The sequence below is a fragment of the Oceanibium sediminis genome (assembly GCF_003265325.1).
In the GTDB taxonomy this organism is placed as follows: Bacteria; Pseudomonadota; Alphaproteobacteria; order Rhodobacterales; family Rhodobacteraceae; genus Halovulum; species Halovulum sediminis.
This window is the reverse complement of the sequence record NZ_QGNX01000002.1, coordinates 1-57,214: the sequence shown is the minus strand read 5'-3', so window position 1 is coordinate 57,214 and position 57,214 is coordinate 1. Positions and strand designations below refer to the sequence as shown.

The window sequence follows — 57,214 nt, the reverse complement described above, 5'->3', positions numbered from 1 at the left end:
AGCATTTAAAATGACGCAGGAAACCATCGGATTCGTGGGCGTCGGCCTTATGGGCCACGGCATGGCGAAGAACCTTCTGGCGGGGGGCTACCCGCTGACGGTGATCGCCCATCGCAACCGCGCCCCGGTCGAGGACCTCGTCTCGCGCGGGGCGCGGGAGGCGGACACGCTGGGCGCGCTCGGCGCGGTGTCGAGCATCGTCTTCATCTGCGCCCCCGGCTCCCCCCAGGTGGAGGCGATCGTGGCCGAACTGGCCGAGACCATGGCCGAGGGCGGGGTCATCGTGGATTGCTCGACCTCCGATCCGAGCTCGACCCTAAAGCTTGCCGGGATGTTGCGCGACAAGGACCTGCACCTGGCCGACGCGCCCTTGGGCGGCACCCCCGTCCAGGCGGAGGCGGGCGAGCTGGCGGCGATGGTCGGGGCGGACGCGGCCATCTACCAGCGGCTGGAGCCGGTGATCGGCTGCTGGGCGGGCCCGATGGTCAACATCGGCCCCGTGGGTGACGGGCACAAGATGAAACTGCTGAACAACTTTCTCAGCCTCGGCTACGCGGCGCTCTATTCCGAGGCGCTGGCGCTGGGCGAAAAGGTCGGCATCACCACCGAACGCTTCGACAGCGTGATCCGGGGCAGCCGCATGGACTGCGGCTTCTACCAGACATTCATGGGCTACGCGGTGGAGGGCAACCGCGAGGCGCACAAGTTCACCCTGACCAACGCGCTGAAGGATCTCGGCTATCTGGAAAGCATGGCGGGGGCGGCCAATGTCGCGAACCCCGTAGGCAACGCCGCGAAGAACAGTTTCGCACTGGCGGTTTCCGCGGGGGGCGGCGGGCCGCAGGATTACGTGCCGCACCTGGTGGATTATGTCGCCGCGCGCAACGGGATGAAACGCTGAGCGTGGCCTTCCTGCCCCTGTTCACACAGTGCGCGTGTTGCGATTGAACACGCCTCTGGCAGAAACGGCTCGCAATAGGTTTACTGGTCTTGAGCGTGCCGCCGGGGTAGGGGAAAGCGACAGGAAAGAGCAGGTGGTGAATGCGTAGATCCTTGTTGCTTGTTGCGATAGCGGCTTTCGCGGTGTCGGTTTACGGGCAAGCGGGCCGGGCCGGATCCCCGGTGCTGGTGGAGTTGTTCACGTCGCAGGGCTGTTCGAGCTGCCCGCCCGCGGACAAGCTTCTGGGCGAACTCGCAGAGCGTCCGGATGTCGTCGCGCTGGCCTATCACGTGGACTATTGGGATTACCTCGGCTGGAAGGACACCTTCGCCCAGCCCGCCTTTTCAGAGCGTCAGCGCAGTTATTCCAGCCGCGTCGATCGCCAGTACATCAAGCGACGCCTGCGCGGCAGTTTCACCCCGGAAATCGTCGTCCAGGGCAGCGACAGCCTGATCGGCAGCGCCGCACCGATCGTCACCCGCCGGATCGAGGCGCACGCCGCCGCGCCCAACCTGGCCGAGATCGTGCTGCGCGCGGAGGGCGGCGACCTTGTCGTCACGCTCATTCGGGGCAGCGGCGCGGCGATGGACACCAGCGTCATGCTGGCCCGCATCCGCCCCCGGATCGATGTCACGATCGAAAAGGGCGAGAATGCCGGGCGCACCATCACCTACCACAATGTCGTCACCGACCTTTCGCTGGCCGGGCGCTGGAACGGAAAATCCGACAAGACGCTGATCATGGCCGGTGTGGACGGCCCCGCCGTCGTGTTCCTGCAAAGCGGCACCGCCGGGCCGGTGATCGCCGCGGCACAGACCGACTGAGAGCCCGCCTCGGCGGGCAGGGACGCTTAGCGGCGGCGGTCCTTCGGTTCCGCCCAGCGGCGATGCAGCCAGTACCATTGCTCGGGGCATTCCCGCACACGCGCGGCCAGGCTGTCGTTGGCGGCGCGGGTCATGGTCACCGCGTCCGTATGGGGGATCGGCGGCTCCACTTCGACGCGGAAGCTGATCTGGTCGGGCTGGCGGATGCCATAGGCGGGGACGAAGGGCAGCTTCAGCTTCAGGGCCAGCGCGGCAAGGCCCGTCGCGGTCCAGGCCGGTTGCCCGAGGAAGTCGATCCGCTCACCGTCGAAGGCCTTCTGGTCGAGCATCACGGCGGCGAACCCCCCGCGAGAGACGTGGCGGATCATCGCGCGCATGCCCTTTGCTCCCTTCGGGAACAGCGGTTTGCCGCAAGCCTCGAACTGGGGGATCTGATCGGCGTTGAAGAAGCGGTTGTTGTGCTCGCGAAAGATGCCGCCGGTTTCCATCCCCAGCGCCTTCATCCCGGCGCGGGCGGCGTCCCACTGGCCGTAGTGCCCCGACACCAGCAGCGCGCCGCGCCCATCGGCCTTGGCGGCACGCAGCGCGGCCAGCCCCTCGTCCCCGGTGACGGGGATCTCGCCGGCGGCGGCGGCGGCCATGATGCGGGTGTTGCGACGCATCTCGAAGAAGACGCGGCCGACGTTGCCGGCATTGGCATGCAGGATCCGCGCCCGTTCCGCGGCGGGAAGGTCGGGCCAGACATGGTCCAGGTTGTCAGTGATGCGCCGGCGCAGGGCAGGGGTGTTCAGGATGATCCGCCGCGCCGCCCAGGCGGCAAAAGCCCCGCGCGCGGCGGGGCTGAGGGGGCGGGTCGCCTGGTCGGCGATCCGCAGCGGCAGGTTTTCCAGGTAGTCCCCGATCAGGCTTTGTCCGGACATGGTGATTTCCTTGCTGCCGCGCCCCTCGGGGTCGGGCGCGGCGCCCGTTGTGACGTCAGTTCTTCAGCGGGTTGATCATCATGACCATCTGACGGCCTTCCATCTTGGGCATCGACTCGACCTTACCCAATTCGGCGGTGTCGCCAGCGACACGTTCCAGCAGGCGTCGGCCAAGTTCCTGGTGCGCCATTTCGCGGCCCCGGAAACGCAGGGTGACCTTGACCTTGTCGCCACTCTCGAGAAACCGGACCACGTTGCGCATCTTGACGTCGTAGTCGTGGGTATCCGTATTCGGACGGAACTTCACTTCCTTGACCTCGATGATCTTCTGCTTCTTGCGCGCCTCGGATTCCTTCTTCTGCTGTTCGTACTTGAACTTGCCGAAGTCCATGATCTTGCAGACGGGCGGGTTGGCGTTTGGCGAAATCTCCACCAGGTCCAGGCCGGCCTCCTCTGCGAGTTCAAGCGCGCGGGATGGGGTTTGAACGCCGAGGTTCTCACCTTCGGCACCGATGAGTCTGATTTCCGTGGCACGGATCCGGCGATTGACTCGGGGTCCGTCGTCGCGCGTCGGGGGCGCTTGGTGTGGTCTGCGGGCTATGGCCGAAGCATCCTTCTGTTGTTTCCGTATCGAATAACGAATTATGGGCGCAAAAGGTTGCGCCCGGACGGGAATATAGTTCGTTCCGGCGGGCTTTGAAAGGGTGATTGCCACGGTGCGGGGGCCGTGCGCCGCTGTCTGGTACGAATTTTGGCCGCTCCGTGGCCTGCGGGGCGGTGAATCGCATATCAGGGCGGCAAAAGATCCGAATCGCAAAGGAGCGGTCCACATGAGTTATCCCATCTATGGCCGTATCGACGGCCCTATCGTCATCATCGGCTTCGGCTCCATCGGACGGGGCACGCTGCCGCTGATCGAGCGCCATTTCGAGTATGACGCGAAGAACATCCACGTGGTCGACCCGAGCGACGCGAACGCCAACTTCCTGCGCCAGCGCGGCGTGCAGTACCACCGGATCGAAATCACCCCCGACAACTACCGCGAGGTTCTGGACAGCTTCTTCAAGGATGCGCCGGGGGGCTTTTGCGTCAACCTCTCGGTCGATGTCGGCTCGCTCGACATGATGCGCCACTGCCGGAAGCTCGGCACGCTCTACATCGATACGGTGATCGAGCCCTGGAAGGGTTGGTACTTCGATGACACCCTGGCCCCGGCCGAGCGGACGAACTACGCCCTGCGCGAAACCGTGCGCGCGGAAAAGCGGGCCAATCCGGGCGGGACAACGGCGGTCAGCTGCTGTGGCGCGAACCCCGGCATGGTCAGCTGGTTCGTGAAGGAAGCGCTTCTGAACCTGGCGCGCGACACTGGCCGCGACGTGGCCGTGCCCGCCAGCCGCGAAGGCTGGGCGATGCTGATGCGCGACCTTGGCGTGAAGGGCATCCACATCGCCGAGCGCGACACCCAGGCGCCGAGCTATCCCAAGCCGATGGGCACCTTCGTGAACACCTGGTCGGTCGAAGGCTTCCTGGCGGAGGGCTTCCAGCCAGCCGAACTGGGCTGGGGCACCCATGAGCGCTGGATGCCGGAAAACGCGACCGGGCATGAAACGGGCTGCCAGGCGGCGATCTTCATGGACCACCCCGGCGCGCTGACCCGCGTACACACCTGGTGCCCGACGCCGGGGCCGCAGTACGGGTTCCTCGTGACGCATAACGAGGCTGTGTCGATCGCGGACTACTACACAGTGGGTGAGGGGGCGACGCCGGAGTACCGCCCGACCTGCCACTATGCCTACCACCCCTCGAACATGGCCGTTCTGTCGCTGCACGAGTGCTTCGGCTCGGGCGAGATGCAGACGACGCACAAGATCCTCGACGAGAACGAGATCGTCGAGGGGGTGGACGAGTTGGGCGTGCTGCTGTTCGGGCACGAGAAGAACGCCTACTGGTACGGCTCGCGCCTGTCGATGGCGGAGACCCGCGAGCTTGCGCCATTCCAGAACGCGACCGGGTTGCAGGTCACATCGGCCGTGCTGGCCGGCATGGTCTGGGCGCTGGAGAACCCCGAGGCGGGGATCGTGGAAACTGACGAGATGGACCACGCCCGCTGCCTGGAGGTGCAAAAGCCCTACCTCGGCCCGGTGGAGGGGCATTACACCGACTGGACCCCGATTTCGGCCCGCTGGGACCGCTTCCGCGAGGACATCGATACCGAGGATCCCTGGCAGTTCCGCAACATCCTGGCCAGCTGATCCAGCGGCGCGGCCCCTGCGGGGGGCCGCAAGAGATTCCCCCCACCCCGCCTTGCGGCGCGGGCGGGGCCCGTTGGCCCTTGGGGGCGGGTTTGTCGATGACCGTCTGGCCCGGTACGGCTTTCAGGGCGTTAGAGCATGGCGCTGAGAGGACCGCACCCCTGGTCCGGTCCTGCCCCAGCGTGGGGGCGAGTCGCGCCGCGTCAAGGGCAAGCCGCCCGTGCCAGGCGGGGCTGACGCCCCCTTGACCCGGCCCGACTCACCCTTTGCCTGTACTCAGCCGCGCTGGTCGGGCGGTGTGGCTTCCGCGGCCAGGCTTGCGGCGACCTCGTCAAGGGGCAGCACCTGGGTCTGCTTTTCCCCAAGGCGGCGCAGGGTCACGGTGCGCTCCTCCACCTCGCGTGCGCCGACGGCGAGGATCACGGGGACCTTGCCGAGGGAGTGTTCGCGGACCTTGTAGTTGATCTTCTCGTTGCGGGTGTCCGCCTCGGCGCGCAGGCCGAGGGCGCGCAGTTTGGCGACCACCTCATGCACGTAGTCGTCCGCGTCCGAAACGATGGAGGCGACGACGACCTGCCGCGGGGCCAGCCACAGCGGGAATTTCCCGGCGTAGTTCTCGATCAGGATGCCGATGAAACGCTCGAAGCTGCCGAGCGTCGCGCGGTGCAGCATGAAGGGGCGGTGTTTCGCGCCATCCTCGCCCACGTAGGTCGCGCCGAGGCGTTCGGGCAGGTTCGGGTCCACCTGGAAGGTGCCGCACTGCCAGACCCGGCCGATCGCGTCGGTCAGCTTGAAGTCCAGCTTGGGCGCATAGAAAGCGCCTTCGCCGGGGTCGAGCGTGTACTCGTGGCCCGTCTTGCGGATTGCCGCTTCCAGCGCGGCTTCCATGCGGTCCCAGGATTCCTCGGTGCCGACGCGCTTTTCAGGGCGGGTGGCGAACATGATCTCGAACTTCTCGAAGCCGAGATCCTTGTAGACGGAGGACAGGAACTCGATGAAACGGGCGCATTCCGCCTCGATCTGGTCCTCGCGGCAGAAGATATGCGCATCGTCCTGGGTGAAGCCGCGCACACGCATGATGCCGTGCAGCGCGCCCGAGGGTTCGTAGCGGTTGCAGGCGCCGAACTCGGCCATGCGCAGGGGCAGGTCGCGGTAGGACTTCAGGCCCTGGTTGTAGATCTGTACGTGGCAGGGGCAGTTCATGGGCTTCAGCGCGTTGACCGATTTCTCGCGCGCGTGCTCTTCGTCGACTTCGACGATGAACATGTGCTCCTGGTAGTTTTCCCAGTGGCCCGACTCTTCCCACAGGCGGCGGTTCACCACCTGCGGGGTGTTCACCTCGACGTAGCCGCCGTCGCGCTGGCGGCGGCGCATGTAGTCCTGCAGCGTGGTGTAGAGGGTCCAGCCATTGGGGTGCCAGAAGATCTGGCCCGGGGCTTCTTCCTGCATGTGGAACAGGTGCATTTCCCGGCCCAGCTTGCGGTGGTCGCGCAGGGCGGCCTCCTCCAGTATGGTCAGGTGGGCTTTCAGGTCCTGCTTGTTGCGGAAGGCGACGCCGTAGATGCGCTGGAGCATCGGGTTGTCGGAATTGCCGCGCCAGTAGGCGCCCGCGACGCTCATCAGCTTGAAGGCGTCGGCGGGGACCTGACCGGTGTGGGCCAGGTGCGGGCCGCGGCACAGATCCTGCCACTCGCCGTGCCAGTACATGCGGATCGGCTCGCCCTCGGGGATCATGCCGACGAGTTCGACCTTGAACGGCTCATCCATCGCTTCGTAATGGGCGATGGCGCGCTCGCGGTCCCACACCTCGGTGCGGACGGCATCGCGCAGGTTGATGATATCGCGCATCTTCTTCTCGATCACCTCCAGGTCCTCCGGGGTGAAGGGCTCTGCGCGGTCGAAGTCGTAGTAGAAGCCGTTGTCGATCACCGGGCCGATGGTGACCTTCACATCGGGCCAGAGCTCCTGCACGGCGCGGGCCATGATGTGGGCGCAGTCGTGGCGGATGAGTTCCAGCGCGGCGTCATCCTTCGCGGTGACGATTTCCAGCGCGGCGTCAGCCTCGATGGGCTTTGACAGGTCGCTCAGTGTGCCGTCGATCTTCACCGCGAAGGCGGCTTTGCCAAGCGATTTGGAAATATCGGCGGCCACGTCCGCGCCAGTCACCCCTGCGGGGTAGCTGCGCGATGCGCCATCGGGAAGGGTAATGGAGATTTGAGAGCCGTCGGCCATGACGGGGTCCTTTCCATGGTTTGGCGCCTACGAAACGCCCGGTTACGGTTGGACCCGTCACTACGCCAATGGGCGCGGCTGTCAAGAGGGGGCGCGCTGCGCCAGCACCTCGCGGTAGAGGTCGAGCGTGGCGGATTGCATCGCCGTCTCGCTGTAGTGGCTGGCGATGAAATTGCGCGCGGCCATGTCCATTGCGCGGCCGATCACCTCGTCGCGTTCCATCGCGGCGGCAACCGCGTAGCTGAGCGAGCCGGGGTCGCGGTGGCGCACCAGCCAGCCCGTCTTGCCCGGCTGTATCGCCTCGGCCCCGGCGCCGTTGTCGGTGGTGATGACCGAGCGGCCCATCGCCTGCGCCTGAAGCGCGTGTTCGCACAGCAGTGGCGGCGTCGCGGGCAGGGACAACACGACGCTGGCCAGCTTGTAGGCGGCGGGCCAGTCGTCGCATTCGTTCACGAAACGCACCCGCGCGGGCTGCCCCGCGGGCGCGACCGGGTCGGCCCGCTTGTCGTGCGGGGCGGGGTCGCCGATCAGCACCCAGGCCACGTCCGGCGCGCCGTCGGCATGGGCGGCGGCCATGATCCAGTTGAGCCAGGCGCTGTCGCTGCGGGCCTGCGGGATCAGCACCACCGGGCGCGGATCATCGGCCAGGCCCCAGCTGCGCGCCAGCGCGATGGTGCGCTCTGGCGTCACTTGCGAGGGGTCGAAGGTCTGCATGCTGATGCCCGGGCGGATCACCCGGATCGCATCCCCCGGCACCGCGAAATCGCGGGACAGGCAGGCGGCGGCGTAGTCCGAGCGCACGATGACGGGACGGCCCGCGAAATACTTGCGCGCCGTCCGACGGCCAAGGAAGCCATGCGTCGCGGGCAGGGTTTCGGCGGTCATCACCAGCGGCAGGTTCGCTGCCTCGGCAAAGGATTTCGCGGCCAGGGCCGCATCGCAGCCATGAACGTGGACAAGCGCGAGGTCGCGCTGATGCACGGTATCCAGAAGGGCCTGCGTGCTGCCCAGCTGGAACAGGCTCGCGCGCTGTCCGGAAAAGGGCCGGTGATCGATCCCGGCGCGGCGGCAGCGTCCCTCGGCGTGGATATCCCCGCCGGCTATGACCATCTCTCCCCCGGCCGCCTTGAGCGCTCTGGCCACGGCGACCGTGCGTGCGGTTGCCGTTCCTTCCGGCGACTCCGGCAGGAGTTGCAGAATGCGCGGGGCTGGGGCATGACTTACCTGCGGGGAAACCCCGCCTGACTGACGGAGAAGCATGCTCGATTATCACCTCTTTAATGCCTCTGACGGGCGTTTGTTGGCCTACAGTACAGCAAATCCCGGAAGGGTCAGCAAAAAAACGCCCGGCGTCGTATTTCTTGGGGGATTCCGGTCGGATATGACCGGGACCAAGGCGGTTTTCCTGGAAGACTGGGCCAGGGCGACGGGGCGCGCGTTCCTGCGTTTCGACTATACCGGCCACGGCGCGTCCTCCGGCGCGTTCGAGGATGGTTGCATCGGGGACTGGGTGCGCGACGCGGCCGAGATCATCGCCGCGCTGACCGAGGGGCCGCAAATCCTTGTCGGAAGCTCCATGGGCGGCTGGATCGCCCTGCGGCTGGCGCAGACGCAAGCGGTGGAGATCGCTGGGGTCGTCGGCATCGCCGCCGCGCCCGACTTCACCGAGGACAGCATGTGGGCCGAGGCGGACGAAGCCCAGCGCGCCGCCTTGGTGCGCGACGGGCGCATCGAGCTGCCGACCGAATATGACGACATCCCCTACGTGATCACCCGCAAGCTGATCGAGGACGGGCGCAAGAACCTGGTCCTGCGCGCGCCGCTGGAGTTGCCGTTTCCGGTGCGGCTTCTGCATGGCACGGCGGATGCGGATGTTAAGATGTCCGTGCCGCTGACCCTGCTGGAGCACGCAAGCGGTCCCGACATCCGGCTGACGCTGGTAAAGGGCGCCGATCACCGTTTTTCCACGCCCGACTGCCTCGATCAGATCGTCGCGGCGGTGGAGGAGGTGAGCGCGCGCCAGGGCTGACAACGGCCGGTTCCGTTCCTTGCAGGGGCTGACCGGGGAGGGGGGCGTATGACAACCGCGCTTGTCGTTCTTGCTGTGCTGGCGGTCGTGCTGGTCGTGCTGTGGGTTCTTGGCCCGAGGGAGCCGGCGGACGGGCCGCGCCTGTTCGATCCCGGCGCTATCGGCGCGGATATCGACGGATATCTCTGCCGCGCGGAGGGTCGGGTGCGCGATCTGCGCCCCGGCGCGCAAAAGCAGGTGCTTTGGGCGGACCCGGCCAGCAAGGCGCGCACGCCCCTTGCACTGGTCTATATCCACGGCTTTTCCGCAACCCTGGAGGAGGTACGCCCCGTCCCCGACGAGGTGGCCAGCGCGCTGGGCGCGAACCTGTTCTTCACCCGCCTCAGCGGTCACGGGCGTGACGGCGCGGCGATGGCGGAGGCGAGCGTCGCCGCATGGCGCGACGACGTGTCCGAGGCGTTGGAGATCGGCCGCCGCATCGGCGAGCGGGTGATCCTGATGGGCACCTCCACCGGCGGCACGCTGATTTCGCTGGCCTTGGAGGAGGATGCCGCTGACGTGGCAGGCGTCGTGTTCCTCTCGCCCAATTTCGCGCTGCAACGGCGCGGCGCGTCCTTGTTGACGCTGCCCTTCGCGCGCCGTTTCGTTCCGGTTCTGCTGGGGGATGAATGCACCCTCGAACCGGCCAGTGCCGAGCATGCGCGCTGGTGGACGACTCGCTACCCCTCGAGCGCGCTGCTGCCGCTGGCGGCGGCCGTCGCGGCGGCGGAACGGGTCGAGTATGACCGCTTCGAAATCCCCGCGCTGTTCATCTTTTCCGACAAGGACGAGGTCGTCTCGGCCGCCGCGACCCGCTCTGTCGCGGCCAGATGGGGCGGGCCGGTGGATCTTTTTCCGCTCAGCGCGGGGCCGGGTGACGATCGCTCGAACCACGTGATCGCGGGCGACATCCTCAGCCCCGGGTTGACCCCGGTGGTGAGTAAAAGGATCAGGGACTGGGTGCACGAACGCCTCACCTGAGCTGGGGATCGCGCGCCGTTTCTGAAGGGGATGCCGGGTGCGCTAGAGGATCAGGCCGACCACGACCATGGCAAGGCCCAGCCCCGCCACGCCCATCGAACCCATGTTGAGCGCGACAAGCCCGTGCATCGCCGCGCGCTGCTTGGCTGGGTCCGGCTCCGCGCGCAGCGCGGCCGCCTTGCGGATACACAGGATCAGCCCGGCGAGGCCGAGCAGCGTAACGATGCAACCAGAGGCGATGAGCCATGTCATGGCGCTTGCGCTATCCGATCCCCGGCAAAGCCGCAAGCCGCGTCTGTGCCGCGCTGGCCCGCGCCAATCCGGCGTTGCAGAAGGCCGGTGCGCCGCCATAGTGTCGCTCTCTGAGGCAGAATCACGACGAGGATACCCCAATGGACATCATGGACCAGGAACACGACAACGGCCCCGCCGACAGCCATCGCGTCGCCGCGGCGGAGTTGCGCCAGTTCATCGAGCGATTCGAGCGGCTGGAAGCCGAGAAGAAGGACATCGCCGACCAGCAGAAGGAAGTCATGGCCGAAGCCAAGAGCCGCGGCTACGACACCCGCGTGATGCGCAAGGTGATCGCCCTGCGCAAGAAGGACCCCGCGGAAATATCTGAGGAAGAAGCGGTTCTTGAGCTTTACAAGGAAGCGCTCGGGATGTGAGCGCTAACATTTCTGCATCACCGGGGCGCGAATCAACCTGATTCAGCACGGCTTTCGCTTTGATATTTGCGCCGGGCGGCATATGTCCCGAGTTGACGCTTGCGCCGAACCTGGCGCTGTGCCGACTTGAATCCGCTAAAGGTGCAATCTCATGAATGCCAACCAGCTCAAGGCGGAGATGCTTCGCCATCTTCAGTATTCCCTCGCAAAGGACCCCCGCACCGCCAGCCTGCGGGACTGGCGCATGGCGTTGTCCCTGTCCGTGCGCGACAAGATCGTGGACCCGTGGTTCGCCGCCACCCGCGCCACCTATGCCGGGCAGCACAAGCGGGTGTATTACCTCAGCCTTGAGTTCCTGATCGGCCGCCTGCTGGAAGATGCGATCGTCAACCTCGGCCTGGGCGATGCCGCGCGCGAGGCTTGCGCGCAGCTCGACCAGGACTTCGACGCGGTGCTGGCGGACGAACCCGACGCCGCGCTTGGCAATGGCGGGCTCGGCCGTCTGGCGGCCTGTTTCCTCGACAGCCTGTCGACGCTGGCGATCCCGGCGTATGGATATGGCATCCGCTACGAGCACGGGCTTTTCAAGCAGTCGTTCCACGAAGGGCGGCAGGTCGAGCAGGCCGAGGCGTGGCTGACCCAGCCCCACGCCTGGGAGTTCGAGCGCGCGGAATCCTCCTACGAGATCGGCTTCTACGGCGAGACCTCCGAACAGGGGGAGCGGGGCACTTGGACGCCGGGCGACGCGGTGCTGGCGCGGGCCTATGACACGCCGATCATCGGCTACCAGGGGCGCTGGGCCAACACGCTCAGGCTGTGGTCAGCCAAGCCGACGAAACTGTTCGACCTGGCGCGTTTCAACCACGGTGATTTCAACGCCGCCGCCGAGCCGGAAGCGCAGGCGCGCACCATCAGCCGCGTCCTCTATCCCAATGACACGACCGAGGCGGGCAAGGAGCTGCGCCTGAAGCAGGAATATTTCTTCTCGGCCGCGTCGATCCGGGACATCCTGCGCCGCTTCGACAGCGAATACGACGATATCCGCAAGCTGCCCTCCAAGGTGGCGATCCAGTTGAACGACACCCACCCCGCCATTGCCGGGCCGGAACTGGTCCGCGTGCTGCACGACGAAAAGGGCCTGCCATTCGATGAGGCGGTGGAACTGTCGCGCGCGACGCTGAACTACACCAACCACACCCTGCTGCCCGAGGCATTGGAGCGTTGGTCCGAGGGGCTGATGCGCCACCTTTTGCCGCGCCACATGCGCATCATCGAGCGGATCGACGACTGGCACGCCCGCACCGCGAAGGGGCGCACCCAATCGACCATCGACCACGGCGACGTGAAGATGGGCGAGCTGAGCTTCGTCATGGCCAACAAGGTCAACGGCGTCTCGGCCTTGCATACCGACCTGATGAAGGAAACGGTGTTCTCCGAACTGCATGCGCTGCATCCGGACCGGATCGTGAACCAGACCAACGGCGTGACCCCGCGCCGCTGGCTGCTGGCGTGCAACCCGGGCCTGTCGGACCTGATCACCGACACCATCGGCGCGGGCTGGGTGGCCGACCTCGAAGAGCTGAAGGGCCTCGATCCGCACGTGGAGGACGCCGCTTTCCGCGAGCGCTTCGCCGCGACGAAACGGGACAACAAGGTTGCGCTATCGAACTGGCTGAACGCGGAGATGGGGCTCAGCGTCGATCCCGACGCGATGTTCGACGTGCAGATCAAGCGCATCCACGAGTACAAGCGCCAGCTGATGAACATCCTTGAGGTGATCGCACTCTGGGATGCGATGCGCGCCGATCCGGACCGGGACTGGACGCCGCGGGTCAAGATCTTCGGCGGGAAAGCGGCGCCGGGCTATCACACGGCCAAGGAAATTGTGCGTCTTATCAACGACGTGGCGGTGGTGGTGAACAGCGATCCGGCGCTGAAGGGGCGGCTGAAGGTCGCCTTTCCGCCGAACTACAATGTCACAATGGCCGAGCGGCTGATCCCGGCGGCGGACCTGAGCCAGCAGATTTCCACCGCGGGCAAGGAGGCCTCGGGCACTGGCAACATGAAGTTCGCGCTGAACGGTGCGCCGACCATCGGCACGCTGGACGGGGCGAACGTGGAAATCCGCGAACATGTCGGGGCAGAGAACTTCTTCTTGTTCGGCATGACGACGGAACAGGCCGTGGCCCGGCGCGGGGTGGAGGATCACGCGGGGCGCGCCATCGCCGGCTCGCCCGAACTGACCCGAGCCATCGCACACCTGGAACGGGGCACCTTCAGTCCGCATGAGCCGGAGCGTTACGGCCACCTAGCGGGCATCCTGCGCCATCACGACTACTTCCTCGTCTGTTCCGATTTCGCCGCCTATTACGCGAAAAGCCGCGAGGTGGACGGCGTGTTCGCCGACAGGGATGCCTGGACGCGCATGGCCGCCCACAACACCGCGCGCTCCGGGTGGTTTTCGTCCGATCGCACCATCCTCGGCTATGCGGCGGATGTCTGGGAAACCAGACAGGTCAGCAGTCGTCGCGGGGACGGGACTTGCGTTTTGGCCTCCTGACCCTAGGCTTGAAGCCATGAGCAACCAGCAAGCGACATTCGAGGATACCAGCCTGACACCCGAGGACGCTGAGCGTATCGCCAGCGGCACGCACCCAGATCCCTTCGCGGTGTTGGGCCCGCATGATACAGATGCGGGCCGTGTTGTGCGCATCTTCGATCCCGGCGCGCAAACCCTGTCCGTGACCGGCCCCGGCGGCAAGGCGCAGTTTCTGACCCCGGTGCCCGGGGCGCGGGGCCTGTTTTCCGGCCCGCTGCGCGACGAGCCCTACCGCGTTCATGGCGAGGGGTACGGGCGCTCCTGGGACTTCGAGGACCCGTATCGGTTCGGCCCGGTGATCGGCGAGATGGACGAATACCTGCTGGGCGAGGGAACCCACCAACGCCTGTGGCAGGTGCTCGGCGCGCATGTGCTGACCCATGAGGGCGTCGACGGCACTTCCTTCGCCGTCTGGGCGCCAAACGCCTCGCGCGTGTCGGTGGTTGGCGATTTCAACGCCTGGAACGGGCGCCGCCACCCGATGCGCCGGCGGGGCGCGACGGGCGTGTGGGAAATCTTCATCCCCGGCGTCGGCGAGGGAGCCCCCTACAAGTACGAGATCCTCGGCGCGCAAGGCGAATTGCTGCCCCTGAAGGCGGACCCGGTCGGCTTCGGCGCGCAGCACGCGCCGGAAACGGCCAGCGTGGTGCGCGATATCCGCGACTACGGCTGGCGCGACGGCGACTGGATGAAACAGCGCAAGGCCCGCCAGCAGGTCGACGCCCCGGTCAGCATCTACGAAGTTCACCTCGCCTCGTGGAAGCGCGTCGCGAAAGAGGGGAACCGCCCCCTGAGCTACAAGGAGATGGCGAAGGAACTGGTCGCCTATGTCAAGGACATGGGCTTTACCCACATGGAGCTGCTGCCGGTCAGCGAGCATCCTTTCGACGGCTCCTGGGGGTATCAGCCCGTCGGCATGTACGCGCCCACGATCCGCTTCGGCCCGCCGCAGGAATTCCGCGACCTGATCGACGCCGCCCATACCGAGGGGCTCGGCGTCATCATGGACTGGGTGCCGGGCCATTTCCCCACCGACGCGCACGGGCTTGGCCGCTTCGACGGCACCGCGCTTTACGAGCATGCGGACCCGCGCGAGGGGTTCCACCAGGACTGGAACACGCTGATCTACAACTTCGGGCGGACGGAGGTGGCGAATTTCCTCGTCTCCAACGCGCTGTACTGGCTTGAGGAACACCACGTCGACGGGCTGCGCGTGGATGCGGTCGCGTCCATGCTCTACCGCGACTATTCCCGGAAAGAGGGCGAGTGGGTGCCCAACATCCACGGCGGGCGGGAAAACCTGGAGGCGATCGCGCTGTTCCGCCGCATGAACCAAACCGTCTACGGGGAAGTGGACGGCATCCTGACCGCGGCCGAGGAAAGCACCGCCTTTCCCAGCGTCTCACGGCCCGTGGACATGGGCGGGCTCGGCTTCGGGTTCAAATGGAACATGGGCTGGATGAATGACACGCTCAGCTACATGGAAAAGGACCCGGTCTATCGCCAGCATCATCACCACCAGATGACCTTCGGCATCCACTACGCCTATTCCGAGAATTTCATCCTGCCGATCAGCCATGACGAGGTGGTGCACGGCAAGGGATCGATGCTGAACAAGATGCCGGGCTCCAGCGCCGAGAAATTCGCGAACCTGCGCGCCTATTACGGGTTCATGTGGGGCCATCCGGGCAAGAAGCTGCTCTTCATGGGGCAGGAATTGGCGCAAGGCGCGGAATGGAACCACAACGCCCAGCTTGACTGGCACCTGCTGGAGCAGGCCCCGCACAAGGGCATGCAGAACCTGGTGCGAGATCTCAACACCCTCTACCGCGCGGAGCCGGCACTGCATGCGCGCGATTGCGAACCCGAGGGCTTCGAGTGGATCGAGGCGAACGCCGCCGACACCTCGGTCTTTGCCTGGCTGAGGCGTGCGGGCCCTAAGGACCCTATGATCGTGGTCATCAGCAACATGACCCCGGTCGAGCGGCCCGCCTGGGTCTGCGGCCTGCCCACGTCCGGCAGGTGGGAAGAGGTGCTCAACACCGATTCAGAGCGCTACGGCGGCACCAACATTGGCAATATGGGCGGCGTGACCGCTGACGGGGGCCCCGCACACGGGCAGCCGGCATCGGCCGGGGTAACCCTGCCGCCCCTGAGTACGGTGATCTTGCGACAGAAAATATAGCGAAGACCGGCACATCCGGCGGGAGGACTTATGACACCCAAGACCAATCATCGCCTGACCAATCGCACGATGGCCTTCGTGCTGGCGGGGGGACGCGGCTCCCGCCTGAAGGAACTCACGGACCGGCGCGCGAAACCTGCGGTGTACTTCGGGGGCAAGACGCGGATCATCGATTTCGCGTTGTCCAACGCGCTGAACTCGGGCATCCGCAAGATGGCGATCGCCACGCAGTACAAGGCGCACAGCCTGATCCGCCACATGCAGCGCGGCTGGTCCTTCTTCCGCGCCGAGCGCAATGAGTACCTGGATATCCTGCCCGCCTCACAGCGGGTGGCGGAAAACAAGTGGTACCTCGGCACGGCGGACGCGGTGACGCAGAACATAGACATCGTGGACGACTACAAGGTCGATTATATCCTGATCCTGGCGGGCGACCACATCTACAAAATGGATTACGAGATCATGCTGCGCCAGCACGTCGATACCGGTGCGGACGTGACCGTGGGCTGCCTGACCGTGCCGCGGGAAGAAGCCTCGGCCTTCGGGGTCATGGCGATCGACGACAAGCTGAACATCACCGAGTTCCTGGAAAAGCCCGCGAACCCGCCGGGCATGCCGGGGGATGACACCCGGACATTGGCATCGATGGGGATCTATGTCTTCAAGTGGTCCTTCCTGCGCGAGTTGCTTCTGAAGGACGCCGAGGACCCCAACTCCAGCCATGATTTCGGCGGCGACCTGATCCCCGAGATCGTGAAGAAGGGCAAGGCGGTGGCGCACAAGTTCGACGAAAGCTGCGTGCGCCATGCCCCGGACGCCCCCGCCTACTGGCGCGACGTGGGGACGGTGGACGCCTTCCACCAGGCCAATATCGACTTGACCGATTTCACCCCGGACCTGGACCTGTGGGACACCAACTGGCCGATCTGGACCTATTCCGAAAGCGTGCCCCCCGCAAAGTTCATCCATGACGAGGCGAAGCGGCGGGGCACGGCGATCAGCTCCATGGTCTCGGGCGGGTGCATCATCTCGGGGACGGAGGTGCGCAACTCGCTGCTGTTCACCGGCGTGCACACCAACTCCTTCTCGTCGCTCGACCGGGTGGTGGCGCTGCCCTACGTCAACGTGGCGCGCAACGCGCGGCTGACGAATGCGGTTCTGGACCGGGGCGTGCACATTCCCGAAGGCCTGGTGGTGGGCGAGGACATGGCCGAGGACCGGAAATGGTTCCGGGTCAGCGAGAACGGCGTCGTGCTGATCACGCAGGACATGCTCGAGCGGCGGGCAGCCGGCCTGTGACCCGACGCGTCCTGTCCGTCGCCTCGGAATGCGCGCCGCTGGTCAAGACCGGCGGGCTGGCCGATGTCGTGGGCGCGCTGCCTGCCGCCATGGCCCCCGAGGGGTGGGAGTTGCGCACCCTGATCCCCGGCTACCCGGCGGTGATGAAGGCGCTGGGCAAGCGGGCGAAACCGGTGCTGAGCGACGACGACCTGTTCGGCGGCCCGGCGTGGCTGCTGTCGGGCAAGCTGGGCGCGCTGGACCTGCTGGTGCTGGACGCGCCCCACCTGTTCGATCGCCCCGGCAACATCTATCTCGGGCCCGACGGCAAGGACTGGCCCGACAACCCGGAGCGTTTCGCAGCGCTGAGCTACATGGCCGCGAGCATCGGGGTGGATGGGGCAGGGGGCTGGGTGCCCGACCTGATCCACGGGCACGACTGGCAGGCGGGGTTCACGCCAACCTACCTGCGCGCCGCCGGGCGCAGGGTGCCGGTGCTGATGACGATCCACAACATCGCCTTCAACGGCCCGGCCCCGCCCGAGCGGTTGTTCCAGCTGCGCCTGCCGCGCGAGCGCTTCACCAGCGAGGGGTTCGAGTTCTACGGCATCATCAGCGCGCTGAAGGCGGGGCTGGTGGACGCCGATGCGATCTCCACCGTCAGCCCCACCTATGCGCGGGAGCTGAAGACGCCGGACTACGGCATGGGCCTCGACGGGGTGATCCGGGCGCGGGCCGCGGACCTGCATGGCATCCTGAACGGAATTGATGAGGAGGTCTGGTCCCCCGCCACCGACCCGCTGGCGATCAATTACAAGTCCCCACGCGGCAAGGCGAAGGCGAAGGCGGCGCTGCAGAAACGCTTCGGCCTTGCCGATGCGCCGGGCCCCCTGGCGATCGTCGTCTCGCGCCTGACGGACCAGAAGGGGCTGGACCTGCTGCTCGATGCGCTGCCCGCCTTCCTGGACGCGGGCGGCGCGCTGGCGCTGCTCGGAACCGGCGCAGGGGAGCTTGAGGCCGGGTTCACGGCGGCGGCGCAACGCTCGGACCGCGTGGGCGTTCAGATCGGTTACGACGAAGCGCTCAGTCACCAGATGTTCGCGGGCGGCGACGCGGTGCTGGTGCCCAGCCGGTTCGAGCCGTGCGGGCTGACCCAGATGTACGGCCTGCGCTACGGCACGGTGCCGCTGGTCGCGCGCACCGGCGGGCTGGCGGATACGGTGATCGACGCGAATGACGCGGCCCTGCGCGCGGGCGTGGCGACGGGCATCGTGGTCGCGCCCGGGCGCGTGGACAGCCTGGAGGAAGGGCTTCAGCGCCTCTGCGCGCTTTACAGCGACACGCCGGGATGTACGCGGGTGCAGCGCAATGGCATGAAACACCCCGTGGGCTGGGCCGCCTCGGCCCGCGACTACGCGGCGCTTTACGCGCAACTGACCGGATAGCACCCCATGACGAAGGCTCACGATATCGGACCGGGCCGCCCGGACCCGCTTGGCGCGAGTGTGCTGGACGGCGGCGTGAACTTCGCCGTTTTCTCTGCCCATGCGGAAAGCGTCCTGCTGTGCCTGTTCGACGCCGAGGGGCAGGAGTACGTGCAAATCCCCCTGCCGGAGCGCACCGGCGACATCTGGCACGGGCATGTCGCGGCCCTCGGCCCCGGTCAGACCTATGGCTACCGCGTGCATGGACCCTACGCGCCCTCTCGGGGGCATCGCTTCAATCCCAACAAGCTGCTGATCGACCCCTACACGCGGGCCACCGTTGGCGCGCTCGGCTGGCGGGACGAGATCTTCGGCCATACCGTTGGCCACCCCGCGCAGGACCTCAGCTTCGATCGCCGCGACAGCGCCGCCCATGTGCCGAAATCCGTGGTCACCCCGCCGCTGCCCCCGGCAGAGGAACCCCGGCCCCGTATGCCCTGGCGAGAAACCGTTATCTACGAGGCGCACGTCAAGGGGCTGACAAAGCAGTTCCCCGGGATCGACCATGCCGGAAGCTACCTCGGCCTGGCCCAGAAGCCGGTGATCGACCACCTGAAAGCGCTGGGCGTCACGGCGGTGGAATTACTGCCGGTTCATGGCTTTGTCGATGACGGGCACCTGCAGGCGCTGGGCAAGCCGAATTACTGGGGCTACCAGACCCTGACCTTCTTCGCCCCCGAGGCCCGCTACGCGCAAACCGACCCGCTGCGCGAATTCCGCGAGATGGTGCGCGCCCTCCACGATGCCGGGATCGAGGTGATCCTCGACGTCGTCTACAACCATACGGGCGAGGGGGACTGGTCCGGCCCGACGCTCGGCTTTCGCGGGCTGGATAACGCCAGCTACTACCGGCTCGGCGCGGACGGGCGCTCCTACATCAACGACACGGGCACCGGCAACACGCTGAACACGGCGCATCCGATGGTGATCCGCATGGTGCTCGACAGCCTGCGTTTCTGGGCCGGAACCATGGGCGTTGACGGCTTCCGCTTCGACCTCGGCACTGTCATGGGGCGCGAGGCGGGCGGGTTCCGCGCCGACGCCGGCTTCTTCGACGCGCTGCGCCAGGACCCGCTGCTCGCCACGGTGAAGCTGATCGCCGAACCCTGGGACATCGGGCCCGGGGGCTACCAGCTCGGACAGTTTCCCGCCCCCTTCGCCGAGTGGAACGACGTTGCGCGCGACACGATGCGCCGGTTCTGGCGGGGCGACGGGGGCCAGGTGCGCCACCTCTCCAGCGTCGTCGCCGGCTCGGCCGAGCGCTTCGACCATTCGGGGCGCCCGGCCAACGCCTCGGTGAATTTCCTGACCGCCCACGACGGGTTCACGCTGATGGATGTCGTCAGCTACAACGAGCGTCACAACGAAGCCAACGGCGAAGGCAACCGCGACGGGCACGGGGCGAACCACTCCGACAACCTTGGCGTGGAGGGGGCCAGCGACGATCCCGCCATCATCGCCGCGCGCGACCGGCGGCGGCGCAACATGCTGGCGACGATGTTCCTCTCGCAAGGCACGCCGATGCTGCTGGCGGGGGACGAGCTTGGCAACAGCCAGGACGGCAACAACAACGCCTACGTGCAGGACAACCCCACCGGCTGGGTGACCTGGGCCGGGGCCGACTCCGATTTCCTGTTCTTCGTGCGGGAGCTGATCGCCCTGCGCCGGGACATGCCCGTGCTGCGCCAGCGCCGGTTCCTGCACTCGGAAACCCGCGACGACGGCCTGCGCGACCTGGTCTGGCACCACCCCGACGGGCACGAGATGACAGAGGCCGCCTGGGGCGACGAAACCCTCCATACGCTGGTGGCCGAAAAGCGGATCGCCGCGGGCTCTCCGCCCTATGAACCGGGGGATGCGGCCGCCTATCTGATCTTCAACTGCGGCAAGGCGGAGCGGATCACGTTGCCCGATGCCGGTCCAGGCAAGACATGGACGCTTCGCTTCACAACGGTGCCCCATGAAACCACCCTCACAAAGGCAGAGGTCGCGGTGCCGCACGACAGCGTTGTCGTCCTGACCCTTGCCGCCATAGACTGACCTGACATCCGCAGGAGCATCAGATGACCATCACCACCCATCAGACCACCCCGATCGAGGGCCAGAAGCCGGGCACCTCCGGCCTGCGCAAGAAGACCCGCACCTTCATGGAACCGCACTACCTGGAAAACTTCGTCCAGTGCATCTTCGACGGAATCGGCGGCGTGGCGGGCAAGACGCTCGTCCTCGGCGGCGACGGGCGCTATTTCAACGACCGCGCGGCGCAGGTGATCCTGCGCATGGCCGCGGCCCAGGGCGCGGCGCGCATGATCGTCGGGCAGGGGGGGCTGTTGTCCACGCCCGCCGCCTCCAACCTGATCCGCAAGCGGGGCACGGACGGGGGCATCATCCTGTCCGCCAGCCACAACCCCGGCGGCCCGGAGGAAGACTTCGGGATCAAGTTCAACACCCCCAACGGCGGCCCTGCCCCCGAAGAGGTGACCAACCGCATCTTCGAGGCGACACGGACGATCGAGCGCTACATCATCCTCGAAGCCCATGACGTCGATCTCGAAACCCTGGGCGAACACGACCTCGGCGGCATGACGGTCGAGGTGGTGGACCCGGTCACCGACTACGCCGCGCTGATGGCGGAACTGTTCGATTTCGACGCGATCTCCGGCCTGTTCGCCGGCGGGTTCACGATGCGCTTCGACGCCATGCACGCCATCACCGGCCCCTATGCCCGCCGCATCATCGAGGAAACGCTCGGCGCGCCCGCGGGCACGGTGATGAACGCCACGCCCAGCCCGGATTTCGGCGGTGGCCACCCGGACCCGAACCCCGTCTGGGCGAAGGAGTTGATGGACATCATGATGGGCAAGGACGCGCCGGATTTCGGCGCCGCCTCCGACGGGGACGGGGATCGCAACATGATCCTCGGGCGCGGCGCCTATGTCACCCCGTCCGACAGCCTCGCCGTGCTGGCGGCCCAGGCCCATCTCGCGCCGGGCTACAGCGCCGGCCTCGCCGGTGTCGCGCGCTCCATGCCGACCTCTGCCGCGGTGGACCGGGTCGCCGCGAAGAAGGGGATCGCCTGTTACGAGACCCCGACGGGCTGGAAGTACTTCGGCTCGCTGCTCGACGCGGGCCGCGCCACGCTCTGCGGCGAGGAAAGCGCCGGCACCGGCTCGGACCACGTGCGCGAAAAGGATGGGCTCTGGGCCGTGCTGCTCTGGCTGAACATCCTCGCGGTCAAGCAGATCCCGGTGGCGCGGATGCTCGCGGAACACTGGGCCGAATACGGGCGCAACTACTACTCCCGCCACGACTACGAAGCGGTGGACGCAGGGCGGGCCAACGAAATGCTCGACCGCCTGCGCGCCATGCTGCCCGACCTTCCGGGCAAAAGCTTCGGCCCCCTGACCGTCAGCGCGGCGGATGAATTCGCCTATACCGACCCGGTCGACGGCTCATACGCCGCGGGGCAGGGGCTGCGGATCCTGTTCGAAGGCGGCAGCCGCATCGTGATGCGCCTGTCGGGCACCGGCACCGTCGGGGCCACGCTGCGGGTCTATCTCGAGCGCTACGAACCCGACCCCGACAAACAGGCCGAGGATGCCCAGGCCGCACTGGCCGAGGTCATCGCCGCCGCCGAAGCCATCGCGCATATCGCCGAATACACCGGCCGCGATGCCCCGGACGTCAAGACCTGACCTCCAAAGTCCGGAAATATCCCGGGGTTTGGGGCAGCGCCCCAACCGCCCGAAGGGCTCATGGGCGTGCGCGCATCGGCGCGCTCCGCAAGGTCAGTCGAGCAACCGGGCGCCGAACCCGAAGGCGGGCAGCTCCACACTGCTCCCCCGCCACTCCGCCGCCGCGCCCGGCAGCGGGAAGTCGCCCGCCACGCTCAGCCCGTCCGGCACACTCCAGCGCGCGGGCCGGTCCGACAGGTTGAATACCTGCAACACCCGCTCCTCGCCAAGCGCGCGGATGAACGCCAGAACCTGCGCCGTGGCGTCGATGAAACCGATGTCGCCCTTGCGCAGCACCGCACTCTGACGCCGCTGACCCAGCATCGCGCGGTAGTGTTCCAGCACCGATCCCGCGCGCCCGGCCTGCCGGTCCACGGCAAGGGGCAGATGCTCTGCGGGAACCGGCAGCCAGGGCTTGCCGGTGGAAAATCCCGCCTGCGCCGCGCCCGCTTCCCAAACCATGGGCGTGCGGCAACCGTCGCGCCCCTTGAAGGCGGGCCAGAACCGCAGGCCATAGGGGTCCTGCACGTCCTCGTAGGCGATCTCCGCCTCGCCCAGGCCCAGCTCCTCGCCCTGGTAGAGGCAGACCGAGCCACGCAGGCTGAGCAGCAGTGTCGCGGAGAGTTTCGCCACCTCCTCCCGGTGATCGGGCGCGAAACGGCTGGCGTGGCGCACCACGTCGTGGTTCGAAAACGCCCAGCAGACCCAGCCGTCCGTCACCACTTCCTCGAAACGTTTGACCGTGCGGCGGAAGAAATGGGGTGAGAAGTTCTCGGACAACAGGTCGAAGGTATAGCACATGTGCAGCCGCTTGCCGGTGGCGGTGTACTCCGCCGTCAGCTCGATCGCGCGCGCGTCGCCCACCTCCCCCACGGAGGTGCGCCCGTCGTATTCGTCCAGCAGCGCGCGGAACCGCTCCAGCCAGGCGACATTCTCGGGCTGCGACTTGGAATAAAGGTGGCTCTGCATCCCGTAGGGGTTCACATCGGGCGCATCGGCCCCGATCCCGGCCGGGCCCTTCTGTTCCCCCACCGGCGGGTTCGAGCGCAAGAGCTTGTCATGAAAGAAGAAATTCGCCGTATCCAGGCGGAACCCGTCAACGCCGCGCTCCAGCCAGAAGCGCACCGTCTCCAGGATCGCGTCCTGCACCGCTTCGCAGTGGAAGTTCAGGTCCGGCTGCGAGGCGAGAAAATTGTGCAGGTAGTACTGCTTGCGCACCCCGTCCCATTCCCAGGCCGGGCCGCCGAAGACCGACAGCCAGTTGTTCGGCGCGCTGCCGTCCTCCTTCGGGTCGGCCCAGACGTACCAGTCCGCCTTGTCGCCCTCGCGCCCGAGGCGGCTTTCCCTGAACCAGGCATGCTGGTCCGAGGTGTGGTTCATCACCTGGTCGATCATGACCTTCAGCCCCAGCGCATGGGCCCGCGCGACCAGGTCGTCGAAATCCTGCAAGCTGCCGAACATCGGGTCGACGCCGGTATAGTCGGACACGTCGTAGCCCATGTCCTTCATGGGCGAGGGGAAGAACGGCGAGATCCAGATCGCATCCGCCCCGAGCATCGCCACATGTTCCAGCCGCCGCGTGATCCCCGGCAGGTCACCCATGCCGTCGCCGTCGCTGTCCTGAAAAGAGCGGGGGTAGATCTGGTAAATGACGGCGCCGCGCCACCAGTCCGCATCCTTGTCCGGGCTATCGCTCATCTGCTTCGCCTGCTGTCTGCTGCCGCTGTTGGCTCTCTGGCCTAGGGGCAGGCCGGGTGGCTGTCAATATCGGGGCTTTTGGCGGGTTGCGCTTAATCCTTCATAAAGCGGTTTACGTTTAGCGTCCCTGGCAGACGAGAGTGGAGCGTGCAATGAGCCATATTGATTTCCTTCTGCCGATGCCGGGCGGACAAATGATGGCCGTGGGCTGGTACGACGGCGCCGCCGGGGCCGAGCCTGCGCTGCGGCTTGTCCTGGGGGGCGGGTCGCGTCGCGCCCTGCGCCACCGCTTCCATCTGCGGGACGACCTTCCCCCCGGCCACAGCGGCTTCGTCGCGATTTTCGACACCGTTCCCGGCCATGGTGAGACGGCGGCGCTCAGCCTCGGCGAGCGGCGTGTCGCCTTGCCCGCGGCCCCGGCCACCGGCGCCTGGGCGGACCTGGTGGCGCGCGCAGTGGATGGCAGCTTCCTCGCGGTCCTGTCGGAGGTTTTGTGCGCTGACGGGGCCACGCACCCGCTGCCCGCCGGCATCGTGCAGGCGCTGGCCCCGCGGTTGCGCAGCTTCGGGAATTTCGCGCAAACCCCGCAGGGGGCTGTCGGCTTCGATCGTTTCGACCACTGCCCGGGAATGGAGCATGGCGTGGTCGCCGGATGGGCGCTCGGCGGTGACGACGCCGGGATATCCGCAACGCTTGTTTTGCTGCGGGACGAAGCGCTCTCGGTCCATCCGGTCCTGTTGAACAGCCTTCTGCGAACCGACCTGGCAGAGGTTGGGCGTGGTTTCGCCTATACCGGGACGGATGGTCTTTGCGCGCCGCTTCACTTGCCCCGTGGGACCGGCGCCGGCTCCGCGCCCTTTGCGGTTCTGCTCCTGCGCAGCGGGCAGGCGTTCCTTGCCGCTGCGGGCGCGGGGGAGTCGCGCCAGAAACGGGTCTATGCCGCCCGCCTGATGGAGCTGGAGGAATATTTTGTTCCCCCGCAGACCGGCTGCTCCCTGCTGCCCGATATTGTCCTGCCAAGGCCGGACGCGCAGGTGCGTGCGCATCTTCCCATGCCGCTCAAGCCGCAGACGCATGTGCTGTTGCACCATAACGGGCGGGATTGCGACCTGCGCGACGTGCTGCGCCACCTCACACGGCACCTCAAGGGGCGGATCAGCGTCACGCTGTTGCGCGACGCGGCCACCCCGGCGCTGACCCGCGCGATCGACGGGGCGCGTAGCGATCCGGGCGGTGAGCGCCTTGGCGAGATCCGCACCGCGCCGCGCCCGAATGGCGCGGGGGCGGGCATGACGGCAACGCCCGTCCTGTTCGCGCGCTCCTCCTCGCTGCTTCAGATGCTGGGGTGGTCCGCCTTGCCCGAAGCCATGGGCGATTGCGACGCCGAGGCGCAGGTGCTGATGGAAGCGCCCTTGCTGACACCCCTGGGCGACGCCGATGACACCGCCCTGGCCCACATTTTCCGGCGCGAGCACCCCGCTTTTGTCGCCGTGTTCCCAGCGCGGATTCTGGGGCACCCGGGCTCGGCCCAGGGCTCCCCCTGCCTGACCATGGAGGGGGAGTTGCGCGCCAGGCTGATGGCGCTCGCCGAGGGCGGGCGCGTCCGCTTCCGTGCAGAGGGCACCTCGGCGGTTTTCGCCGGGCGCGGCCCGGACGGCGCGGAAGATGCGCTTGCCCATGCCTTTGACCTCGCGTTGCTCAGCCGCGCGCAACAGGAAAGGATTGCCTCGTGAAACGCGTTGCCATCATCGCCCATACCCATCCGCAATTCACCCTCGGCGGCGGGGAGCTGGCCGCGCATCGGCATTTCAGCCACCTGCGCGCGCTGGGTATCCGCAGCCATTTCGTCGGCATGACCGTCAACCCTAAGGCGACCGGGCGCTACTTCGGCGACGGGCAGCGCGTTCTGACCCTCGGCGCGCAGGATCACGTTCTGCTGACCGGCGGGATGGACGGCTTTTCCATGGAATTCGACCAGGCTGAAGATGAGCAGCGAACCCTCGATTTCCTGCTGTCGCTGAACGCGGACATATATCATTTCCACCATATCTGGAACGTCGGCGCTGGCACCATTCGCCGCCTGCGCGCGGCCCGGCCCGATGCGCAACTGATCCTGACGCTGCACGAATACGCGGCGATCTGCGCGAACCATGGCCAGATGATCACCCGACCGGGCGGCCAGCTATGCTCCGGCGCCAGCCCCATCGCCTGCGCGGGATGTTTCGAGTCCCATGTGCCTTTCGATTTCGTGCTGCGGAAACAGCGTCTGCGCGAGGTGCTGGACCAGTTCGACCTGCTCATCTCTCCCAGTCACTTCCTCAGGGAACGCTTCGAGCAATGGGGCGTTCCGCAGGGCCGCATCGCGGTTCTTGAAAACGGCCTGCCCGCATCGCCGGCGCCACTGGCGGAGACGCTTGAAACGCTCGACACGAAGTCCCGCAGTTTCGCCTTCTTCGGTACGCTGACCCCGACCAAGGGGCTGGACGTGCTGTTGCGCGCGACCGACTGGGCCACGACCGCCTGCGGTGCGCAGGACCTGTCGCTCAACGTGTTCGGCGTGAGCGAAGAGCAGGCGCGCGGGATGTGGCCGGGGCTCGTCATTCCCGACAATGTGCGTTTCCGCGGCCGCTATCGCCCCGAGGATGCGGTGGAGCTGATGAGCCGCGTCGGATGGCTGGTCGTGCCCTCCGTCTGGTGGGAAAACGCCCCCGTCGTCATCCAGGAGGCGCGCGCCGCCCGCACGCCGGTCATCGCCTCCGATATCGGCGGCATGGCGGAAAAGACGCAAGGCTTCGGCCTGCAATGCCCGCCGGGCGATCCCTATGCGCTGGGGGCCCTGATGGCGGAGGTGTCGGGCAATGCGAAACGCCTGCTGGAGCACAAGAAGCGGATCGAGCCCCCGCTCGATATCGCGGGATATCACGCCGCGTGGGATGCGTTGTGCGACGGCGCCGCTCGGGCGGACGCTCCCCGTGGTGGTGGCGTGGCCGGTGCCAAAGGCGCGCAACGGGTGCGGCTGGACGCGCTGGCGGGAAGCCGCTGATCGCTCGGGCCCGACGGGCGCGCGGGGCAAGGCCCCAAGGCTTGTGCGCCCCGTTCCGGTTGTGGCCCTTTGGGGCGCGCCGCACGGGCCGGTCAGCGGTCAGCGGTCAGCGGTCAGCGGTCACGACGTCGACCGGCGCCATGCCATGAACCAGCCGCCGTCAGCCTCCACGGGCGTCAGTCCGCGCGCAGCCTGTGGGAGTCGCGCAGGACCAGCGGGCACATGAGCCGCTCGGACAGAACGTCGAAAGCCGTGGGAGAGAGGAGCTTTTCCACGCACCACTGACCCATCTCGCGATGCGGCAGAAGCACCGTGGACAGGGCAGGGGCCAGGTGTTGCGCGATTTCCTGGTCGTCGTAGCCCATCACCGCGACCGTGCGGCCCGGCATCTCTCCCAGTTCCTTCAGCGCTTCGTAGCAACCCACGGCCGTCAGGTCGTTGGCGCAGAAGATCGCGTCCGGGCGATCCTCCCGCTGCATGAGGTCCAGCGTCGCCCGCCGCCCGCCGGAGGGAAGGAAGTTCCCGGCGACGATCAGCGACGGATCGACGGGGATGCGCGCCGCCCGCAGCGCGCGCTCATACCCTTCCATCCTCTGATCCGAAGCCTCCATCCATGGTTCGCCTGAAATGAAGGCGATGCGCTGATACCCCTCGGCGATCAGGGCGGCGGTCGCCACCTCGCCCCCGCGCCGTTCCGCGGGAACGACGGAACTGTAGCGCCCGCTTTCATCGTAGCAATTCAACAGCACCGCGCGATGCCGGGCGAGGGAGGCCGGCGGCGACGCCTTGCGCGTCAGGATGGAACCGTAGATGACGCCGACCGCCCCGTCATGGGCCCATTTCCGCAGGATCTCGGCCTCGTAGACGGTATCGCCGCCGGTCATCACGATTTCCAACATCATATTGTTTTTCCAGGATTCTTCCTGAACTCCCTCGATCGAGATCGCGGCGAAGGGGCTTGTCGCGATCTCGTCGATCATCAGGCCGATCACGCCGGGGCCGACCGATTTCGGCGGCCGGCCCGCGCCGCGGGGGCGATAGCCGACCGCCTCGGCCGCGGCGAGGACCTTCTTGCGCGTCTCATGGCTGATGCGCATGTCCTCCATCCCGTTCAGTACGAAGGACACGGTGGACTGCGAAACGCCCGCCGCGGCGGCCACGTCCTTCATCGTGACGCGCAATTTCCCGGAATTTCCCTGGACTTTCATGAGTTTCCCGCAGGCTTGCCAGCTGCTAATAAATATTGCTAATAATATTAGCGCAAGCGGATTCGCAGTTTTGCAGGGGGGAAAGATGAGCGCTGGGGGGAAAAAACAGCTGAGCCAGACGCAGGCTGCCTGGCTGTTGCTCACGCCGTTCCTGCTGACCTACGCGCTGTTCCTCGTCTATCCGTTCCTCCGTGGTTTCTGGATCAGCCTGCACGACTGGAACCTGCTGGCCGTCGCCTTCAACCCCGATGCCAAGGAATACGTCGGCCTGCGCAACTACGAGCGTGTCATGTGGGGCCGCAACATCGCGTGGGGCCTGTTCGCCGCGCCGCTCTGGCAGGGGACCGGGCTGGTCGGGCTCGTCCTTTCCGTCGCCCTCGTGCTGGCGGGTCGGCTGAGCCGCTTCAACGCCATCGCGCTTGGTGTCATCTCTGCGCTGCTGGTGCTGCTGCCAGGGTTCCATCCCGGGGAGGAGGGCCGCTGGTACGACCGGCGCTTCTGGCCGACGGTGGGCAACACCCTTGTCTTCGTGGGGCTTGCGGTTCCTGGCGTCACCCTTTCGGCGCTGGTGCTGGCCGCCGCGATGAACCGCGAGACGCGGGCCATGGGCATCCTGCGCACCCTGTTCTTCCTGAGCCAGGTGCTGTCGGTGACGGTGGTCACGCTGATCTGGCAGATCATGTTCTCGCCCCGGCAGGGGCTGATCGCCAACATCACCGAGACATTCGGCGGCACGCCGATCAACTGGCTGACCGATGAGCAATTCGCCATGGCGGCGATCGTCATCGCCACGATCTGGTGGTCGCTCGGGATCGCGATGATCCTGTTCCTCGCCGGGCTTCAGGACATCTCGAAGGACATCTACGAAGCGGCGGCGCTGGACAACGCCAAGGGCGTTAAAGCCTTCTGGTACGTCACGCTGCCCAACCTGCAAAGGACCATCACGCTGGTCGTGGTGTTGCAGATCATCCTGCATTTCCAGGTCTTCGGCCAGTCGCACCTGATGACCCAGGGCGGGCCCAACGACACAACGCAGGTGCTGGTGCGCTACATCTACCAGACCGGCTTCCGCGACAGCGAGCTTGGCCGCGCCAGCGCCATGGCGGTGTTCCTTTTCCTCATCATGGGCTGCTTCTCGATCATTCAGTTCATCGTCGGGCGGGAGAAGTAGGATGAACCGTGGCTACTACTGGCTGATCCTCGGGCTTTCGATGCCCGCCTTCCTGTGGCTGGTGCCCACGATCTGGATGGTGTCCCTGTCGTTCCAGCCGAACGAGGTACTGGCGCGCACCACCTCGACCACCTTCTTCGGGCTGGTGCCGCTGCCGTTCACCGCCGAGAATTACGCCGCGCTTGTTTCCTTCGGGCAAACGCCGTGGTGGTTCCTGAACTCGGTCATCGTGGCGGTCGGCATGACGCTGGGCGTGCTCGCCGTTTCCACGACGGCGGGCTATGTGTTGGCGCGCATGGACTTCCCGTTCAAGCGCACGATCACGGTTATCTGCCTGGTCGGCCTGATGGTGCCCGAGCAGGCGGTGTTCATCCCGCTCTATACCATGTTCGCCGATTTCGGCTGGCACAACTCCTACCACGCGCTGATCCTGCCGCGCATGGCGGTGCCGATCGGCGTTTTTTTGATGATGCAGTTCTTCCGCGCCATCCCCAAAGACATCGAGGAGGCGGCCCGCCTTGACGGTGTCGGCTGGCTGAAGATCTTCTGGTACGTCATGTTGCCGCTGGCGCGTCCGGCGATGATGACGCTGGCGATCCTGACGTTCCTTTACGCGTGGAACGACTACCTGTGGCCGCTCGTCAGCGCGCAGCAGCGGGAATACTTCACGATCACGCTGGGCCTTGCGTCGATCCAATCGAACTTCGCGCAATCGGAAGGGCTGGGCCGCGTCATGGCCTCGGGGGTCATCGCCTCGCTTCCGGTCGTCATCCTGTTCCTGATCTTCCAGCGCTACGTGGTGCAAGCCATGACCGTGGGCGGGTCCAAGGGCTGAATTCGCACAAAAAAGGGAGGAAATAATGAAACATGTGCTTCTGATAGCGGCCGCCGCCGCGACATTCACCACCGGGGCGCTCGCGCAGGAGGTCACGCTGGGCCGCTTTTTCGGCGCTTGCGAGGACGCGGGTACCGACACCACAACCTCGACAGGGGAGGCCTGCATCATCCAGTCGATCATCAACGCCGCGGACGCCGAGCTTGACGGGATCGATATCAAAACCCTGCCCACGGACTGGGGCAACTACTACGACCAGATCAAGGCGGCCTATGCCGGGGGCACGCCGCCGGATGTGCATGTCATGCACCGCCACCGCGTGCCGGAGTTCGCCGGCCTTGGCGCGCTGGCCGAGATCTCAGGCGACCTGGAAAGCGTCGGCATTGATCCGGGGGACTGGTCCCCGGCGGCGTTGGACGCGGTCAGCTTCAACGGCGGAGTCTACGGCGTGCCGATGGATTTCCACGCCAACCTCTGGCACATCAACATGGACATCATGGACGAGGCGGGGCTGGTGGAGGATGGAAAACCCGTCCTGCCATCCTCCCCTGAGGAGCTTCTTGCTCAGGCGCAGCAGGTGAAGGACGCGACCGGGAAGGACTACCTCGCCGCCGACTTCGCGCAGTTTCCCATCGGGGTGAGGTTGGTTCTGGCCCTGATGTGGCAGCAGAACGGCAATATCTTCACCGAGGACGGCACCGCGACGATCGATACGGAGGCGGGCCGCAACGCCGTCACCGCGATCACCCAGTTGTTCGACGCCGGCCTCGCCAATCCGCAGCTGAACTACGCCGACAGCCAGCAGGCCTTCCTGAACGGCGAAGCGGCGATCCTCGTGAACGGCACCTGGGTGGTGGATTTCTACACCGCCGAGGCCGCGAAGGAGGAGGTCGCGCTCGACACCTACTACGTCGCCGATTTCCCGACCTTGTTCGACACCGGAGCGACCTGGGCGGACAGCCACATTTGGGCCATCCCTTCGACCCTTGAGGGGGAGACGAAGATGGCCGCGCTGAAGGTGCTGGCCTTCATCAACGATCACAACATCGACTGGGCGCGCACCGGCCACATGGCGGTGCGGACCTCGGTGGTGGAAAGCGATGCCTACAAGTCGCTGCCGCATCGTGACGAATACACCGGCACCGCCGCCATCGCCAAGGATACACCGCCTTCCGAGCGCTATGGCGCGATCCAGGATGTGTTGAACCGCGAGCTTCAGGCGATCTGGCTGACCGACAAGCCGGTCGAAGACGCGCTGTCTGACGCCGAGTTGGAAGTCCAGGACCTGCTGGACCGCTGACACGCCAAAACCCCGCCGACCTGTCGGCGGGGCCATTCAACCGGATCAAGTACAACCTGACGGGGACCGGCATGGACCGCTGGACAGAGGCAGAGGCAAGGGCTTGGTGGCAGGCGCGACAATGGGTCTGTGGCTGCAACTATCTTCCCTCAAGCGCCGTCAATTTCATCGAGATGTGGCACCCCGACAGCTTCGACCCCGAGGGCATCCAGCGGGAACTGGGCTGGGCGGCGGAGGTCGGCTTCAACGCCATCCGCATCAACCTGCCGTTCCTCGGCTGGCGGCATGACCGCGACGGGCTGATCGACCGGCTGGACCGGGTCATGGGCATCGCGGCCCGCCTGGGGATCGACACCGTGCCCTGCCTGTTCGACGATTGCGGCTTCGGTGGCGACGAGCCGGTCTGGGGCCTCCAGCCTGCCCCGGTACCCGGTGTGCACAACAGCCGCGCCGTCGCCTCGCCCGGGCGGGCGGCGGTGCTGGACCCCGGCCTGCGTCCGGCGTTGGAACTCTACGTCCGGGACATGATCGCGACATTCCGCACGGATGAACGGATCCTGTTCTGGGACCTCTACAACGAGCCGGGGAACCGCATGGATTTCGCCAATGCCGGCTATGGCCAGTTCTCCCCCGAGCTTGAGCGCCACGCCCTGACCCTGATGGAACAGAGCTTCGCCTGGGCCCGCGCAGAAGCGCCCGCCGCGCCGCTCAGCGTGGCGGTCTGGACAACCCCGCTGCCGCAGGAGGACGCGCATCCTTATCAGACCGGGATCGACCGCAGCGCCTTGCTGCATTCGGACATCATCACCTTCCACGCCTATTGGAACCGCGCGCGCGTCGCGCAGTTCATCGACTATCTTGAAGTGCTTGACCGCCCGATCCTGTGTACCGAATGGATGGCGCGGGCGGTCGACAGCCGGATCTCGGACCAGTTGCAACTGTTTCACGAGCGGAACGTCGGCTGTTTCCAGTGGGGCCTTGTCAAGGGACGCACCCAGACCTGGCTGCCCTGGCCGAACGACCTGGTCCTCGCCCACGGCGGCCAGCCGGGGGTAGACCTGTGGTTCCACGACCTTCTGCACGAGGACGGCCGCCCCTACGACCCGCGAGAGGTCGAGACGATCCTCGCGCTGACGCAGAGCGAAACCAACAGAACAGACACAGGGAGCAAATAGATGTCAGGCGTTACACTCGGCAACGTGATCAAGCGCTACGGGGACGTCCAGGTCATCCACGGGGTGGACCTCGATATCGACGATGGCGAGTTCTGCGTGTTCGTCGGTCCCTCGGGCTGTGGCAAGTCTACGCTTCTGCGCATGGTCGCGGGGCTGGAGGAGACGACCAGCGGCAAGATCCAGATCGGCCCACGCGACGTGACGCGCGTCGATCCGGCCGAGCGCGGTGTTGCGATGGTGTTCCAGACCTACGCGCTTTATCCGCACATGACGGTCGAGCAGAACATGGGCTTCGGGCTGAAGATGACCGGCCACCCGGCGGCCGAGATCCGCCAGAAGACGGCGGAAGCCAGCCGTATCCTGAAGCTGGACGACTACCTTGAGCGCAAGCCCGCCGCCTTGTCGGGCGGGCAGCGTCAGCGGGTCGCCATCGGGCGCGCCATCGTGCGCGGACCCGAGGTGTTCCTCTTCGATGAGCCGCTCTCGAACCTGGACGCGGAGTTGCGCGTCGAGATGCGGGTGGAAATCAGCCGCCTGCACAAGGAAATCGGGGCGACGATGATCTACGTCACCCACGACCAGGTGGAGGCGATGACGCTGGCGGACAAGATCGTCGTGCTGCGGCTTGGCCGGATCGAACAGGTCGGCGCACCGCTGGACTTGTACCGGGACCCGGACAACCGTTTCGTTGCGGGCTTCATCGGCTCGCCCGCGATGAACTTCGTCGGCGGCCGTGTCGAAAACGGCGCGGTCCATGTGCCCGCCTTCGGCGGTCCCGTCCGCCCCGAGGTGGCGCTGCCCGCGGATGGCACCGCGGTGACGTTGGGCATTCGCCCCGAACACGCGGTGATCGATCGCTCGGGCGACGGGTTCACCGTGGAACTGACCGAGGCGCTGGGCGGTGTCAGCTACACCTACCTCACCGCCGGGACCGGCGAAAAGCTGATCGTGGAAGAGCGCGGCGACGAGCGGAGCACCATGGGCGACACGGTCGGCCTGCGGATGGAACCGCATCGCCTGTACCTGTTCGACAAGGACACCGAGGCGCGGATCAGGTAGCCCGCGTCCTCAGCGCCCCTTGGGCAGGCCTTGCGCAAGGTTGCGGATCGCCCCGATCATCACCGAGATCCCGACGTCCATGTCCGCGGCGGAGGCGAACTCGTCCGGCCGGTGGCTGACCCCGTCGCGGCAGCGGATGAACAGCATCGAGACGGGGCAGAGGTCCGCCATGGCCGAGGCGTCATGCGTCGCCCCCGAGGGGATCGTCAGCACCTTCGTTCCGCCTTCGCCGATCGCACGCTCGAAGGCCCGTGTCATGGCCGGATCGCAGATCACCGCGGGTTGGACATAGGTGCGGCTGGCCGAGATCCGGCAGCCAGCGGCCGCGCAGATATTGCTGGCCTTGGCGAGGGTCTCCGCCTCGAAGGCCATGCGCGCGGCGTCGTCCGGCGCGCGGACTTCCAGGGGAAAGGTCACCTCGGCGGGGATCGCGTTCACCGCCCCGGGCCGGACCGAGAGGTCGCCCACCGTCGCGCGCAACTCGCCCGCCCGGCCCGCCGCGTCGCTGATGCCGGCCACGATGCGCGCCGCCGCCACCAGTGCATCGCGCCGCCCCGCCATGGGCACCGTCCCGGCGTGGCCCGTTTCGCCCGTGATCCGCACCTCGTGACGGGAGATGCCGCAGATCGCGCTGACGGCGGCGACGGGCAGGTCGTGCTTTTCAAGAACCGGGCCCTGCTCGATATGCGCTTCGATATACCCGGCGACCGTACCGGGCGCGCGGTGGGTGGCCGGGGTGGCGTCGGTGTCGATGCCGAACCGCGCCATCGCGTCCCGCATTGAAACCCCGTCCCGGTCCCGCATGTCGAGCACCATGGGGTCGAGCGTGCCTGCCAGCGCGCGCGGCCCGACAAGCGCCGTCGGAAAGCGCACGCCTTCCTCGTCGGCGAAGGCGAGCACTTCCAGCGCGAAGGGAAAGTCGTCCAGCTCATCCCGCAGCGCCTTCGCGGCGAGGCAGCCGAGGGCGACGCCCATGATCCCGTCGAACGCGCCGCCGGATGGCACGCTGTCCTGGTGCGATCCGATCAGCAGGGCAGGCTTGCCGGTGGGGTTCGGGCTTTTTCCGCAGAGCGTGCCCGCCGCATCGAGCGATACGGAAAGGCCCGCGTCCTCCATCCAGGTGGTGATCTGCGCCAGCGCGGTGCGGTGTTCGCTGCTCCAGGGCAGGCGCGTGACGCCTTCCGTCGTGACTGACGCCGTGGCAATGTCGCGCAGGCGGGTCGCTGCTATCTCTCCATAGGTCATCTGGGCCTTGAATTTATCATGATAAATAAGTTCCAATGCACCTATACCGTACCGCACCAGGAAAAACGAGACCTTCCGCATGACCTCAGCCCCCACGAATGCCAGCCAACCGCGGGCGCGCCGCTCCCGCCCGCTCAGGGTGGCCGACGCGATCAAGGACTGGGTGGTCGAGCAGGGCTTGCAGCCCGGCGACCGCTTGCCCGGAGAGGCGGAGCTGATCGCGCGCTTCGGCATGTCGAAGGGCACGATCCGCGAGGCGATGCGCCTGTTACAGGCCCAAGGGCTGGTAGAGACGAAGACGGGCCCCGGCGGCGGTAGCTTCGTCGGCGAAGTCTCGCGCGAGCGGGCGAACGCCTTGCTGGCGAACTACTTCTACTTTCGCGACGTGACGATCGACGACATCTATGAAGTCAGGGTCGCGCTTGAGCCCGAACTCGCCGCTAGGCTGGCGGGCACGCTGACCGAGGCCCAGCTGGGAGAGCTTGAGGCGATCATGGAGGAATACGCCGTGCCCGCTACGGACGCGGAGGAGGAGCGCCGCCAGCATGTCGCCTCGCTACGGTTTCACGCGCGGTTGTCGGATTTCGGGCAGAACACGCTGCTCGGTTATTTCATCGCTTTCATGGCGCAGATCCTGACCGACCTGACGGTCTACAAGCGTCTTTACACGACGCCGAACCACGACCTGTGGCAACGCGGGCGGGCGCATCAGATCGACCTGATCGCGGCCCTGCGGCACGGGGATTCCGACCGGGCCCGCGAGGTAATGCGCAGCCACATGCTTATGGCGCGCAGGCTGATGGAGGATCAGGAGGCGGAGGTGATGAAGCGCTTCATCGCGGAATAGTCACGACGGGTAGGGCGTCGCGCGCTCCGGCTCGTCCAGCGTCGGGACGTGCCGGGTCCATTCGGCGTAGGCGCCGGTGGTGGCGGCGCGGTGCAGATCGGCCAGCGCGTCGAGCGGGGCCTCGTGATGATCGATCCGCAGGGTCAGCGGCGGTTGCGCGCGGCTGACCACCAGCAGCGCCGCCGACAGCAGCCCGCGGCTGTCGCCCCCGGCCCCCGCCGCGGCGTTGAGGGCGGCCAACAGCCGCGAATCGAGCGTGCCGCCCGCGTTCAGGAACCCGTCGATGCAGGCGTCGAGCACCGCCTCGGACGCAAGCAGGTTGCCGGTAACAACGACGTGACGCGCGCGGCGCCCCCCGGCCACGGGGATGCTGTTCGCGCCCGTGAAATGCCCGGTGCGCCCCGACGTGTCGAGCGCGGCGAGTTGGCGTTCCGCGCGCCCCGCGTCCTTGCCGACCACCTCGGCCACCGCGTCCGGGGCGGCAGTACCGCTGCGCATCCTGTCGAGGGTCTGGGTGCCCCAAAGCGTGCTGGCAAGCGATCCCTGGGACGCGGAAAGCCCTGATTCGGCATCCCCGCGCAGCACCCAGCCCCCCACGCACAGGCTGCCGGTGGTCGCAGCGCCGCCGTAAGCGCCCAATTTTTCATCGAAAGCAAGGATCGAAATCGTCATCCGGGGTCTCCGCAGCGTCTCAGGCTTGAATTTATCATGAGAATTTGGCCTCATGCAATTTATCATGATAAATTACCAATGATGCAACAGACGAGGAAAAACCCATGTCGCTCTTTCACGTCACCCGCCGCGGCCTGATGGCCGCAGGCTCCGCGCTGGTCCTGGCACTGGGAACAGGCGCGGCAAGCCAGGCCCAGACCCCGCCGGGGGTTCTGATCGTCGGTCAGATCGCCGAGCCGAAGTCGCTGGACCCCGATACCGTCACCGCCGTCAATGATTTCAGGATTCTGTTCAACGTGTACGAGGGACTCGTGCGCTACAAGGACGGCACGCTTGAGGTGGAGCCGTCGCTGGCGACCGGATGGGACATCAGCGAGGACGGCACCGAGTACACCTTCACCCTGCGCGAGGGGGTGACGTTCCACGACGGCAGCCCGTTCAACGCGGAGGCGGTGAAGTTCAACTTCGACCGGATGCTGGATGAGAACCATCCCTACTACGATACCGGGCCGTTCCCGCTGTCGTTCTACTTCTCGGCCGTCGAGGATATCGAGGTGATCGACGATCTGACGATCAAGTTCACGCTCACCTCCTCCTACGCGCCCTTCCTGTCGAACCTGGCCTATACGCCGGGTCTGATCGTCTCCAAGGCGGCGGTGGAGGAACGCGGCGCGGATTTCGGGCGCCAGCCGTCGGGAACCGGCCCGTTCCGCTTCGTCGAATGGCGCTCGAATGAAGCCGTCGTGGTCGAATCCAACCCCGACTACTGGAACGGCGCGCCCGAGCTTGAAGCGGTGGTCTATCGCCCGATCACCGACGCCAACACCCGCACGGCGGAAATGCTGGCCGGGGGCATCGACGTTATGGTCGAAGTGCCGCCCGTGGCCCTGTCCGAGTTCCAGGGCGAGGGCTACAACATCGTCGAACAGGCCGGCCCGCACGTCTGGTTCCTGATCCTGAACGCGAAAGAGGGGCCGTTCACCGACAAGCGCGTGCGCCAGGCCGCCAACTACGCGATCAACAAGGAAGCGCTGGTGAACGAAGTGCTGGAAGGCACCGCCGAAGTCGCAGCCGGGCCGACCCCGCCCGCGTTTTCCTGGGCCTACAACGAAGAGTTGGAGCCCTATCCCTACGATCCCGAAAAGGCCCGCGAACTGATCGCCGAGGCCGGCGCCGAGGGGGCCGAACTGACCTTCTACGTCACCGAGGGCGGCTCGGGCATGTTGGACCCGATCGCGATGGGCACGGCGATCCAGGCCGATCTTCAGGCTGTCGGGCTCAACGTGAAGATCGAAACCTACGAGTGGAACACCTTCCTGGGTGAGGTGAACCCCGGGCTCGAAGGCAAGGCGGACATGGCGGAAATGGCCTGGATGACAAACGATCCGGACACGCTGCCCTTCCTTGCCCTGCGCACCGAAGCCTGGCCGCAGGAGGGGGGCTTCAACTCGGGCTACTACTCGAACCCCGAGGTGGATGAACTGCTCCAGCAGGCCCGCGTGTCGACCGACCAGGACGAGCGCGCGCGGCTCTACAAGGAAATGCAGGCCATCGTGCAGGACGACGCGCCCTGGGTCTTCGTTGCGAACTGGAAGCAGAACGCGGTGACCAACGACCGGGTGGAAAACTTCACCCTGCAACCGTCCTTCTTCCTGCTGCTTGAAGACGTGGTGAAGAAGTGACCTTTTCCGGGCGGGCGCATCATTGCCCGCCCGGATCCGCTCGACGACGGGGGAGGGCCAGGTGACCGGCTATATTCTGAAGCGGATACTGTCCGCCATTCCGGTGCTGCTGGGCATCACGGTGATCGTGTTCCTGATCATGGCGCTGATCCCGGGCGATCCGGCGACGGCGATCCTGGGAAGCTACGCGACCCCTGAAAACGTCGCGCGGCTGAACCGGGACCTTGGCTTGGACAAGTCCCTGTTCCAGCAATACTTCATCTGGCTCGGCAACATGTTGCAGGGCGATTTCGGCACCTCCTTCGCGCTGAACCGCCCGGTCCTGGACGAGGTGTTGGAGCGGTTCAACGCGACCCTCGTCCTGGCGGGCACCGCCTTCGTGATGTGTTCGCTGCTCGGGGTCATCGCCGGGGTGATCTCGGCCGCGAACCAGTACGGGCTTGCGGACAAGGCGATTACCTTCGCGGTGCTGCTGGGCATCTCGGTGCCGTCCTTCTTCCTTGGCATGATGATGATCCTGCTGTTCGCGGTGAACCTGCGCTGGTTCCCGGTGTCGGGCATGTGGCCGATCTATGGCGCGCGCGATTTCGGGGCGCTGCTCTCGCATCTGACCATGCCCGCCATTGCCCTTGCGGTGGTCGCCACGGGCGTCATCGCGCGCCTGTCCCGCTCGGCCATGCTGGAGGTGCTGCGCCAGGATTTCATCCGCACCGCCCGCGCCAAGGGCGTGCATGAGCGCGGCGTGATCTGGCGCCACGCGCTGAAGGCGGCGATGGTCTCGATCATCCCGGTCCTCGGCATCCAGGCGGGCTTCGTGCTGTCCGGCGCGGTCTATATCGAGATCGTCTTCCAATGGCCCGGCGTCGGGCGGATGCTGGTGGACGCTATCCTGAAGCGCGACATCCTGCTGGTGCAGGGGGGCGTCGTCTTCGTCGCAGCGTGCTACGTGATGTTCAACATCGCGGTCGACGTGCTGCAAAGCCTTCTCGACCCGAGGATCAAGACATGATCGCCTTCCTGTCGCTTCTGGCCCGCAATCGACTGGCCCTTGCAGGAGGCATCGTGCTTTCGGCTGTGGTGCTGCTGGCGCTGGTCACGCCGCTGCTGCCGCTGGCCGATCCCGACGTGACCAACACGTCGAACCGCTTCGTGCCGCCGTTTTCCGAAGGCGCGCTGCTTGGCACCGACCATCTGGGGCGGGACCTGCTCTCACGGCTGTTGTGGGGCACGCGCCTGTCGCTGGCCGTCGGTTTCGCGGCCGCCATCGTAGCGGCGACCATCGGCGCGGCTATCGGCATCATTGCCGGCTACTACGGCGGGCGGACCGACAATGTGATCATGCGCGGCGTCGATATGTTGATGGCCTTTCCCTATATCCTGCTCGCGCTGGCCATCGTCGCCGCGCTGGGGCCGGGGCTGTTCAACGCGCTGATCGCCGTGGCCGCGGTGAACGTGCCGTTTTTCGCGCGCAACATCCGTGGCATCACTGTCGGGATCGCCCACAAGGAATTCGTCGACGCCGCCCGCCTGGCGGGCCTGTCGAACACGCGGATCATCCTGTCCGAGATCCTGCCGAACGTGATCCCGGTCATCGTGATCGCCATGTCCACCACGATCGGCTGGATGATCCTCGAAACCGCGGGCCTCAGCTTCCTCGGGCTTGGCTCGCAGCCGCCGCAGGCGGACCTCGGCTCCATGCTGGGCGAGGCGCGCTCGGCGCTGATCACCAATCCGCACACCTCGGTCGTGCCGGGGATCATGATCCTGGTCATCGTCATGTCCATCAACCTGCTGGGCGACGGGGTGCGCGACGCGCTTGACCCGAGGCTGAAATCCGGGGCCCTGTCCCGGCCGATGGCGGCCACGCAGGTCAAGCGGGCAGGGCCCGTTCCCGCGCCCACCGGCAAAGGCCTGCTGGAAGTCCAGGCGCTTGAGACCCAGTTCCACGTCAAGGACCGCATCTACCGCGCCGTCGGCGGCGTGGACCTGCATGTCGAGAAGGGCGAATGCCTTGGCATCATCGGGGAAAGCGGCTCGGGCAAATCGGTGACCGCCCTGTCGATCATGGGGCTTGTTTCCTCCCCGCCGGGCGTCATCACCGGCGGTGCGGCGCACTACGACGGAGAGGACCTGATCGGCGCGCCCTACCGCCGCCTTCGGGACATGCGTGGGCGCAACGTGTCCTACATCTTCCAGGACCCGCTCGCCACGCTGCACCCGCTCTACCGCGTCGGCGACCAGCTGATCGAGGCGATCCGCGCCCACCGCCCCATCGGCAAGGAGGCGGGGCGCGCCAAGGCGGTCGAGCTTCTGGACGCCGTGCGCATCCCCAATGCCGCCAAACGCATCACCGACTACCCGCACGAGATGTCGGGCGGCATGCGCCAGCGCGTCGGCATCGCCATGGCGCTGGCGAACGATCCCGACATCATCATCGCCGATGAGCCGACCACCGCCCTTGACGTGACTGTCCAGGCGCAGGTGCTGACGATCCTGGACGACCTGCGCCGCTCACGCGGGTTGGCGATCATCTTCATCACCCATGACTTCGGCGTCGTGGCACAGCTTTGCGACCGTGTCGCGGTGATGTACGCGGGCCGAATCGTCGAGGAGGGGCGCACCACCGACATCCTCGACACGCCGCGCCATCCCTATACCGCGCGCCTCATGGCCTGCGTGCCGGAACTCGGCGGCGGCAAGCGCCGGCTTGAGGCGATTGCCGGGCTGCCCCCGGTGGTGGATCGGCTGCCGCAGGGCTGCGCCTTCGCGGACAGGTGCCTGAAGGTGCAGGACGATTGCCGGCAGGGCGACATCCCGCTCGTCCGGTCCGGGGCGCGGGCGGTCCGCTGCCTCTATCCTGAAGAAAAAGCACGCGAGGCGGCGGAATGACCGAGGCGCTGAAACTCACCGACCTGTCCAAGACTTTCCCCGTCGGGCGGACGTTGCTTGGCCGCTCCACCGGCTCCGTCAAGGCGGTTCACCCGGTCACGCTGTCGGTGCGCCAGGGCGAGACGCTGGGCATCGTCGGCGAATCCGGCTGTGGCAAGTCAACGCTGGCCCGGATGCTCGTCGGCCTGCTGGAGCCGACCACCGGCACGATCGAGATCGAGGGCGACGCGCTCGACAACGCCGACCCGGCGGAGTTCGGCAAGCGGATCCAGTACGTGTTCCAGGACCCGATTTCCTCGCTGAACCCGCGCAAGACGATCCGCCAGGTCATGGAGGCGCCGCTGAAGCGCCTGCACCGCATGCCGGCGGCACAACGGCGCACCCGCATTTCCGAGATCTTCGACAGCGTGAACCTGCGCGAAGAGTTCCTGGACCGCTACCCCCACGAGTTTTCCGGCGGGCAGGCCCAGCGGATCGGCATCGCGCGCGCGCTTGCCGCGAATGCCCGGATCCTGATCCTGGATGAGCCGGTGTCCGCGCTGGACGTCTCGGTGCAGGCGCAGGTGCTGAACCTGCTGGCGGATCTGCGCACCAAGTTTGATCTGACGTACCTGTTCATCAGCCACGACCTTGCCGTGGTGGAAGCGGTCAGCGATCGCATCGCCGTGCTCTATTTCGGTTCGGTGGTGGAACTCGGCCCGGCGGAGGAGGTGTTCGCCAACCCGCGCCATCCCTACACGAAGCTGCTGGCGGAAAGCGCCCCGGTCGTCGGCCGCCCCCTTGCCGCGCCCGAGGCGGCGGGGACGGAACTGCCCGACCCGCTGAACCCGCCGCCGGGCTGCGCCTTCGCGGCGCGTTGCCCCCGCGCAACGGAACGTTGCCGTGTGGAGACGCCGGTGCTCGAACCCCTCGGCGACGCGTCCGAGGCTGCCTGCTTCCACCCGCTCGGGGACTGACGCGCCGCGCCTGCCGGGGGCGCCGGAGTGTTTTGAGCAGCGCGCCCGCCGTGCTAGGGTTGCGCGCCGCGGCCTGTTCCCAGTTCGAAGGAGTGTTCCATGTCCGTTGTCTCCGCCCGTGCCCGTGCTGCCGCGCAATCGATCCAGAAGGTCGAATCCTTCTTCATGTCCTACCGGGCCGCCGTGGAGAAGACGCCCGCGGTCGCCGATTTCACCTTCGGCAATCCGCAGGAAATGCCGCTGCCGGGACTGGTAAACGCCGTGAAGACGCACGCCGACCCGAAAAGCGTCGACTGGTACGCCTACAAGACCAACGAGGCGGAGGCCTGCACGTTCCTCGCTGATGTCCTGACCGGGGAATTGGGGCTGCCCTTCGAGCGAGAGGACATCGCCCTGACCAAGGGCGCTTTTGGCGCGATCAAGATGGCTTTCACGATGCTGCTGGAGCCGGGGGACGAATGCATCGTGCCGCTGCCGGGCTGGTTCTGCTACGGCCCCATGCTGGCCGCTGCCGCAGCGGCGGAAGTGCAGGTGCCGCTTGCGCCTGGCACCTTCGACCTCGACCTTGAGGCGATTGCCGACGCCATCACGCCGCGCACGCGCATCGTGGTGGTCAACACCCCGCACAACCCGACGGGCCGGATCTATTCCCGCGCCGAGTTGCAGGGCCTCGCCGATCTGCTGGAGGCGAAGTCCGCCGAGATCGGGCACCGCGTCTGGATCCTGTCCGACGAACCCTATCGCCGGATCCGCTTCGACGGCATCGGCTTCACGACACCGGCGGTGGTCTATCCGCATACGCTTATCGACTATTCCTACGGGAAAATCATGCTCGCCCCGGGTCTGCGCCTTGGCTACCTCGCGATCAACCCCGGACTGCCCGCCGCCGAGCGGAAAGAGCTTCGCCAGCTGTTCTTCGCGGTGCAGATGGCGGATGGCTGGAACGTCCCTGATGCGCCGCTGATCTATGCGCTGCCGGATTTGGAGAGTGTCAGCATCGACATCGCCGCCATTGCGCGCCGCCGTGAACGCATGCTTGGCGCGCTGACGCAATGGGGCTACGAGATGACCCGGCCCGAGGGAACCTTCTACCTCTGGGGGCAGGCGCCGGGGGGCGACGGCGACGCCTTCACGACCCGGCTACAACAGAGCGGCGTCTACGTGATGCCGGGCTCCGTGTTCGACCGGCCCACGGACTTTCGGATATGCCTGACGGCCACCGACGACATGATCGAAGGCGCCTTGCCGGCCCTGCAGGCGGCCGCGCAACACGCCTAGGATCGGCGCGGCGCGCGTCTGAATTCTGCTTGCCAAGCGCGGCGCGGCGCGGTTGAGTGACCTCAGGCGAAGTTTGAAGCAGGGGCGGATCCGAGTGCCGGATATCAGCACAAACAAGGTCGTGCGGGTCATATTCCTCGCCCGGGAATACGGTCCCGAAAGCCGTTTGCTGCACGACTACATTTCCGGGTTGAACGAAGACGAGGCGTGCAGCCTCGTGGCGATCATGTGGATCGGACGCGGCAGCTTCGACGCCGATGACTGGGACGGGGCCTTTGAAACGGCGCAGGCCGAGGCGACGGCGCCCACGGCGGACTACCTTTCGGGGATTCCCGAACTGCCCGATAACCTGGAATCCGGTCTGGAAGCGCTGGGGATCAACGTTTCCGACGCCGAGCATCATTTCCGCGACCGCTGACGCATCGGCGGCGCTTCTTCCGGTTTCCTGACATGGCTCTGCGCCCCGGCGGCGATGTTTCGAGGCGGACAAGGGGGCATCCCGGCCCCCGGTATCGGCGCGGTCCTGGCGGGCAGGAAGGAAGGCGTATGTTCCTGAGATTGGGCGACGTGGAAATCTGGCGGATCCTGGAAAGCATTGACCCTTTCCTGGAGCCCCACAAGTTCTTTCCCGGCATGGGGGAAGACGCCCTCGAATTCTTGCGCCGGGAAGTGCCGCGCCAGCTCTGCCCGAGGACGGGGAAGGTCCTGATCCCGATCCAGGGGTTCCTGCTGAAGACCGGGCGCCACAATATCCTGATCGACGCCTGCGTGGGCAACGACAAGACCTGCCGCGTGAAGCTGTGGAACAAACGCTCCGACGGCAGGTTCATGGCCGGCTTGCAGGCGGTCGGTGTCACGCCGGAAGACGTCGATTACGTCATGTGCACGCATCTGCACCTGGATCACGTCGGCTGGAACACACGGCTGGAAGATGGGCGTTGGGTCCCGACGTTTCCGAATGCGAAGTACATCTTCCCGAAGGAAGACCACGCCCATTACGGCGCCGACCCCGACACCTTCTACCAGGAAAGCATCCTGCCGGTGATCGCGGCCGGGCAGGCCGAGCTGGTGTCCGCCGACCACTGCCTCGGCGATGCCGTGTCGCTGATTCCGACGCCCGGCCACACGCCGGGCCACATGTCCGTCAGGGTGTCGTCCCCCGAAGGGTCGGTCATCATTTCGGGCGACGCAATTCACAGCCCCGTTCAATGCCTGCGCCCGGACTGGCATTTCGTCTATGACCTGGACGGGGCACAGGCCGAGAAAAGCCGCCGCGCGCTGCTGGAGCTGGTCTGCGAGACGCCGGTGCGGCTGATCGGAAGCCACTTTCCCTTGCCCTCGATCGGATACGTCACCGGAAATAGCGCGGGCTTTGGCTGGAGAGAGGCGTGAGCCGCCCCGGATATGCCCCCGCGCCATGAAGATCCGGGCCCGCCAGGCATCAATTCACGCTCCTGCAAGGCCCGGGCGCGGGGCGGCACAGGGGGGCTTGCAGGGGCTGGTTCAGCGATATGGACGGGCCGTCGAAACTCGAAGCAATGTAGACAGCGACATGATCGCAATAACTTCTTGCTCGGCGGGGAAAGCGGGGTCTACAGTCGGGCGGTACCGTGGGTATCGCACGGAATAGGTTTTTGTGGATGGTCGAAATATTACGCGTGGGGCGAGTTTGAATGACGAATACCGGGGCGGGCGTGTTCCTTGAGTTCAACGACGTAAAGAAGAGCTATGACCAGAAGAGCCTGGTCGTCAAAGGCTTCAATATCCAGGTTGAACAGGGCGAGTTCATAACGCTTCTGGGGCCGTCGGGGTCGGGCAAGACCACGGTCCTCATGATGCTCGCGGGATTTGAAAGCGTGACATCGGGAACCATCTCGATCCGCGGACAGTCGATCAACCGCACCGCACCCTACAAGCGCAACATCGGGATGGTGTTCCAGAACTACGCCCTGTTCCCGCACATGACCGTGGCCGAGAACCTGGGCTACCCGCTGTCCGTGCGCGGGATGAGCAAACCCGACCAGAAAGCGCGGATCGCGGAATACCTGGACCTGGTGGAACTGGGCGACTTCGGCAAACGCTATCCGGGGCAGTTGTCGGGCGGGCAGCGGCAGCGCGTGGCGCTGGCGCGGGCCATGATCTTCGAGCCGACGCTGATCCTGATGGACGAACCGCTCGGCGCGCTGGACAAGAAGCTGCGCGAGCAGATGCAGTACGAGATCACGCGCCTGCACGAACAGCTCGGCTTCACGGTGATCTACGTCACCCATGACCAGGCCGAGGCGCTGTCCATGTCCGACCGGATCGCGGTGTTCAACGACGGTATCGTGCAGCAATGCGCCCCCCCGGCAGAGCTTTACGAGCGCCCCGCCAACGCCTTCGTGGCCGAGTTCATCGGAGAGAACAACTTCGTGCACGGCACGGTCGAGCGGATCGAGGACGGGCGCGCCGTCGTCTCCATCCCCGGTGGGGCTAACATCGTGGCCGAAGCGGGCGAGGGGCTGGAAGCGGGCGCGCGCAGCATCGTGTCGATCCGGCCCGAGAAGCTGTTCATCCACCCCAATTCGCATTCCCATGACAACGAGATCGCGGCCACTTTCGTGGCGCGCATCTACGTGGGCGATTTCATCCGCTATTACTTCCGCCTCGCGGATGGGTCTGAAATCGTTGTCAAAGTCCTGAACGACCTGTCCGCGCCCGAGTTCGGAGAAGGCGAGAGTGGTCGCCTGCAATGGCTCATCTCGGACAGTATCGCGTTTCCTCACAGCGGGGAAATGCCGGATGTCACCGGGTAGCCCCCGGGCCTGACATCAACAAGAAGCAGCAAGGAGGATCTGATGAAACATAAAAGCATATTACTCATGGCGGGCGCATTGGCGCTGGGCGCGCAAGGCGTCGTGGCCCAGGATCTGACCGTCACATCCTTCGGCGGCGCCTATGGCGCGGCCCAGAAGGAGCACATGATCGACCCATATGTCGCCGAAACCGGAACCAATATCCTGTTCGAGGATTACGGCGGCGGCGTGGCCGAGATGAAGGCGCAAAGCGAATCCGGCAACATCCAGTGGGACGTGGTGGATATCGAGGTGATCGACCTCGAACGCGCCTGCTCGGAAGGTTATGTCGCGGTGATCGATCACTCGATCCTGCCCGATGGCGACGATGGCACCCCTGCTGCCGAAGATTTCATCCCCGCGGCGCTGCATGAATGCGGCGTGGGCAACATTGTCTGGTCGATCATCTTCGCCCATGCCGACGGCGCCTATCCCGAGGGCGGCCCGACCACGATCGAGGACTTCTTCGACATTGAAGCCTTCCCGGGCAAGCGCGGCCTGCGCAAGCGCCCGCAGGTGAACATGGAATGGGCCCTGATGGCCGACGGCGTCGCGCCCGAGGACGTCTATGCCGCTCTGGAAACCGAGGAAGGCCAGGCCCGCGCCTTTGCCAAGCTCGACACCATCAAGGACGATATCGTCTGGTACGACAGCTGGTCCCAGGCCCCCGTTCTGCTGAACGACGGCGGCGCGCAGATGGTGCAGTCGGCCAACGGCCGGATCTTCGCCGCGATCAAGGAAGAGGACGCGCCCTTCACCATGGTCTGGGACAGCCACGTCTATGACCTGGACGTCTGGGCCGTCATGGAAGGCACCGAAAAGGTCGATGCCGCGCTGGACTTCATCAAGTTCTCAACGCGCACGGTGCCCCTGTCCGGCATGCAGGACGTGGCCTACGGCCCGACCCGCAAGTCCGCCCAGGCCCTGCTGCCCGAGGACGTGAAGCAGGATCTGCCCACCGCCCACCTGGAAGAAGGCCTTAAGGCTGACGGCATCTTCTGGGCCGACTACGGCGAGTCCCTCGGCGAGAAGTTCAACGAGTGGCTGTTGCAGTAACTCTCTGACGAACCACCCCCGCGCGATTCCTCGCGCGGGGCATTTCAGGAGCCTGGCATGAGCGATACCACCGCGGGAACCCTTGGCGGAAAACCCGATCGGCTTGGAAAGCAGGACGCACGGAATGCCGCGCGGGAAGTGCGCGCACGCCGCGTCCGCGCGTTCTTGTTCGTCATGCCGCTTCTGATCTTCATCATGTTTGCCTTCGTGGCGCCCATCGCCTCCATGCTGTTCCGCAGCGCCTACAACCCGACGGTGGCCGAGCTTGTTCCCGCTTCGCTGGAAGCGCTTGCCGACTGGGACGGGGAGGGCAGCCCGCCGGAGGCGGCGCAGGCCCAGTTCGCCCTGGACATGAAGCGGCTGGCGAACGACCGCACCTCCGGCCAGCTGGCCGAGGAAATCAACCGCTTCCTGCCCGGCACCTCCAGCGTGGTCAAATCCACCGCGCGCGAACTGCGCCGCACGGACGATGCCGAGCTGTCTGCCAACGGCGCGGCCCTGCTGCTCGAGGCGGATGAAGAATGGGGCGATCCGGGCATCTGGCGCGCGTTGCGCAAGGCGGGGCAGACCTATACCTCAAGCTATTACCTGACCGCGCTGGATCTTGAGATGACGCGCGATGGAACGATCCAGCAGCGTGACACCCAGATCTACCTGAAGCTTTACGGCAAGACGCTGTGGATGGCGCTGATCATCACGCTTCTGACGCTGATCCTCGGGTATCCGCTGGCCTTCCACATGGCGCATTGCTCGACCTCGCGGGCGAATTTCCTGATGGTCTTCGTGCTGTTGCCGTTCTGGACGTCGCTTCTGGTGCGCACCACGTCCTGGATCGCGCTTCTGCAGACCAACGGGGTCGTGAACTCGACGCTGATCTCGCTCGGGGTGACGGACGATCCGCTGGAGCTGCTCTACACGCAGTTCTCCACCATCATCGCGATGACGCATATCCTGCTGCCCTTCATGGTGCTGCCGCTCTATTCCGTGATGCGGGGGATCGACCCCAGTTACATGCGCGCGGCCATGTCCATGGGCAGCCGCCCGATTCCGGCGTTCCTGCGCATCTACCTGCCGATGAGCCTGCCGGGCCTGTCCGCCGGGGCGCTGCTCGTCTTCATCATCTCGGTCGGTTATTACATCACGCCCGCGCTGGTGGGGGGGACCGACGGGCAGATGATTTCCAACATCATCGCGTTTCACATGCAGCAGTCGAACAACTGGGAACTCGCCGCCGCGCTCGGCTCGCTTCTGCTGGTGCTGATTATCGCGCTCTACTGGCTCTACGACCGCTTCGTCGGGGCCGGAAACATCAAGCTGGGATAGGAACGATGCGCGGATTTCCCGAATATTTCACCTTCTGGCACATCGCGGGGCATTACGCCCTGCGCTTCACCGCCTACCTGGTGCTGGCGTTCCTTATCCTTCCGATCTTGGTCATCATCCCGCTGTCCTTCAACGCGGAGCCGTTCTTCACCTTTACCCAAGGCATGCTGGCGCTGGATCCGGACGCTTATTCCCTGCGCTGGTACAACGAGATCATCACCGACCAGAAATGGACGCTGGCGATCCGCAACAGCTTTATCATCGGGATCGCGGCGGCCTTTCTGGCGACGGTGCTCGGCACCATCGCCGCCGTGGGGCTGGCGTCGCCCTGGATGCCGTTCAAGCGGCTGATCACCGCGCTTTTGCTGTCGCCGATGATCGTGCCGCTGATCATCATCGCGGCGGGGATGTTCTTCTTTTACACCAGCTTCGGGCTGGTCGGCACCTTTCCGGGGCTGATCATCGCCCATGCCGCGCTGGGCGTGCCCTTCGTGATCATCACCGTGACGGCCACGCTGGCGGGGTTCGACCGTAGCCTGTTCAGCGCGGGCATCAGCCTGGGCGCCTCGCCGGTCAAGGTGTTCTGGGACGTGGTGATCCCGCTGATCCGCCCGGGCGTGATCTCTGGCGGGTTGTTCGCTTTCGTTACTTCCTTCGACGAGGTGGTGCTGGTCCTGTTCCTCGCCGGCCCCGAGCAGCGCACGATTCCGCGCCAGATGTTCTCGGGCCTGCGCGAGCAGATCAACCCGACGATCCTGGCGGTGGCGACGCTGCTGGTGTTCCTGTCCGTCGCGCTGCTGGTGACGCTGGAAGTGTTGCGCCGCCGCTCCGAACGCTTGCGCGGGGCGGAATAGGGTCGCACTCGCCGGGGCGTTGACGTTCCCCGGCGACCAAGCCCTTCATGAAAGCGCAACACCACCCGAAGGACGGGTGGTGCTGTGTGGTCTGTCGATGCTGGCGGATCGCGAAGGCGCGGGATCGCTCAGCGAACGGTCGGATAGCCTGCCTCGAGCCAGGCGGTGGTGCCGCCGTCGATCCAGTTCACCCGGCCGAATCCCGCCTTTGCGAAGGCCGCCGCCGCTCGCTGGGCCATGGGCCCGGCCATGCAGGTCGTGACGACGCGCAGAGTCTTGTCCGCGAAAACGGGGGGCAGGTTCAGCGCCTCGATATCCTCGATCGAGACGAGCCGCGCGCCGGGGATCTTGCCGGTGGTCGCCGCGATCGCCTCCGCGGGGCGGGGGTCAACGAATTCGACGCCCGCGCGCCCGTGGTAGGTTTTCGCCTCGGCCACGGTGATCGCGGTGGCGGTGGAATTCTCGACGGTTCCGGTGTTTGTGCAGGATGTCATGGTCATTCTCCTTTTCTATCGGGGTCAGAAGCTCAGCGTCGATGCGCCGTCCAGGATCTGCGCATGCAGTGCGGGGGAGCCGACGACCTGGACGCCGTCGATGAAGTCCTCCTCGGCATAGCCGCGCACCTTGGCGCAGGGCGGGCAGACGAGGATGCGGCCGCCGCCGGTCTGGAAATTATCGATCAGCTCTTTCATCGGCGGGTCGAACGGGTTCATCCGCACGTTGTCGGCGGCGCCCTTGCGGACCACGTCCACGGCGGCCGAGACCATGAACATGGTCACCTGCTGGCCGGACGCGATGCCGGTGTTGGCGATGGTGAAGGCCACGGTGGCCCGTTCGTCGTCGAGGCCGCGTGACACCACGATGGCCAGTTTCTTGGTATTTTCCATCTTTCTACTCCTTTGTTGGGGATGGATGTGTCCGGACGGAACCCGGTCCGGGCGGGATCTCTCAGGCGGCGGCCCTCCGTTTCCGCTCACGGCGGAAGGCAGCGGCGGCGATGGCGAAGGACAGCACGGCACCGGCTAGGCAGGGCCAGGCGCCGACGACGATGTCATGGGCGGCGCCGAAGGGGGCCGAGCACAGCTGGATGCCGCGCATGCGGATCAGGTCCTGCTGAAGCCGGCCCACCATCATCAGGCAGCAGGCGGTGACGGCCAGGATCGTGGGCAGGCCGGTGAAGGTGGCCGCGCCCATGATCAGCACGACCGGCAGGAACACGTAGCCTGTGCGGTTCAGCCATGGCCGGTCACCGGCGATCAGGGCCACGGCGGTCTGCAACGCGCCGATCAGGCAGACCGAGGTGGCGGTCGGCTGATCCATCAGCGCGTAGCTCGCGGCGAACAGGCAGGAGGCGGCGAGTTGCGCGCCCAGGATGTGGTCGCGCCGCTCGAACAGGGGCGAGGCCATGCGGACGGCCAGGCCGGCGGCGCCATACAGCGGGGCTGCGGAAGGATCGGTCAGGGTGTGGACTGCGGCGATCATGGGTCTTGTCCGTTTTGCATACCAACTGGTCGGTATGATAGACAGACCAAACGGTATGCCGTCAATAAAAAATTTGCGCAGAGACGGGCGGATTTCGCTAAGCGATTAGACTAAATAGTTTCTTTTCTGACTCGCGTTTCCGCAAGTTTCCGAGTTTACCCTTGTCATGCGCCCATAATGCCATTAATAACAGACTAGTTTGTATGGAGACTGAAATGACCGCCAAAGCCCAAGCGACTCGCGAACGCCTTCTCGTCGCCGCCAAGCAACTCGTCATGTCCAAGGGTTTCGCGGGGACGTCGATTGATGACGTGCTGAAAGCCACCGGGCTGACCAAGGGGGCGTTCTTTCACCATTTCAAATCCAAGGCTGATCTCGCCGATCAGCTCATGCGCTGGTACGCGGAAAACGACATGAAGATGTTCCGCACCTTCCTTGCCGAGGCGGAGGCGGCGCATGACGACCCGCTTCAGCAACTCCTGCATTTCCTGACGGATTTCGAAGCTTATCTCTGCGATCCGGATCATCCGCCCCGGGGCTGCATGTACGCGCTCTACACCTATGAAGACGACCACTTCGAAAACAGCGTGAAGGACTTCGTGTCCGAGATCCTGCGCACCTGGACCGCGATGTACATCCGCAAGTTCCAGGAGGTGATCGACCGCTATCCGCCCGCGCGGGAGGTTACCGCCAAGCAGCTGGCCGAGATGATCGTCGCCGTGATCGAGGGTGGGCTGATCCTGGAGCGGGCCCACCGCAACCCGGGAATGGCCGCGCGGCAGTCCGAACAGTTCCGCGCCTACCTGGAGCTTCTGTTCCCGACCGCCTCTGAACAGAAGGCCGCCTGATCTTTAGCCATTGACCCGGTGTTCGCCGTGCGTCCTTGCCCGGCGGCTTCCCGTGTGTGAAGCCCGCGCGGCATAGCCCTTCATTCCAGCGCAATATTCGTTTCGAACGATCCGCTGATGGGCTTGCAGGAGTCGAGGTCGGGTTCGGCGTAAAGCTCTTCGACCATGCACAACACGGCCGAGAATGTGCCCACGGCGCGCCCGGGATCGGAGTTGAGGTCCAGAGTTTCAAAGCTGATTTCCGCCGGGCCGGGCGCCTGGTCGCTGGTCCAGAACGGGCGCGACATGCCGTCGGGCATCAGGATGATCTCGACGATCATGGGCGCCGCGCCGGGCTTGTAGGGGCTGCGGAAGGACGCATCGATGCTCAGCACGTCCTTGGTGGTGAAGGACGGTTTCGGATGGCCCTGCATGTGCAGGTTGGACAGCATCTTGCCTGCGCGAAAGGTGGCGCTCGCACCCGTGGCGTTGCCGGTGTCGATGCGGATCGTGAACCAGTCCCGGCTGTCGCCGCCATGATCCGCCGAGATGGTGCCAAAGGATTCCGCCATCGCGCCATTGCCTGACAGCAGGGCGAGGAGAAGGGCGTGGCTGATCTTGAGTTGCATTTCGGCGTCCTTTCTTCAGCAAATATTTACGTAATACGATAACCGGTCATCGATGCGATGCGACTCCCAGTCTAACCGCGTTCCCGGGCAAATGAAGCGGTTATGTTTCAGCAGGGTTGGGCCAGGGTTTTGCTTGGGAAGTTCGGGTTTTATTCCGGAAAGGTCCGGTTCTGATCGATAAGACCGTCCCGAACGCCACCCGTTGCGCCCCGAAAGCTTGCTCCCCGGGGCTTTCCCGGCGTCACCGGTGCTTGTCCTGCGTGCGCTGTCATCCTACAGCGGGTCTTGAGGAATGGAGGACAGGCCCATGCTTTCCATCGGCGCGCTTGCCAAGCGGACCGGGACCAAGGTGCAGACGATCCGGTATTACGAGCAGATCGCGCTCATGCCCGAACCCGGACGGACCGAAGGCGGCCAGCGCCGTTACGGGGATGCGGCGCGGCACCGGCTGGCGTTCATCCGGCATTCCCGCGAGCTCGGGTTCTCACTCAACGCGATCCGGGAGTTGTTGGAGCTTTCCGACAGCCCCGAACGCTCCTGCGCTCAGGTCGATGCGGTCGCCCAGCGGCAGCTGCGCGAGGTGGAGTCGCACATCGCGCGGCTGGGCGCCCTGAGGGCCGAGCTTAGCCGGATGGTCAGCGAGTGCAAGGCCGACCGGGTGGCGGACTGCCGCATCCTCGAGGTCCTGCACGACCACGAGGAATGCCTTTCCGACCATCACCGGCCAGACAACTGATGCCCGCCGCGCTCGCCTATCCGCTTGCCGCGCTGGCCGAGATCGCGGGCTGCTTCGCAATCTGGGCCTGGTGGCGCGGCGCCTCGGCGCTGTGGCTGGTGCCGGGGCTGATGAGCCTCGCCCTGTTCGGTTGGCTGCTCGCGCAGGTCGAGGCGGGGTACGCGGGGCGCGCCTTCGCGGCCTATGGCGGCATCTACATCGCCGCCTCGTTGCTGTGGATGTGGGGGGCGGAAGGGCAGCGCCCGGACCTCTGGGATCTTGCGGGGGCGGCGCTGTGCATCCTTGGGGCCGCGGTGATCCTCGCCGCGCCGCGTGCCGGGTGACGAAGGGCTTGAGGCTATAGCCGCTGTAGCCTTTATACCGGTCGTCGGTTGATTCGAAGGAGACCGGCCATGACCGCCGACACCCACCTGCTAAGGCCGACACGGCTGCTGGACGTCCATGCCGGACCGATCCGTGACCTGATCGAGGCGCGCGGCTGGCGCGCCCTCGGGGAATATGAGCGGATCGGCGCGGCCTATGATTTCGTGCGCGACGACATCCGCTTCGGGTGCAACCGGGCTGACGACATTCCCGCCTCCGAAGTGCTGGCCGACGGATACGGCCAGTGCAACACCAAGGCGACGCTGCTGATGGCGCTGCTGCGCGGGCTTGGCATTCCCTGCCGGTTGCACGGTTTCACGATCCACAAGGCGCTACAGCGCGGGGTCGTGCCAGGGGCGGTCTACCCCATCACGCCGGCCGAGATCCTGTACTCCTGGGTCGAGGTGCGGTTCGGTGGGGACTGGATCAACCTGGAGGGGTTCATCCTGGACGCGGCCTACCTTAGCCGGCTGCAAGCGGCCTTTGCAGGGTGCGAAAGCCTTTGCAGCCATGGCGTCGGAACGGACCGCCTGTCCGCGCCGCCGGTGACCTGGCAGGGCGGTGGCACCTACATCCAGAAGACCGGCATCGCGCGGGACCTGGGAACCTTCGATACGCCGGACGACTTCTACGGCCAGCACCGCCAAGACTTCGGGCGCTTGTGGGGCTGGCTCTACGCCCGGGTGATCCGCCACTGGATGAACGCGCGGGTCCGCGCCATCCGCGCGGGGCGGCTGAGGCCGGGCGCGGTCAACGGGGCAGGGGCCGCACCGGCAGGGGGGATCCGCCGTGCCGCATGATCATGGCCAAGCCCACGCCCATATGGACCCGGCATCCGGGGACCGGCGGGTTTCGCTTGCGATCTGGGCGAACGCCCTGCTGACGGTCGCGCAGATCCTCGGCGGGATCCTCTCCGGCAGTCTCGCCCTGATCGCGGATGCGCTACACAACTTCTCGGACATGGCGTCGCTCGTCATCGCCTTCGCCGCGCGCAAGATCGCGCGCCGCCCGGCGGATGCGCGCATGACCTTCGGCTACGGGCGGATCGAGATCGTCGCGGCCCTCATCAACTACACCACGCTGATCCTCGTCGGCGTCTACCTGATCTACGAGGGCGGGATGCGGATGATCGACCCGCCCGAGGTCGCCGGCTGGACGGTCGTCATCCTCGGCGGGGTGGCGCTTGCGGTGGACACGCTGACCGCCGGGCTGACATGGTCGATGCAAAAGGACAGCGTGAACATTCGCGCGCTGTTCTTGCACAACCTGTCGGACGCGCTCGCCTCGGTCGCGGTGATCATCGGGGGGACGCTGATCATCCTGTATGACTTGCGCTGGGTCGATCCGGCGATCACGATCGTCATTGCGCTCTACATCCTCTACCTCGCCCTGGCCGAGATCGGCGGACCGATCCGCACGCTCATGCTCGGCAGTCCGCCCGACATCGACAGTGGGGCGGTCATCGCCGCCATGCGCCGCGTCGACGGGGTGGAGGACGTGCACCATGTGCACCTGTGGCAGATGCAGGAACACGTGGCGGCGCTGGACTGCCACGTGGTTCTGACCGACGACGGCTGGACCCGGATGGAAGCCGTCAAGGCGGAGCTCAAGGACGCGCTGGAAGCCGGATTCGGCATCGACCATTCCAGCCTTGAGTTCGAGAGTATCCACAACGCCCACCAGGACGCCGATCTTTTCGGCCACGACAGCGGGCAGGGAAAGGCGGCCAGACCTGTTTCCGAGCCGACATGGGAATCATGACGACCGCTCTGGGGCGCTTTCAGCGCTGGCGCCCCCCCCGGTTCAGGCGGCAAGGTCGGCCCCTGTTTCAGGCCGTCTGGCGGGGCCGCTGGCGTCGCCCTGCAAGGAAGCGCAGCCCCAGGGAAATATTCCGCCAGTTGCGCCTTGACGCGCTGGCCGGAACCGCATAATCAGCCAGCCGTAGTTGGCGGAGTAGCTCAGGTGGTTAGAGCAGCGGAATCATAATCCACCTGCATTGGCTGGAATACCTGCTTTCGAGAATCGGCAAATATAAGTAAAGCGCTCTCGCGGGAGCGCTTTTGTATTTTAAAACGTTGAAAGTTTTTCAGGCGGCCATCAGATCGCGCTCCATCTTTTCGAAAAGCGCCAGATCCTCTTCTGGACTCTCGAAAAGATGACCATACACATCCATCGTCATCGTGATCGAAGAGTGTCCGAGGATGGCCTGCACCTTCTTCGCCGGCCACCCCTGCTCGATGAACAGCGATGCAGCGGCGTGGCGCAGGGCATGAAAGCCGAACCGGGGCTTGCCGTCGTCGTCGACGATCCCGTTGTCCACGAGCAAGGGTTTGAAGATCCGATGGTAGATATTCGAGTGGTTTTCGACGTTGCCGGCGCCGTTTGGGAAGACGAGGCTCTGGGAGCCGGAAGGGCAGGTGGCCTTCCAATGCGTCAACTCTGTCACGACGCTCGGCGCCATCGGGATGATGCGTTTGCTTGATCGGCTCTTGGGCTTGCCGAGATCATTGAAGCGATCTGCCCGCTGGACGATTTCGATGACCTTTCGCTCGAAGTCGACTTGATCCCAGGAGAGCCCGCGCAGTTCCGACATCCGCATGCCCGTGAAGATCGCCGTCACGATGAAGGGCCGGTGCCGCGCGGGCGCAGCCGAGATCATCGTCCGGATCTCCTGTTTCGTCCGGATCACCCGCTCGGTTTCTTCCCGGCGGTTGCGCTTCATCTTGACGTCACTGGCGACGTTGTACGGCAACCACTCCCGCTCCACTGCTTCGCCAAGGGCTGCGCGCAGGCTTGCGAGGACCTTCTTCGTCATCGAGCGGGACACACCGTCGTCCTGCAGGTCATCAATGAATTCGCGCACGCCGGCGCGGGTCAGATCCTTGACCAGCAGATCGCTGATCTTCGGGTCGATGTGGTGGGTGTAGTGGCCGCGGTAACTGCGCAGGGTGGCGCGTTCGAGGCCGTTGCGTTCGCAGGTCTTAAGCCAGGCTGCGCACGCATCGCGGACGGTTTTGTGGGGAGTGGTCATTGGGGTTCTCGCATCTGAATTGCTGATGCATCTATTATACGACACGCGGAGTCATCCGTCGGGTCATTTCCCACGCCTCAACGCGAAATAATACCCTTTTATCAGCTGTCTATCTTTTATCGCGCCCAGGAAAGTCTATGTGAATTTCACACAAATGTCTGGAGGCATGGCGGGTGAGTGGCAAACTGCGCTTTTACGGAGCGGTCGTTCAGACCTATGGGCCGAAGCACGATACGACACCTCCCTTCCCTTGGAGCGGCCAGCATGCGTCGCTCAGATGCGCGCGATAGAAGGCTGTCTGCGACCGCTCATGGAGAATTCGCCTGAGTCGATCGAGATCGAGTGGATCCATGAGTATGCGAGGACGATCCGGTCACTGGACTCGGTGCCAATACTCAAGCGTATGCTCCATGCGGCCAGAGAAACCGGCGTGGTCGGTCGGATCATTGTCGACGACGTGGCGCGACTGATGAAGGTTGTTCCTCTCGATATGCGGGGGAGCTTTCTCAAAGAGTTCGAGGACTTTGGCGACCAGATCATTGATGCGAGGCTCAATCTGAGATTTTCAGGGCTTCCGGCGGGGTACTTTGCTCACTTGCATTACAGCGGAAGTCTTCGCAAATCCGGTCGGCGTAGACCGGGGCGTGTTCTTTCGGAGGCAGCGACCTTGTACCGAGAATTAGGGCTGGAATCCGCACGAGAGCTTCTAAGAAGTGCAGAATCTCGCAGGCGGATGCCTTTGCCCTGACCTGCCCCCAAGATTTCGGACCATTTAAAAGGAGAGTTTGTTCTCGTAACGTTCAAAGCAACGAGGAGAACGAAGAATGCGGAAGTCACGTTTCACAGAGGAACAGAT

Annotated in this window: 50 protein-coding genes; 36 read left to right on the top strand and 14 right to left on the bottom strand. The window is 65.8% G+C overall.

Translation table 11 applies throughout. The features are described from left to right. The first annotated feature begins 10 nt into the window (after window positions 1-10). Entirely contained in the window at window positions 11-901 is an 891-nt protein-coding gene (locus DJ029_RS05695; protein WP_112321403.1) for an NAD(P)-dependent oxidoreductase, read from the top strand. A 140-nt stretch (window positions 902-1,041) separates the two neighbouring features. Further along, complete coding sequence (locus tag DJ029_RS05690; RefSeq protein ID WP_112321402.1) at window positions 1,042-1,764, top strand: DUF1223 domain-containing protein; 723 nt, start codon at window positions 1,042-1,044, stop codon at window positions 1,762-1,764. Between the two features lie 26 nt (window positions 1,765-1,790). Here the strand turns inward: DJ029_RS05690 and DJ029_RS05685 are convergent, their stop codons facing one another. Beyond that, window positions 1,791-2,684: a lysophospholipid acyltransferase family protein gene (locus DJ029_RS05685; protein ID WP_112321401.1), complete on the bottom strand. Its 894-nt coding sequence runs from the start codon at window positions 2,682-2,684 to the stop codon at window positions 1,791-1,793. Between the two features lie 55 nt (window positions 2,685-2,739). Next, window positions 2,740-3,399, bottom strand: a complete 660-nt coding sequence (infC, locus tag DJ029_RS05680; protein WP_440589709.1) for a translation initiation factor IF-3 — start codon at window positions 3,397-3,399, stop codon at window positions 2,740-2,742. A 115-nt stretch (window positions 3,400-3,514) separates the two neighbouring features. Between infC and DJ029_RS05675 the strand changes: the two genes are divergently transcribed. Next, window positions 3,515-4,936, top strand: coding sequence for a homospermidine synthase (locus tag DJ029_RS05675; RefSeq protein WP_112321400.1), 1,422 nt, complete (start codon window positions 3,515-3,517; stop codon window positions 4,934-4,936). 276 nt (window positions 4,937-5,212) lie between these two features. On the opposite strand, the gene thrS is transcribed toward DJ029_RS05675, so the two are convergent. Both thrS and DJ029_RS05665 read right to left on the bottom strand, forming a co-directional pair. Then, window positions 5,213-7,168 (bottom strand): threonine--tRNA ligase, encoded by a 1,956-nt coding sequence (gene thrS, locus DJ029_RS05670; RefSeq protein WP_112321399.1) that lies wholly within the window; start codon window positions 7,166-7,168, stop codon window positions 5,213-5,215. A gap of 81 nt (window positions 7,169-7,249) precedes the next feature. Next, on the bottom strand, window positions 7,250-8,311 hold the full coding sequence (locus DJ029_RS05665) for a glycosyltransferase (RefSeq protein WP_198671067.1): 1,062 nt from the start codon (window positions 8,309-8,311) through the stop codon (window positions 7,250-7,252). A 115-nt stretch (window positions 8,312-8,426) separates the two neighbouring features. Here DJ029_RS05665 and DJ029_RS05660 point away from each other — a divergent pair, with 115 nt between their 5' ends. Together DJ029_RS05660 and DJ029_RS05655 are read left to right on the top strand one after the other, a co-directional pair. After that, complete coding sequence (locus DJ029_RS05660; RefSeq protein WP_112321397.1) at window positions 8,427-9,197, top strand: alpha/beta hydrolase; 771 nt, start codon at window positions 8,427-8,429, stop codon at window positions 9,195-9,197. A gap of 48 nt (window positions 9,198-9,245) precedes the next feature. After that, window positions 9,246-10,217: an alpha/beta hydrolase gene (locus DJ029_RS05655; protein WP_112321396.1), complete on the top strand. Its 972-nt coding sequence runs from the start codon at window positions 9,246-9,248 to the stop codon at window positions 10,215-10,217. A gap of 42 nt (window positions 10,218-10,259) precedes the next feature. On the opposite strand, the gene DJ029_RS05650 is transcribed toward DJ029_RS05655, so the two are convergent. After that, on the bottom strand, window positions 10,260-10,469 hold the full coding sequence (locus DJ029_RS05650) for a hypothetical protein (protein WP_112321395.1): 210 nt from the start codon (window positions 10,467-10,469) through the stop codon (window positions 10,260-10,262). A gap of 149 nt (window positions 10,470-10,618) precedes the next feature. On the opposite strand from DJ029_RS05650, the gene DJ029_RS05645 reads away from it, so the two are divergent. The 7 genes from DJ029_RS05645 to DJ029_RS05615 all read left to right on the top strand — a co-directional run bounded on the left by DJ029_RS05645 (window position 10,619) and on the right by DJ029_RS05615 (window position 22,126). Continuing rightward, complete coding sequence (locus DJ029_RS05645; protein WP_112321980.1) at window positions 10,619-10,885, top strand: DUF2312 domain-containing protein; 267 nt, start codon at window positions 10,619-10,621, stop codon at window positions 10,883-10,885. Window positions 10,886-11,036: 151 nt separating this feature from the next. Continuing rightward, complete coding sequence (locus DJ029_RS05640; RefSeq protein WP_112321394.1) at window positions 11,037-13,445, top strand: glycogen/starch/alpha-glucan phosphorylase; 2,409 nt, start codon at window positions 11,037-11,039, stop codon at window positions 13,443-13,445. 16 nt (window positions 13,446-13,461) lie between these two features. Then, entirely contained in the window at window positions 13,462-15,669 is a 2,208-nt protein-coding gene (gene glgB, locus DJ029_RS05635; protein ID WP_112321393.1) for a 1,4-alpha-glucan branching protein GlgB, read from the top strand. A gap of 30 nt (window positions 15,670-15,699) precedes the next feature. Next, entirely contained in the window at window positions 15,700-16,968 is a 1,269-nt protein-coding gene (gene glgC / locus DJ029_RS05630) for a glucose-1-phosphate adenylyltransferase (protein ID WP_112321392.1), read from the top strand. Beyond that, complete coding sequence (gene glgA / locus DJ029_RS05625; RefSeq protein ID WP_232822991.1) at window positions 16,965-18,392, top strand: glycogen synthase GlgA; 1,428 nt, start codon at window positions 16,965-16,967, stop codon at window positions 18,390-18,392. Before glgC ends, glgA begins: the two co-directional genes overlap by 4 nt. 6 nt (window positions 18,393-18,398) lie before the next feature. Beyond that, a complete protein-coding gene (gene glgX / locus DJ029_RS05620; RefSeq protein WP_112321390.1) occupies window positions 18,399-20,471 on the top strand; it encodes a glycogen debranching protein GlgX in 2,073 nt (690 codons plus the stop codon). A gap of 23 nt (window positions 20,472-20,494) precedes the next feature. Further along, window positions 20,495-22,126, top strand: a complete 1,632-nt coding sequence (locus DJ029_RS05615; protein ID WP_112321389.1) for an alpha-D-glucose phosphate-specific phosphoglucomutase — start codon at window positions 20,495-20,497, stop codon at window positions 22,124-22,126. 93 nt (window positions 22,127-22,219) lie between these two features. On the opposite strand, the gene bglA is transcribed toward DJ029_RS05615, so the two are convergent. Then, window positions 22,220-23,863, bottom strand: a complete 1,644-nt coding sequence (gene bglA, locus DJ029_RS05610; RefSeq protein ID WP_112321388.1) for a beta-galactosidase BglA — start codon at window positions 23,861-23,863, stop codon at window positions 22,220-22,222. 152 nt (window positions 23,864-24,015) lie between these two features. Between bglA and DJ029_RS05605 the strand changes: the two genes are divergently transcribed. Continuing rightward, window positions 24,016-25,596 carry a hypothetical protein gene (locus DJ029_RS05605; RefSeq protein ID WP_112321387.1) on the top strand — a complete coding sequence of 527 codons (1,581 nt, stop codon included), beginning with the start codon at window positions 24,016-24,018 and terminating at the stop codon, window positions 25,594-25,596. Then, window positions 25,593-26,906, top strand: a complete 1,314-nt coding sequence (locus DJ029_RS05600) for a glycosyltransferase (protein WP_112321386.1) — start codon at window positions 25,593-25,595, stop codon at window positions 26,904-26,906. The genes DJ029_RS05605 and DJ029_RS05600 overlap by 4 nt, the downstream gene beginning before the upstream one ends. A 176-nt stretch (window positions 26,907-27,082) precedes the next feature. On the opposite strand, the gene DJ029_RS05595 is transcribed toward DJ029_RS05600, so the two are convergent. Beyond that, on the bottom strand, window positions 27,083-28,114 hold the full coding sequence (locus DJ029_RS05595) for a LacI family DNA-binding transcriptional regulator (protein WP_112321385.1): 1,032 nt from the start codon (window positions 28,112-28,114) through the stop codon (window positions 27,083-27,085). A gap of 85 nt (window positions 28,115-28,199) precedes the next feature. Here DJ029_RS05595 and DJ029_RS05590 point away from each other — a divergent pair, with 85 nt between their 5' ends. The 5 genes from DJ029_RS05590 to DJ029_RS05570 all read left to right on the top strand — a co-directional run bounded on the left by DJ029_RS05590 (window position 28,200) and on the right by DJ029_RS05570 (window position 33,654). Beyond that, on the top strand, window positions 28,200-29,285 hold the full coding sequence (locus DJ029_RS05590; RefSeq protein ID WP_198671066.1) for a carbohydrate ABC transporter permease: 1,086 nt from the start codon (window positions 28,200-28,202) through the stop codon (window positions 29,283-29,285). Between the two features lies 1 nt (window position 29,286). Further along, on the top strand, window positions 29,287-30,120 hold the full coding sequence (locus tag DJ029_RS05585; RefSeq protein WP_112321384.1) for a carbohydrate ABC transporter permease: 834 nt from the start codon (window positions 29,287-29,289) through the stop codon (window positions 30,118-30,120). Window positions 30,121-30,145: 25 nt separating this feature from the next. Then, window positions 30,146-31,420: an extracellular solute-binding protein gene (locus tag DJ029_RS05580; RefSeq protein ID WP_112321383.1), complete on the top strand. Its 1,275-nt coding sequence runs from the start codon at window positions 30,146-30,148 to the stop codon at window positions 31,418-31,420. Window positions 31,421-31,491: 71 nt separating this feature from the next. Continuing rightward, window positions 31,492-32,595 carry a glycoside hydrolase 5 family protein gene (locus DJ029_RS05575; RefSeq protein ID WP_112321382.1) on the top strand — a complete coding sequence of 368 codons (1,104 nt, stop codon included), beginning with the start codon at window positions 31,492-31,494 and terminating at the stop codon, window positions 32,593-32,595. After that, the gene (locus DJ029_RS05570; RefSeq protein ID WP_112321381.1) at window positions 32,596-33,654 is read left to right on the top strand and encodes an ABC transporter ATP-binding protein; all 1,059 of its coding nucleotides are present in this window, start codon (window positions 32,596-32,598) and stop codon (window positions 33,652-33,654) included. It begins immediately after the preceding gene. 9 nt (window positions 33,655-33,663) lie between these two features. On the opposite strand, the gene DJ029_RS05565 is transcribed toward DJ029_RS05570, so the two are convergent. Then, window positions 33,664-34,935 carry a M20 family metallo-hydrolase gene (locus DJ029_RS05565; protein ID WP_232822990.1) on the bottom strand — a complete coding sequence of 424 codons (1,272 nt, stop codon included), beginning with the start codon at window positions 34,933-34,935 and terminating at the stop codon, window positions 33,664-33,666. A 43-nt stretch (window positions 34,936-34,978) separates the two neighbouring features. Here DJ029_RS05565 and DJ029_RS05560 point away from each other — a divergent pair, with 43 nt between their 5' ends. After that, the gene (locus DJ029_RS05560; RefSeq protein WP_112321380.1) at window positions 34,979-35,746 is read left to right on the top strand and encodes a FadR/GntR family transcriptional regulator; all 768 of its coding nucleotides are present in this window, start codon (window positions 34,979-34,981) and stop codon (window positions 35,744-35,746) included. Here the strand turns inward: DJ029_RS05560 and DJ029_RS05555 are convergent, their stop codons facing one another. Further along, window positions 35,747-36,418, bottom strand: a complete 672-nt coding sequence (locus DJ029_RS05555; RefSeq protein ID WP_112321379.1) for a DUF1028 domain-containing protein — start codon at window positions 36,416-36,418, stop codon at window positions 35,747-35,749. A gap of 104 nt (window positions 36,419-36,522) precedes the next feature. Here DJ029_RS05555 and DJ029_RS05550 point away from each other — a divergent pair, with 104 nt between their 5' ends. From DJ029_RS05550 to DJ029_RS05500, 11 genes are all read left to right on the top strand, one after another. Further along, entirely contained in the window at window positions 36,523-38,100 is a 1,578-nt protein-coding gene (locus DJ029_RS05550; protein ID WP_112321378.1) for an ABC transporter substrate-binding protein, read from the top strand. Window positions 38,101-38,161: 61 nt separating this feature from the next. Beyond that, window positions 38,162-39,109, top strand: a complete 948-nt coding sequence (locus DJ029_RS05545) for an ABC transporter permease (protein ID WP_112321977.1) — start codon at window positions 38,162-38,164, stop codon at window positions 39,107-39,109. Continuing rightward, window positions 39,106-40,989: a dipeptide/oligopeptide/nickel ABC transporter permease/ATP-binding protein gene (locus DJ029_RS05540; protein ID WP_198671065.1), complete on the top strand. Its 1,884-nt coding sequence runs from the start codon at window positions 39,106-39,108 to the stop codon at window positions 40,987-40,989. The genes DJ029_RS05545 and DJ029_RS05540 overlap by 4 nt, the downstream gene beginning before the upstream one ends. Then, window positions 40,986-41,945, top strand: coding sequence for an ABC transporter ATP-binding protein (locus tag DJ029_RS05535; protein ID WP_112321377.1), 960 nt, complete (start codon window positions 40,986-40,988; stop codon window positions 41,943-41,945). The genes DJ029_RS05540 and DJ029_RS05535 overlap by 4 nt, the downstream gene beginning before the upstream one ends. Window positions 41,946-42,044: 99 nt before the next feature. Continuing rightward, window positions 42,045-43,223, top strand: coding sequence for an aminotransferase class I/II-fold pyridoxal phosphate-dependent enzyme (locus DJ029_RS05530; RefSeq protein ID WP_112321376.1), 1,179 nt, complete (start codon window positions 42,045-42,047; stop codon window positions 43,221-43,223). Window positions 43,224-43,317: 94 nt separating this feature from the next. Next, entirely contained in the window at window positions 43,318-43,641 is a 324-nt protein-coding gene (locus DJ029_RS05525) for a DUF3775 domain-containing protein (protein WP_112321375.1), read from the top strand. Between the two features lie 128 nt (window positions 43,642-43,769). Beyond that, on the top strand, window positions 43,770-44,615 hold the full coding sequence (locus tag DJ029_RS05520) for an MBL fold metallo-hydrolase (RefSeq protein ID WP_112321374.1): 846 nt from the start codon (window positions 43,770-43,772) through the stop codon (window positions 44,613-44,615). Window positions 44,616-44,896: 281 nt separating this feature from the next. Next, complete coding sequence (locus DJ029_RS05515; RefSeq protein WP_112321373.1) at window positions 44,897-46,018, top strand: ABC transporter ATP-binding protein; 1,122 nt, start codon at window positions 44,897-44,899, stop codon at window positions 46,016-46,018. 42 nt (window positions 46,019-46,060) lie between these two features. Next, window positions 46,061-47,113 (top strand): ABC transporter substrate-binding protein, encoded by a 1,053-nt coding sequence (locus DJ029_RS05510; RefSeq protein ID WP_112321372.1) that lies wholly within the window; start codon window positions 46,061-46,063, stop codon window positions 47,111-47,113. Window positions 47,114-47,170: 57 nt separating this feature from the next. Further along, entirely contained in the window at window positions 47,171-48,436 is a 1,266-nt protein-coding gene (locus tag DJ029_RS05505) for an ABC transporter permease (protein WP_112321371.1), read from the top strand. Window positions 48,437-48,441: 5 nt separating this feature from the next. Beyond that, window positions 48,442-49,290, top strand: coding sequence for an ABC transporter permease (locus DJ029_RS05500; RefSeq protein ID WP_112321370.1), 849 nt, complete (start codon window positions 48,442-48,444; stop codon window positions 49,288-49,290). A gap of 128 nt (window positions 49,291-49,418) precedes the next feature. On the opposite strand, the gene DJ029_RS05495 is transcribed toward DJ029_RS05500, so the two are convergent. The 3 genes from DJ029_RS05495 to DJ029_RS05485 form a co-directional block, all read right to left on the bottom strand. Continuing rightward, window positions 49,419-49,784, bottom strand: coding sequence for a rhodanese-like domain-containing protein (locus DJ029_RS05495; RefSeq protein WP_157966275.1), 366 nt, complete (start codon window positions 49,782-49,784; stop codon window positions 49,419-49,421). A gap of 24 nt (window positions 49,785-49,808) precedes the next feature. Beyond that, window positions 49,809-50,177 (bottom strand): DsrE family protein, encoded by a 369-nt coding sequence (locus DJ029_RS05490; protein WP_112321368.1) that lies wholly within the window; start codon window positions 50,175-50,177, stop codon window positions 49,809-49,811. Between the two features lie 61 nt (window positions 50,178-50,238). Then, a complete protein-coding gene (locus DJ029_RS05485; protein ID WP_112321367.1) occupies window positions 50,239-50,772 on the bottom strand; it encodes a YgjV family protein in 534 nt (177 codons plus the stop codon). A 215-nt stretch (window positions 50,773-50,987) separates the two neighbouring features. Between DJ029_RS05485 and DJ029_RS05480 the strand changes: the two genes are divergently transcribed. Beyond that, window positions 50,988-51,620: a TetR/AcrR family transcriptional regulator gene (locus tag DJ029_RS05480; RefSeq protein ID WP_157966274.1), complete on the top strand. Its 633-nt coding sequence runs from the start codon at window positions 50,988-50,990 to the stop codon at window positions 51,618-51,620. Between the two features lie 80 nt (window positions 51,621-51,700). Here DJ029_RS05480 and DJ029_RS05475 read toward each other — a convergent pair whose 3' ends face one another. After that, window positions 51,701-52,228 (bottom strand): hypothetical protein, encoded by a 528-nt coding sequence (locus DJ029_RS05475; protein WP_112321365.1) that lies wholly within the window; start codon window positions 52,226-52,228, stop codon window positions 51,701-51,703. Window positions 52,229-52,535: 307 nt separating this feature from the next. Between DJ029_RS05475 and DJ029_RS05470 the strand changes: the two genes are divergently transcribed. The 4 genes from DJ029_RS05470 (at window position 52,536) to DJ029_RS05455 (ending at window position 55,088) form a co-directional block, all read left to right on the top strand. After that, window positions 52,536-52,964, top strand: coding sequence for a MerR family transcriptional regulator (locus DJ029_RS05470; RefSeq protein ID WP_112321364.1), 429 nt, complete (start codon window positions 52,536-52,538; stop codon window positions 52,962-52,964). Next, window positions 52,964-53,287: a YnfA family protein gene (locus tag DJ029_RS05465; protein WP_112321363.1), complete on the top strand. Its 324-nt coding sequence runs from the start codon at window positions 52,964-52,966 to the stop codon at window positions 53,285-53,287. The genes DJ029_RS05470 and DJ029_RS05465 overlap by 1 nt, the downstream gene beginning before the upstream one ends. 69 nt (window positions 53,288-53,356) lie before the next feature. Continuing rightward, a complete protein-coding gene (locus DJ029_RS05460) occupies window positions 53,357-54,127 on the top strand; it encodes a transglutaminase-like domain-containing protein (RefSeq protein WP_112321362.1) in 771 nt (256 codons plus the stop codon). Then, complete coding sequence (locus DJ029_RS05455) at window positions 54,117-55,088, top strand: cation diffusion facilitator family transporter (RefSeq protein ID WP_112321361.1); 972 nt, start codon at window positions 54,117-54,119, stop codon at window positions 55,086-55,088. Before DJ029_RS05460 ends, DJ029_RS05455 begins: the two co-directional genes overlap by 11 nt. 325 nt (window positions 55,089-55,413) lie before the next feature. Here the strand turns inward: DJ029_RS05455 and DJ029_RS05450 are convergent, their stop codons facing one another. After that, a complete protein-coding gene (locus DJ029_RS05450; protein ID WP_112321360.1) occupies window positions 55,414-56,358 on the bottom strand; it encodes a tyrosine-type recombinase/integrase in 945 nt (314 codons plus the stop codon). Window positions 56,359-57,214 lie beyond the last annotated feature (856 nt).

What these genes read in the sequence shown, in the direction of transcription:
- DJ029_RS05695 (WP_112321403.1), top strand. Translation starts at nt 11, where the DNA reads ATGACGCAGGAAACCATCGGATTCGTGGGCGTCGGCCTTATGGGCCAC.
- DJ029_RS05690 (WP_112321402.1), top strand. Translation starts at nt 1,042, where the DNA reads ATGCGTAGATCCTTGTTGCTTGTTGCGATAGCGGCTTTCGCGGTGTCG.
- DJ029_RS05685 (WP_112321401.1), bottom strand. Translation starts at nt 2,684, where the DNA reads ATGTCCGGACAAAGCCTGATCGGGGACTACCTGGAAAACCTGCCGCTG.
- DJ029_RS05675 (WP_112321400.1), top strand. Translation starts at nt 3,515, where the DNA reads ATGAGTTATCCCATCTATGGCCGTATCGACGGCCCTATCGTCATCATC.
- thrS (WP_112321399.1), bottom strand. Translation starts at nt 7,168, where the DNA reads ATGGCCGACGGCTCTCAAATCTCCATTACCCTTCCCGATGGCGCATCG.
- DJ029_RS05660 (WP_112321397.1), top strand. Translation starts at nt 8,427, where the DNA reads ATGCTCGATTATCACCTCTTTAATGCCTCTGACGGGCGTTTGTTGGCC.
- DJ029_RS05655 (WP_112321396.1), top strand. Translation starts at nt 9,246, where the DNA reads ATGACAACCGCGCTTGTCGTTCTTGCTGTGCTGGCGGTCGTGCTGGTC.
- DJ029_RS05650 (WP_112321395.1), bottom strand. Translation starts at nt 10,469, where the DNA reads ATGACATGGCTCATCGCCTCTGGTTGCATCGTTACGCTGCTCGGCCTC.
- DJ029_RS05645 (WP_112321980.1), top strand. Translation starts at nt 10,619, where the DNA reads ATGGACCAGGAACACGACAACGGCCCCGCCGACAGCCATCGCGTCGCC.
- DJ029_RS05640 (WP_112321394.1), top strand. Translation starts at nt 11,037, where the DNA reads ATGAATGCCAACCAGCTCAAGGCGGAGATGCTTCGCCATCTTCAGTAT.
- glgB (WP_112321393.1), top strand. Translation starts at nt 13,462, where the DNA reads ATGAGCAACCAGCAAGCGACATTCGAGGATACCAGCCTGACACCCGAG.
- glgC (WP_112321392.1), top strand. Translation starts at nt 15,700, where the DNA reads ATGACACCCAAGACCAATCATCGCCTGACCAATCGCACGATGGCCTTC.
- glgX (WP_112321390.1), top strand. Translation starts at nt 18,399, where the DNA reads ATGACGAAGGCTCACGATATCGGACCGGGCCGCCCGGACCCGCTTGGC.
- DJ029_RS05615 (WP_112321389.1), top strand. Translation starts at nt 20,495, where the DNA reads ATGACCATCACCACCCATCAGACCACCCCGATCGAGGGCCAGAAGCCG.
- bglA (WP_112321388.1), bottom strand. Translation starts at nt 23,863, where the DNA reads ATGAGCGATAGCCCGGACAAGGATGCGGACTGGTGGCGCGGCGCCGTC.
- DJ029_RS05605 (WP_112321387.1), top strand. Translation starts at nt 24,016, where the DNA reads ATGAGCCATATTGATTTCCTTCTGCCGATGCCGGGCGGACAAATGATG.
- DJ029_RS05595 (WP_112321385.1), bottom strand. Translation starts at nt 28,114, where the DNA reads ATGAAAGTCCAGGGAAATTCCGGGAAATTGCGCGTCACGATGAAGGAC.
- DJ029_RS05590 (WP_198671066.1), top strand. Translation starts at nt 28,200, where the DNA reads ATGAGCGCTGGGGGGAAAAAACAGCTGAGCCAGACGCAGGCTGCCTGG.
- DJ029_RS05585 (WP_112321384.1), top strand. Translation starts at nt 29,287, where the DNA reads ATGAACCGTGGCTACTACTGGCTGATCCTCGGGCTTTCGATGCCCGCC.
- DJ029_RS05580 (WP_112321383.1), top strand. Translation starts at nt 30,146, where the DNA reads ATGAAACATGTGCTTCTGATAGCGGCCGCCGCCGCGACATTCACCACC.
- DJ029_RS05575 (WP_112321382.1), top strand. Translation starts at nt 31,492, where the DNA reads ATGGACCGCTGGACAGAGGCAGAGGCAAGGGCTTGGTGGCAGGCGCGA.
- DJ029_RS05570 (WP_112321381.1), top strand. Translation starts at nt 32,596, where the DNA reads ATGTCAGGCGTTACACTCGGCAACGTGATCAAGCGCTACGGGGACGTC.
- DJ029_RS05560 (WP_112321380.1), top strand. Translation starts at nt 34,979, where the DNA reads ATGACCTCAGCCCCCACGAATGCCAGCCAACCGCGGGCGCGCCGCTCC.
- DJ029_RS05555 (WP_112321379.1), bottom strand. Translation starts at nt 36,418, where the DNA reads ATGACGATTTCGATCCTTGCTTTCGATGAAAAATTGGGCGCTTACGGC.
- DJ029_RS05550 (WP_112321378.1), top strand. Translation starts at nt 36,523, where the DNA reads ATGTCGCTCTTTCACGTCACCCGCCGCGGCCTGATGGCCGCAGGCTCC.
- DJ029_RS05540 (WP_198671065.1), top strand. Translation starts at nt 39,106, where the DNA reads ATGATCGCCTTCCTGTCGCTTCTGGCCCGCAATCGACTGGCCCTTGCA.
- DJ029_RS05535 (WP_112321377.1), top strand. Translation starts at nt 40,986, where the DNA reads ATGACCGAGGCGCTGAAACTCACCGACCTGTCCAAGACTTTCCCCGTC.
- DJ029_RS05530 (WP_112321376.1), top strand. Translation starts at nt 42,045, where the DNA reads ATGTCCGTTGTCTCCGCCCGTGCCCGTGCTGCCGCGCAATCGATCCAG.
- DJ029_RS05520 (WP_112321374.1), top strand. Translation starts at nt 43,770, where the DNA reads ATGTTCCTGAGATTGGGCGACGTGGAAATCTGGCGGATCCTGGAAAGC.
- DJ029_RS05515 (WP_112321373.1), top strand. Translation starts at nt 44,897, where the DNA reads ATGACGAATACCGGGGCGGGCGTGTTCCTTGAGTTCAACGACGTAAAG.
- DJ029_RS05510 (WP_112321372.1), top strand. Translation starts at nt 46,061, where the DNA reads ATGAAACATAAAAGCATATTACTCATGGCGGGCGCATTGGCGCTGGGC.
- DJ029_RS05505 (WP_112321371.1), top strand. Translation starts at nt 47,171, where the DNA reads ATGAGCGATACCACCGCGGGAACCCTTGGCGGAAAACCCGATCGGCTT.
- DJ029_RS05500 (WP_112321370.1), top strand. Translation starts at nt 48,442, where the DNA reads ATGCGCGGATTTCCCGAATATTTCACCTTCTGGCACATCGCGGGGCAT.
- DJ029_RS05495 (WP_157966275.1), bottom strand. Translation starts at nt 49,784, where the DNA reads ATGACATCCTGCACAAACACCGGAACCGTCGAGAATTCCACCGCCACC.
- DJ029_RS05490 (WP_112321368.1), bottom strand. Translation starts at nt 50,177, where the DNA reads ATGGAAAATACCAAGAAACTGGCCATCGTGGTGTCACGCGGCCTCGAC.
- DJ029_RS05485 (WP_112321367.1), bottom strand. Translation starts at nt 50,772, where the DNA reads ATGATCGCCGCAGTCCACACCCTGACCGATCCTTCCGCAGCCCCGCTG.
- DJ029_RS05480 (WP_157966274.1), top strand. Translation starts at nt 50,988, where the DNA reads ATGACCGCCAAAGCCCAAGCGACTCGCGAACGCCTTCTCGTCGCCGCC.
- DJ029_RS05475 (WP_112321365.1), bottom strand. Translation starts at nt 52,228, where the DNA reads ATGCAACTCAAGATCAGCCACGCCCTTCTCCTCGCCCTGCTGTCAGGC.
- DJ029_RS05470 (WP_112321364.1), top strand. Translation starts at nt 52,536, where the DNA reads ATGCTTTCCATCGGCGCGCTTGCCAAGCGGACCGGGACCAAGGTGCAG.
- DJ029_RS05465 (WP_112321363.1), top strand. Translation starts at nt 52,964, where the DNA reads ATGCCCGCCGCGCTCGCCTATCCGCTTGCCGCGCTGGCCGAGATCGCG.
- DJ029_RS05460 (WP_112321362.1), top strand. Translation starts at nt 53,357, where the DNA reads ATGACCGCCGACACCCACCTGCTAAGGCCGACACGGCTGCTGGACGTC.
- DJ029_RS05450 (WP_112321360.1), bottom strand. Translation starts at nt 56,358, where the DNA reads ATGACCACTCCCCACAAAACCGTCCGCGATGCGTGCGCAGCCTGGCTT.